53 protein-coding genes and 2 pseudogenes (1 of these 55 running past the window's edge) are annotated in these 55,877 nt (G+C 61.3%); 26 read left to right on the forward strand and 29 right to left on the reverse strand.

Annotation, left to right across the window (positions count from 1 at the left end; genetic code table 11):
- Positions 1–46: 46 nt before the first annotated feature.
- Positions 47–3,478, reverse strand: coding sequence for a pyruvate carboxylase (locus ACKFRY_RS00005; RefSeq protein ID WP_408922939.1), 3,432 nt, complete (start codon positions 3,476–3,478; stop codon positions 47–49).
- 304 nt (positions 3,479–3,782) lie between these two features.
- On the opposite strand from ACKFRY_RS00005, the gene ACKFRY_RS00010 reads away from it, so the two are divergent.
- The 6 genes from ACKFRY_RS00010 to ACKFRY_RS00035 all read left to right on the forward strand — a co-directional run bounded on the left by ACKFRY_RS00010 (position 3,783) and on the right by ACKFRY_RS00035 (position 9,398).
- The gene (locus ACKFRY_RS00010) at positions 3,783–4,211 is read left to right on the forward strand and encodes a peptidase inhibitor family I36 protein (protein ID WP_236587146.1); all 429 of its coding nucleotides are present in this window, start codon (positions 3,783–3,785) and stop codon (positions 4,209–4,211) included.
- A 70-nt stretch (positions 4,212–4,281) separates the two neighbouring features.
- Positions 4,282–4,977 (forward strand): ABC transporter ATP-binding protein, encoded by a 696-nt coding sequence (locus ACKFRY_RS00015; protein ID WP_204610076.1) that lies wholly within the window; start codon positions 4,282–4,284, stop codon positions 4,975–4,977.
- Between the two features lie 46 nt (positions 4,978–5,023).
- Positions 5,024–7,366: a hypothetical protein gene (locus ACKFRY_RS00020; RefSeq protein WP_408922940.1), complete on the forward strand. Its 2,343-nt coding sequence runs from the start codon at positions 5,024–5,026 to the stop codon at positions 7,364–7,366.
- Positions 7,367–7,505: 139 nt separating this feature from the next.
- Positions 7,506–7,874 carry a GntR family transcriptional regulator gene (locus ACKFRY_RS00025; protein WP_284767849.1) on the forward strand — a complete coding sequence of 123 codons (369 nt, stop codon included), beginning with the start codon at positions 7,506–7,508 and terminating at the stop codon, positions 7,872–7,874.
- A complete protein-coding gene (locus ACKFRY_RS00030; RefSeq protein ID WP_408922941.1) occupies positions 7,861–8,715 on the forward strand; it encodes an ATP-binding cassette domain-containing protein in 855 nt (284 codons plus the stop codon). Before ACKFRY_RS00025 ends, ACKFRY_RS00030 begins: the two co-directional genes overlap by 14 nt.
- A gap of 2 nt (positions 8,716–8,717) precedes the next feature.
- Positions 8,718–9,398, forward strand: a complete 681-nt coding sequence (locus tag ACKFRY_RS00035) for a transglycosylase (protein WP_408922942.1) — start codon at positions 8,718–8,720, stop codon at positions 9,396–9,398.
- A gap of 88 nt (positions 9,399–9,486) precedes the next feature.
- Here ACKFRY_RS00035 and ACKFRY_RS00040 read toward each other — a convergent pair whose 3' ends face one another.
- The 3 genes from ACKFRY_RS00040 to prpD are packed head-to-tail and all read right to left on the reverse strand — an operon-like array spanning position 9,487 to position 13,102.
- Complete coding sequence (locus ACKFRY_RS00040) at positions 9,487–10,644, reverse strand: bifunctional 2-methylcitrate synthase/citrate synthase (protein ID WP_408922943.1); 1,158 nt, start codon at positions 10,642–10,644, stop codon at positions 9,487–9,489.
- Between the two features lie 14 nt (positions 10,645–10,658).
- On the reverse strand, positions 10,659–11,591 hold the full coding sequence (prpB, locus tag ACKFRY_RS00045) for a methylisocitrate lyase (RefSeq protein ID WP_408922944.1): 933 nt from the start codon (positions 11,589–11,591) through the stop codon (positions 10,659–10,661).
- Positions 11,591–13,102 carry a 2-methylcitrate dehydratase PrpD gene (gene prpD / locus ACKFRY_RS00050; RefSeq protein ID WP_408922945.1) on the reverse strand — a complete coding sequence of 504 codons (1,512 nt, stop codon included), beginning with the start codon at positions 13,100–13,102 and terminating at the stop codon, positions 11,591–11,593. The genes prpB and prpD overlap by 1 nt, the downstream gene beginning before the upstream one ends.
- A 166-nt stretch (positions 13,103–13,268) precedes the next feature.
- Between prpD and ACKFRY_RS00055 the strand changes: the two genes are divergently transcribed.
- Positions 13,269–14,582 (forward strand): short-chain fatty acyl-CoA regulator family protein, encoded by a 1,314-nt coding sequence (locus ACKFRY_RS00055; RefSeq protein WP_408922946.1) that lies wholly within the window; start codon positions 13,269–13,271, stop codon positions 14,580–14,582.
- 70 nt (positions 14,583–14,652) lie between these two features.
- Here the strand turns inward: ACKFRY_RS00055 and ACKFRY_RS00060 are convergent, their stop codons facing one another.
- From ACKFRY_RS00060 to upp, 4 genes are all read right to left on the reverse strand, one after another.
- Positions 14,653–16,080, reverse strand: a complete 1,428-nt coding sequence (locus ACKFRY_RS00060; RefSeq protein ID WP_179387440.1) for an NAD(P)H-quinone dehydrogenase — start codon at positions 16,078–16,080, stop codon at positions 14,653–14,655.
- Positions 16,081–16,150: 70 nt separating this feature from the next.
- Complete coding sequence (locus tag ACKFRY_RS00065) at positions 16,151–17,341, reverse strand: amidohydrolase (protein WP_005322586.1); 1,191 nt, start codon at positions 17,339–17,341, stop codon at positions 16,151–16,153.
- 93 nt (positions 17,342–17,434) lie between these two features.
- Positions 17,435–17,809, reverse strand: a complete 375-nt coding sequence (locus ACKFRY_RS00070; RefSeq protein WP_179387438.1) for a helix-turn-helix domain-containing protein — start codon at positions 17,807–17,809, stop codon at positions 17,435–17,437.
- A gap of 47 nt (positions 17,810–17,856) precedes the next feature.
- Positions 17,857–18,492 (reverse strand): uracil phosphoribosyltransferase, encoded by a 636-nt coding sequence (upp, locus tag ACKFRY_RS00075; RefSeq protein WP_408922947.1) that lies wholly within the window; start codon positions 18,490–18,492, stop codon positions 17,857–17,859.
- Between the two features lie 57 nt (positions 18,493–18,549).
- Here upp and ACKFRY_RS00080 point away from each other — a divergent pair, with 57 nt between their 5' ends.
- Genes ACKFRY_RS00080 through ACKFRY_RS00090 form a run of 3 tightly spaced genes read left to right on the forward strand, consistent with a single transcriptional unit; the run spans position 18,550 to position 21,063 of the window.
- A complete protein-coding gene (locus tag ACKFRY_RS00080) occupies positions 18,550–18,828 on the forward strand; it encodes a chemotaxis protein (protein WP_408922948.1) in 279 nt (92 codons plus the stop codon).
- A complete protein-coding gene (locus ACKFRY_RS00085; protein WP_408922949.1) occupies positions 18,829–19,773 on the forward strand; it encodes a C40 family peptidase in 945 nt (314 codons plus the stop codon).
- Positions 19,774–19,824: 51 nt separating this feature from the next.
- Positions 19,825–21,063 carry a hypothetical protein gene (locus ACKFRY_RS00090; RefSeq protein ID WP_005326765.1) on the forward strand — a complete coding sequence of 413 codons (1,239 nt, stop codon included), beginning with the start codon at positions 19,825–19,827 and terminating at the stop codon, positions 21,061–21,063.
- Between the two features lie 125 nt (positions 21,064–21,188).
- Here ACKFRY_RS00090 and ACKFRY_RS00095 read toward each other — a convergent pair whose 3' ends face one another.
- Genes ACKFRY_RS00095 through ACKFRY_RS00110 form a run of 4 tightly spaced genes read right to left on the reverse strand, consistent with a single transcriptional unit; the run spans position 21,189 to position 24,009 of the window.
- Positions 21,189–21,371, reverse strand: a complete 183-nt coding sequence (locus ACKFRY_RS00095) for a hypothetical protein (protein ID WP_150851742.1) — start codon at positions 21,369–21,371, stop codon at positions 21,189–21,191.
- Positions 21,372–21,397: 26 nt separating this feature from the next.
- Entirely contained in the window at positions 21,398–22,429 is a 1,032-nt protein-coding gene (locus ACKFRY_RS00100; protein WP_408921478.1) for an alpha/beta hydrolase, read from the reverse strand.
- Positions 22,430–23,107, reverse strand: coding sequence for a type 1 glutamine amidotransferase domain-containing protein (locus ACKFRY_RS00105; protein WP_408922950.1), 678 nt, complete (start codon positions 23,105–23,107; stop codon positions 22,430–22,432). It lies immediately after the preceding gene.
- A gap of 11 nt (positions 23,108–23,118) precedes the next feature.
- Positions 23,119–24,009: an adenosine deaminase gene (locus ACKFRY_RS00110; protein ID WP_408922951.1), complete on the reverse strand. Its 891-nt coding sequence runs from the start codon at positions 24,007–24,009 to the stop codon at positions 23,119–23,121.
- A gap of 39 nt (positions 24,010–24,048) precedes the next feature.
- Between ACKFRY_RS00110 and ACKFRY_RS00115 the strand changes: the two genes are divergently transcribed.
- Positions 24,049–25,254 carry a D-alanyl-D-alanine carboxypeptidase family protein gene (locus ACKFRY_RS00115; protein WP_200435833.1) on the forward strand — a complete coding sequence of 402 codons (1,206 nt, stop codon included), beginning with the start codon at positions 24,049–24,051 and terminating at the stop codon, positions 25,252–25,254.
- Here ACKFRY_RS00115 and ACKFRY_RS00120 read toward each other — a convergent pair.
- From ACKFRY_RS00120 to ACKFRY_RS00150, 7 genes are all read right to left on the reverse strand, one after another.
- Positions 25,217–26,149 carry an RDD family protein gene (locus ACKFRY_RS00120; protein ID WP_408922952.1) on the reverse strand — a complete coding sequence of 311 codons (933 nt, stop codon included), beginning with the start codon at positions 26,147–26,149 and terminating at the stop codon, positions 25,217–25,219. The genes ACKFRY_RS00115 and ACKFRY_RS00120 overlap by 38 nt on opposite strands.
- A gap of 55 nt (positions 26,150–26,204) precedes the next feature.
- Positions 26,205–27,284 carry a YhjD/YihY/BrkB family envelope integrity protein gene (locus ACKFRY_RS00125; protein ID WP_250408801.1) on the reverse strand — a complete coding sequence of 360 codons (1,080 nt, stop codon included), beginning with the start codon at positions 27,282–27,284 and terminating at the stop codon, positions 26,205–26,207.
- Between the two features lie 102 nt (positions 27,285–27,386).
- Positions 27,387–28,412 (reverse strand): tryptophan--tRNA ligase, encoded by a 1,026-nt coding sequence (gene trpS, locus ACKFRY_RS00130; RefSeq protein WP_005322617.1) that lies wholly within the window; start codon positions 28,410–28,412, stop codon positions 27,387–27,389.
- A 117-nt stretch (positions 28,413–28,529) separates the two neighbouring features.
- Positions 28,530–28,721 (reverse strand): hypothetical protein, encoded by a 192-nt coding sequence (locus tag ACKFRY_RS00135; protein WP_005322618.1) that lies wholly within the window; start codon positions 28,719–28,721, stop codon positions 28,530–28,532.
- Positions 28,722–28,772: 51 nt separating this feature from the next.
- Entirely contained in the window at positions 28,773–29,756 is a 984-nt protein-coding gene (locus ACKFRY_RS00140) for a trimeric intracellular cation channel family protein (RefSeq protein WP_408922953.1), read from the reverse strand.
- Positions 29,756–30,673, reverse strand: coding sequence for an exodeoxyribonuclease III (locus ACKFRY_RS00145; protein ID WP_408922954.1), 918 nt, complete (start codon positions 30,671–30,673; stop codon positions 29,756–29,758). The genes ACKFRY_RS00140 and ACKFRY_RS00145 overlap by 1 nt, the downstream gene beginning before the upstream one ends.
- Positions 30,674–30,694: 21 nt before the next feature.
- Positions 30,695–31,948 (reverse strand): MFS transporter, encoded by a 1,254-nt coding sequence (locus ACKFRY_RS00150; protein ID WP_150851527.1) that lies wholly within the window; start codon positions 31,946–31,948, stop codon positions 30,695–30,697.
- Positions 31,949–32,164: 216 nt separating this feature from the next.
- On the opposite strand from ACKFRY_RS00150, the gene ACKFRY_RS00155 reads away from it, so the two are divergent.
- Together ACKFRY_RS00155 and ACKFRY_RS00160 are read left to right on the forward strand one after the other, a co-directional pair.
- Positions 32,165–34,378: an NADP-dependent isocitrate dehydrogenase gene (locus ACKFRY_RS00155; protein ID WP_408922955.1), complete on the forward strand. Its 2,214-nt coding sequence runs from the start codon at positions 32,165–32,167 to the stop codon at positions 34,376–34,378.
- A gap of 183 nt (positions 34,379–34,561) precedes the next feature.
- A pseudogene (locus ACKFRY_RS00160) lies at positions 34,562–35,822 on the forward strand (IS3 family transposase).
- A gap of 63 nt (positions 35,823–35,885) precedes the next feature.
- On the opposite strand, the gene pdxT reads toward ACKFRY_RS00160, so the two are convergent.
- Positions 35,886–36,476: a pyridoxal 5'-phosphate synthase glutaminase subunit PdxT gene (pdxT, locus tag ACKFRY_RS00165; RefSeq protein WP_408922956.1), complete on the reverse strand. Its 591-nt coding sequence runs from the start codon at positions 36,474–36,476 to the stop codon at positions 35,886–35,888.
- On the reverse strand, positions 36,470–37,372 hold the full coding sequence (gene pdxS / locus ACKFRY_RS00170; protein ID WP_040424867.1) for a pyridoxal 5'-phosphate synthase lyase subunit PdxS: 903 nt from the start codon (positions 37,370–37,372) through the stop codon (positions 36,470–36,472). The genes pdxT and pdxS overlap by 7 nt, the downstream gene beginning before the upstream one ends.
- 81 nt (positions 37,373–37,453) lie before the next feature.
- Here pdxS and ACKFRY_RS00175 point away from each other — a divergent pair, with 81 nt between their 5' ends.
- The 4 genes from ACKFRY_RS00175 to ACKFRY_RS00190 all read left to right on the forward strand — a co-directional run bounded on the left by ACKFRY_RS00175 (position 37,454) and on the right by ACKFRY_RS00190 (position 41,511).
- Complete coding sequence (locus ACKFRY_RS00175) at positions 37,454–38,758, forward strand: PLP-dependent aminotransferase family protein (protein WP_408922957.1); 1,305 nt, start codon at positions 37,454–37,456, stop codon at positions 38,756–38,758.
- 37 nt (positions 38,759–38,795) lie between these two features.
- Positions 38,796–38,957, forward strand: a complete 162-nt coding sequence (locus ACKFRY_RS00180; protein ID WP_200435841.1) for a hypothetical protein — start codon at positions 38,796–38,798, stop codon at positions 38,955–38,957.
- A gap of 122 nt (positions 38,958–39,079) precedes the next feature.
- Positions 39,080–40,396, forward strand: a complete 1,317-nt coding sequence (locus ACKFRY_RS00185) for an O-acetylhomoserine/O-acetylserine sulfhydrylase (protein WP_408922958.1) — start codon at positions 39,080–39,082, stop codon at positions 40,394–40,396.
- Positions 40,393–41,511, forward strand: a complete 1,119-nt coding sequence (locus ACKFRY_RS00190; protein WP_408922959.1) for a homoserine O-acetyltransferase — start codon at positions 40,393–40,395, stop codon at positions 41,509–41,511. The genes ACKFRY_RS00185 and ACKFRY_RS00190 overlap by 4 nt, the downstream gene beginning before the upstream one ends.
- A 113-nt stretch (positions 41,512–41,624) precedes the next feature.
- Here ACKFRY_RS00190 and ACKFRY_RS00195 read toward each other — a convergent pair whose 3' ends face one another.
- From ACKFRY_RS00195 to ACKFRY_RS00205, 3 genes are all read right to left on the reverse strand, one after another.
- Positions 41,625–42,605: an HNH endonuclease signature motif containing protein gene (locus ACKFRY_RS00195; protein ID WP_250408789.1), complete on the reverse strand. Its 981-nt coding sequence runs from the start codon at positions 42,603–42,605 to the stop codon at positions 41,625–41,627.
- 125 nt (positions 42,606–42,730) lie between these two features.
- The gene (locus tag ACKFRY_RS00200) at positions 42,731–43,045 is read right to left on the reverse strand and encodes a DUF3017 domain-containing protein (RefSeq protein ID WP_286688006.1); all 315 of its coding nucleotides are present in this window, start codon (positions 43,043–43,045) and stop codon (positions 42,731–42,733) included.
- Positions 43,042–43,890, reverse strand: coding sequence for a bifunctional methylenetetrahydrofolate dehydrogenase/methenyltetrahydrofolate cyclohydrolase (locus ACKFRY_RS00205; RefSeq protein ID WP_005326797.1), 849 nt, complete (start codon positions 43,888–43,890; stop codon positions 43,042–43,044). The genes ACKFRY_RS00200 and ACKFRY_RS00205 overlap by 4 nt, the downstream gene beginning before the upstream one ends.
- 23 nt (positions 43,891–43,913) lie before the next feature.
- Between ACKFRY_RS00205 and ACKFRY_RS00210 the strand changes: the two genes are divergently transcribed.
- Positions 43,914–44,384: a tRNA (cytidine(34)-2'-O)-methyltransferase gene (locus ACKFRY_RS00210; RefSeq protein ID WP_005322648.1), complete on the forward strand. Its 471-nt coding sequence runs from the start codon at positions 43,914–43,916 to the stop codon at positions 44,382–44,384.
- Here the strand turns inward: ACKFRY_RS00210 and ACKFRY_RS00215 are convergent.
- On the reverse strand, positions 44,368–45,735 hold the full coding sequence (locus ACKFRY_RS00215; RefSeq protein ID WP_408922960.1) for a PH domain-containing protein: 1,368 nt from the start codon (positions 45,733–45,735) through the stop codon (positions 44,368–44,370). The genes ACKFRY_RS00210 and ACKFRY_RS00215 overlap by 17 nt on opposite strands.
- A complete protein-coding gene (locus ACKFRY_RS00220) occupies positions 45,732–46,193 on the reverse strand; it encodes a PH domain-containing protein (RefSeq protein ID WP_005326799.1) in 462 nt (153 codons plus the stop codon). Before ACKFRY_RS00220 ends, ACKFRY_RS00215 begins: the two co-directional genes overlap by 4 nt.
- A 111-nt stretch (positions 46,194–46,304) precedes the next feature.
- Here ACKFRY_RS00220 and ACKFRY_RS00225 point away from each other — a divergent pair, with 111 nt between their 5' ends.
- Genes ACKFRY_RS00225 through ACKFRY_RS00240 form a run of 4 tightly spaced genes read left to right on the forward strand, consistent with a single transcriptional unit; the run spans position 46,305 to position 47,867 of the window.
- Positions 46,305–46,853, forward strand: coding sequence for a hypothetical protein (locus ACKFRY_RS00225; protein WP_408922961.1), 549 nt, complete (start codon positions 46,305–46,307; stop codon positions 46,851–46,853).
- A complete protein-coding gene (locus tag ACKFRY_RS00230) occupies positions 46,846–47,064 on the forward strand; it encodes a helix-turn-helix domain-containing protein (RefSeq protein ID WP_408922962.1) in 219 nt (72 codons plus the stop codon). Before ACKFRY_RS00225 ends, ACKFRY_RS00230 begins: the two co-directional genes overlap by 8 nt.
- Positions 47,065–47,106: 42 nt before the next feature.
- Positions 47,107–47,370 carry a helix-turn-helix transcriptional regulator gene (locus ACKFRY_RS00235; RefSeq protein ID WP_005322660.1) on the forward strand — a complete coding sequence of 88 codons (264 nt, stop codon included), beginning with the start codon at positions 47,107–47,109 and terminating at the stop codon, positions 47,368–47,370.
- Complete coding sequence (locus tag ACKFRY_RS00240) at positions 47,370–47,867, forward strand: hypothetical protein (RefSeq protein WP_408922963.1); 498 nt, start codon at positions 47,370–47,372, stop codon at positions 47,865–47,867. The genes ACKFRY_RS00235 and ACKFRY_RS00240 overlap by 1 nt, the downstream gene beginning before the upstream one ends.
- On the opposite strand, the pseudogene ACKFRY_RS00245 reads toward ACKFRY_RS00240, so the two are convergent.
- Positions 47,864–50,982: pseudogene (locus ACKFRY_RS00245) on the reverse strand (error-prone DNA polymerase). The gene ACKFRY_RS00240 and the pseudogene ACKFRY_RS00245 sit on opposite strands and share 4 nt — an antisense overlap.
- A 137-nt stretch (positions 50,983–51,119) precedes the next feature.
- Here ACKFRY_RS00245 and ACKFRY_RS00250 point away from each other — a divergent pair.
- The 3 genes from ACKFRY_RS00250 (at position 51,120) to ACKFRY_RS00260 (ending at position 53,768) form a co-directional block, all read left to right on the forward strand.
- Positions 51,120–51,983, forward strand: coding sequence for a MetQ/NlpA family ABC transporter substrate-binding protein (locus ACKFRY_RS00250; RefSeq protein ID WP_200435848.1), 864 nt, complete (start codon positions 51,120–51,122; stop codon positions 51,981–51,983).
- 70 nt (positions 51,984–52,053) lie between these two features.
- Positions 52,054–53,091, forward strand: coding sequence for a methionine ABC transporter ATP-binding protein (locus ACKFRY_RS00255; RefSeq protein ID WP_408919219.1), 1,038 nt, complete (start codon positions 52,054–52,056; stop codon positions 53,089–53,091).
- Positions 53,088–53,768 (forward strand): methionine ABC transporter permease, encoded by a 681-nt coding sequence (locus tag ACKFRY_RS00260; RefSeq protein ID WP_005322670.1) that lies wholly within the window; start codon positions 53,088–53,090, stop codon positions 53,766–53,768. Before ACKFRY_RS00255 ends, ACKFRY_RS00260 begins: the two co-directional genes overlap by 4 nt.
- A gap of 36 nt (positions 53,769–53,804) precedes the next feature.
- On the opposite strand, the gene ACKFRY_RS00265 is transcribed toward ACKFRY_RS00260, so the two are convergent.
- Positions 53,805–54,665 carry a sucrase ferredoxin gene (locus ACKFRY_RS00265; protein WP_408922964.1) on the reverse strand — a complete coding sequence of 287 codons (861 nt, stop codon included), beginning with the start codon at positions 54,663–54,665 and terminating at the stop codon, positions 53,805–53,807.
- A gap of 110 nt (positions 54,666–54,775) precedes the next feature.
- Here ACKFRY_RS00265 and ACKFRY_RS00270 point away from each other — a divergent pair, with 110 nt between their 5' ends.
- Positions 54,776–55,333 carry a hypothetical protein gene (locus ACKFRY_RS00270; protein ID WP_005326812.1) on the forward strand — a complete coding sequence of 186 codons (558 nt, stop codon included), beginning with the start codon at positions 54,776–54,778 and terminating at the stop codon, positions 55,331–55,333.
- Here the strand turns inward: ACKFRY_RS00270 and ACKFRY_RS00275 are convergent.
- Positions 55,330–55,877 carry the end of a DNA polymerase Y family protein gene (locus tag ACKFRY_RS00275; protein WP_408922965.1) on the reverse strand. It continues 976 nt past the right edge of the window, so only the last 548 of its 1,524 coding nucleotides appear in the window; its start codon lies off the right edge, out of view; the stop codon is at positions 55,330–55,332. The two genes, ACKFRY_RS00270 and ACKFRY_RS00275, sit on opposite strands and share 4 nt — an antisense overlap.

Here is a 55,877-nt window from a genome sequence, read left to right on the forward strand (position 1 = left end):
CCCCGCTTCCTAGAGGTTTAGGAAGCGGGGCGCTGGCGTGCGTCAGTTAGTTGATGACGGCGATGAGGTCGCCGCCTTCCACCTTGGTGGCCTGGCCGATGGCCACGCGCTCGACCACGCCATCCTTGGTAGCGGAGATGGAGGCTTCCATCTTCATTGCCTCAATGACGGCGATTTGATCGCCGGCCTTAACCTCGTCGCCAGGCTTGGCGGTGGGGTTGACCACGCCGGCGAATGGTGCGGCGACATGGCCCTCGTTGGAAGGGTCGGCCTTTTCGACGGTAGCGACCGTGGATTCGGCGTTCTCGTCGCGGACCTTCATCGGGCGGATCTGACCGTTGACGTTGAGAACCACGTTACGCATGCCCTTTTCGTCCGGCTCACCCACGGCGTCGAGGCGCACCACGACCTGCTTGAGGTCAGCGCGATCGGTGGAGTCCTCTGGGAAATAGTGGACGACCTTTTCTTCGCCTTCGGTAAGACCGTAGAAGAAGGTGGTATCCGTCAGCGCCTCAGTGTTGCCGTACTTGCGGCGGAACTCGTTGAATTCCTCGAACTGCTTCGGGAACAGGAGGCGGTTCAGGCTGGCGCGGCGCTCATCTGAATTATCGGATTCCAGATGCGGCTGTTCTTCCGCAGGGACCTCGCTCACCTGGGCGCCGGTTTCCTCGCGGCCATCGAGCACCTTATCGCGCAGCTCCGGCCAACCGCCCGGAGGGGTACCGAGCTGGCCGCGGAGGAACTGGTTGACCGAGTCCGGAATATCGAACTTGGTCGGGTTGGCAGCGAAGTCCTTCGGGTCTACGCCTGCACCGACAAGGTGAAGGGCGAGGTCGCCCACGACCTTGGAGGATGGGGTGACCTTGGTCGGGCGACCCAGCATCTCATTGACTGCTGCGTAGGTGTCCTCGATGACCTCGAATCGGTCCGCCAAGCCAAGGGCAGCGGCTTGGGCACGCAGGTTGGACAGCTGGCCGCCTGGAATCTCGTGCTTGTACACGCGACCGGTCGGGCCAGGGATACCGTTTTCAAACGGGGCGTAGAGCTGACGCACGGCCTCCCAGTAGGGCTCGAGATCCGATACGGCCTGCAGGTCGATACCGGTATCGCGCTTGGACTGGGAGAACGCTGCGATGAGGGCGGACAACGACGGTTGCGAGGTGGTACCGGCCAGCGGCGCGGAGGCGCCGTCGACAATGTCGGCACCGGAGAGAGCAGCCGCATAGTAGGTAGCCATCTGGCCGCCCGCGGTATCGTGCGTGTGCACGTGCACCGGCAGGTCGAATTCCTTGCGCAGCGCCATAACCAGCTTGGAAGCGGCCTCAGGGCGGAGCAGACCAGCCATATCCTTGATGGCAAGGATATGGGCTCCGGACTCTACAATCTGCTCGGCCAGCTTGAGGTAGTAATCCAGCGTGTACAGGTTCTCGCTCGGAGAGGAAAGGTCACCGGAGTACGCCATGGCCACCTCAGCAACGGTGGTATTGGTCTCGAGGACGGCATCGATGGCGGGGCGCATCTGGGAGACGTCGTTAAGTGCATCGAAAATACGGAAGACGTCCACGCCGGACTTGGCTGCTTCCTGGACAAAGCCGCGGCAGACCGAGTCTGGGTACGGGGTATAGCCCACGGTATTGCGTCCGCGCAGGAGCATCTGGATGTTCTGGTTTGGCATGGCCTCGCGCAGCATATCCAAGCGGACCCAAGGGTCCTCGTGGAGGAAGCGCATGGCGACGTCATAAGTCGCACCACCCCATGCCTCGACCGAGAACAGGTTCGGGGTCATGCGGGCTACGGCCTCGGCCGCAGAAACCAGGGCGGTACTACGCACGCGGGTAGCCAGCAGGGACTGGTGGGCGTCGCGGAAGGTGGTATCCGTAACCATCAGCGCATTCTGCTGGCGGATCTTCTCCGCCCACTTTTGCGGGCCAAACTCGAGCAGGTCATCGCGGGAACCGCGCGGGAGCGGCTCGGAAAGGTCCAGCTCAGGGAGCTTATCAAAGGGGCGCAGAGCCGTCGGACGCTTACCGTTGGGCTTATTAACGGTGGTCTCCGCGATGTATTCGAGGATGCGACCAGATTCGTCGACTGCCGGCGGAGCCTTGAGCAGGTGCGGGTGTGCGTTGATGAATCCGGTGTCCACGCGCGTCTGAGTAAAGTCCGGCTCGCGCAGCAGGGCGCGCAGGAAGCCGATATTGGTGGCCACGCCGGAAACGGTGAACTCGTTGAGCGCACGCTGGGCGCGCTGCACAGCCTGTTCGAAAGTGGCTCCGCGGCAGGTCATCTTCACCAGCAGGGAGTCGAAGTTGGGCGAAACCTCTGCACCCACGGAAGTTGCACCGTCCAGGCGCACGCCGGCGCCGCCCGGCGAACGATACGCGGTCAGCGTGCCGGTATCCGGACGGAAGCCGTTATTCGGGTCCTCGGTGGTGATGCGGCACTGCAGGGCCGAACCGGTGATGGAAATCTTGTCCTGAGCGAGGTGAATATCTTCCAGCGAAGCACCGGCCGCGATATTCATCTGGGCCTTGACGATGTCTACGCCGGTGATTTCCTCGGTCACGGTGTGCTCCACCTGCACACGCGGGTTCATCTCGATGAAGACGTGGTTGCCGCGCTCATCGACGAGGAATTCCACGGTGCCCGCGCCCTCGTAATTGATGTGCTCACAGAACTTCACCGCATCCTGGCAGATGCGGTCACGCAGCTCGGAATCCAGCGACGGTGCCGGCGCAATCTCTACCACCTTCTGGTGGCGGCGCTGCACCGAGCAATCACGCTCGAAGAGGTGCACCACATTGCCCTGGCTATCGGCCAGAATCTGCACCTCGATGTGCTGCGGCTTAATCACCGCAGTCTCTAGGTACACGCTGCCGTCACCGAACGCCGCCTCCGCCTCGCGCGAAGCCTCGGCCGCCTTTTCGCGCAGCTGATCCTCGGATTCCACGAAGCGCATGCCGCGCCCGCCGCCACCGGCGACAGCCTTAACGAAGACGGGGAAGTTAAAGTCCTTGGAATATTCGACCAGCTTATCGACGTCCGTCGATGGCTCCGAGTCCTGCAACGTCGGCAACCCAGCTTCCTTCGCCGCACTAACCGCAGCCGCCTTATCGCCGGTGAGATCCAAGGTCGCTGGGGTTGGGCCAATGAACTTAATGCCATTGTCCTCACACGCACGGGCTAAATCTGCGCGCTCCGAAAGGAATCCGTAGCCGGGGTAAATGGCATCCGCTTCGGCCTTCTTGGCGGCGCGGATAATCTCATCAATGTCCAAGTATGCCTTGACCGGCTGCCCCTCGGCGCCGATGCGGACGGCCTCATCCGCGAAGGCGCGGTGGAAGGAGTTTCGGTCTTCGCGAGGATAGACCGCGACGGTCTTTGCCCCGGTCTCGAAGGCAGCACGGAATGCACGCACGGCGATTTCGCCACGGTTGGCTACCAGAATCTTTTTGAACGATGGAAGCGCGGGATTAGCCACTTCTGTGTTCCTTTCAACTCGGAAGGTACTGCGATACAGCACCTCCTCTTGGGTGATCCGTATCTCAGTTTAGAGATCGAAACCTTCCTTGTCTGCCCATTTTCAAGCGGAGTTTGCCACACTATCCAGCGCTTAAACCGTTGAATGGGTGGTTTCTGCAGTCCGACCAGTAATAACAGGGTTAGCCGGTCTGTAAATCTTGCAAATTTTCGCCTCAGCAAAATATACAGCGGGGACACCCTTGGATTCACTAAGTGTTCATTTTCACTTCATACTAATTTTTCTTTAATTAATGCATATTTATATGCAAGGTGTTACTTTCGTTTTGCGCACCCAGCGCACGTCCCGCCAATCTCTAACAAGGAGAGAAAATGAGAATAAAAAACTCGCTACAGCCAGCGTAGCTATCGCAGCACTGAGCGGAATCGCTGTACCAGCAGCCAGTGCCTCCGCAGGTGAATGCAGTGGAGGCCTTGTGTGCATTTTCAACGAAGCTAACTTCAGCGGATTCCTAGGTTCCCGGGGCCCTGGAATCGGAATCATGAACGTTTCGCGCAACGCCAATGACAAGATGTCATCGTGGATCAATAACACTGGAGGCCATGCTGCTTGGTACCAGCACGCCAATGGTGGCGGCAAGTGTCACACCATGACTCCATTTTCCAATAACAATTATGTGGGCTGGTGGAGCAACGACACCCTTACCTCGTGGCGCACTAATCGGGGCTGCTAAGTAGACATCCGTTAGCTGGGAAGAAGGATGACAATCATCTTTCTTCCCAGCTTCAATATTTCAGAACTAAATGACCCAAATTCACATTCACCAAGTTCATAAAACACTCGGCGTTGGCCCTAAGGCGACTCACGCACTCAAGGGAGTTTCATTAAAAGCCGCACAGGGAGACTTCATTGCAATCTCCGGCAAAAGCGGTTCAGGGAAAACCACTTTTTTGGACATGCTTTCCGGCTTAATCTCCATAGACTCGGGCTCAGTCACGGTTAGCGGGGTCAAAGTAGATACCGCTTCTGAAAAGGAATTGCTTCGTCTGCGCAGGGAGATTATTGGCATTGTCCACCAATCCGATCTCATCATTCCCGAGCTGACCGCCGCCGAAAACGTGCAACTCGTCCTATCAGCAGCAGGATACAAGCCTGTAGATTCTCGAACGGCGGCTGAATCCCTCTTAGAACAAGTAGGTCTCGAGGGACTAGAGACCCGATATCCCGACGAATTGTCCCGCGGCCAATGCCAGCGGGTCGGTATTGCCCGTGCGTTGAGCGGAAACCGGTCGATCCTACTAGCAGACGAGCCTTCTGCCGCTTTGGATCAACAAAACTCGCGAAGCGTGTTTGCACTGTTTAGAAAACTCGCCAGTCAGGGAACAACCATCATCACTGCTTCCCATGACCCGATCGTTCTGGACTATTGCACCCGATCTTTCACCTTGATCGACGGCCTTCTACACAATGCAGAGGAGGCGGAGGAATCACTTGGTTAGCCAACTTCTATCCAAAATCATTAAAGGACAGCCCAAAGTGCGTCTCATGTACGCACTAGCTGCTCTCAGCATTCTCCTCCTTGCCGCTACAGCCACGAGTGCGATGCTTATGACAATGTCCGCCGAACAACACGTCGCATCGAACCTAGGCGATAACCACCAGCGAGCAGACGCGCCCTGTTCACTTTCCTTAGGCGACGATATCGACGATTGCCTATCCGCACCGTCAGATCCCAAGCGGTTCTCCCGTGAACTTGTATCGCAAGACTTCTACGTGGATACTGACCCCGATCACCGAATGACATATTCGGAGGGTGATTGGGAAAGCCAAGGGCCCAGCTACGGTTTAATTTTGGAATCAGGTCGGTGGCCAACCTCTCCGGGGGAAATTATCGCAACCACAGCTAGCGGTCTTTCCGAGGAATCAGGGGTCAGTGCCTTTAGTAGCAACCTGGAGATTAACGTGGTCGGCACCGTTACCAGTAAATATGTACCGACCGCAACCGCCGTGTACGCAGCGCCTGGCACATGGGATCTCAGCACCACTCCTTCATCCCCATCTAGTGCTGGGGCGCGCCCAATGCTTTTAGATAACCAGTCTTCGGACCAAGAAGAACTAGAAAAGACAATGGATCGCATTGCTCACGTAGACAATGCCGAGTTCAGCGCCAGAGAAGCAGTGAAACTGTCCTACCTCTCAAGGCAATCGCTGGAGAATCAGCCTCCCAAAAGCCTTCTTGATGAATACTCGTTTTTCTTCGGAATTTTTGCGTTTCTCTTACCTCTATTTTTCTCAGCCTTCCTAACTGCCATGCAAAGGCGCGCGCTCGAAGCCCCGGCCAACGCTCTACATCAACTCGGAATATCCAGGAAGAAGTTGTGGGCTATCTTCCACGTACAGATCCTTTTTCTAGTCCTTTCAATTTCAGTGTGCGCTATTGTCACCGGTACGCTTTTCCCTCACCTCTTTAGAACCCATCTAGCAGAGTTGGGGTCCGTGCCTGGGCGGGATTTCGTCCTCCCCTGGAAATGGTGCGGGTTGCTTTTAGCGTCCGCCTTACTTCCCCCGATCTTCAGCGCACTGACAACTGCATTACCAATCCGGTTCCAAAAAGCCCAAACTGCGGAACATCAACTTTCTGCTAAATGGAAGCGGGTTTCAGCCGGGGCTATCCCGGCACTGTGCGCCATAGCACTAGCAACCGTATTGTTCGCTGGGGTAGTCGGCCCGGAAATTTTCACAACTCTTGCTCCAATCCCTACGTTAGCGCTCGCGATAGCGTTGACGCTCGCTGTAACTATTTCTATTAAAAGCGATTCCCCAACGTCACCGAGTCACCTGGCCCGTCGCTTTCTAAGTTCGCACCGTTTTCTCCCGCTAATTGGAGTAGCCCTATTGTCCAGTACAGCAGGGATAGCAATCTTCAGCAGCAACCTGGCCGCTAGTATGACTGCCTCAGAAGCTGAATCCTACGCACCAATTGTCGCACCCGACCAAGCAATCTTGACCCTGCCAGATGAAATGGATTCTGCGAGAGAATCTGCACAGAATTCATTAGTATCCCAAGGTGACTTGCCCGAACCCATTTCTGCACAGCAGCTTTCCGCAGGATTGCCGATGACTCCTGATGTATCGGGAACTTTTGGCATTCTTTCCGTCCAGGATGCCAAGAGTTGGGAGAAGCTCACGGACGAAAAGCTTACTTCCGACGAAAGGCAAACCCTGGAAAGCGGTGGTGTTCTTGTCCGCGACAAGAAACTTATGGATGCCTCTCACACACAGATCACCGATTCAAACGAAAAGTCGCACACGCTCGAGGCCCAAGAGGGTTCTTTTGGAAACTATTGGGAGAAACAAGTCGGCGGTGTGGTGCTAAACAGCACCGCACAAAGTCTTGAAATTCCTAGCATTTCAACCCAATGGATATTCGACGGCTTATCCGCCCAAAAGGCAGAACGAGTGCCAGAAATCGCTAACCATCTTGGTATACCACCTGAGGATATCCAGCTTTCCAAAGGCTACGAAACCGAGACCCCCTTATCGTTCTATATCAGCCTTACAGCAGCTCTGCTTTCTGCAATCGCCATATCTTTTGCGATTGCGCGCGGCCTAAATACCAGTATGAACACACTGCACACCACCTTTTTCCACTTGGGTCTTCGCCGTGATTGGAGCTTCAAATCGTTTTCGTGGGCCATAGCGATTATCTGCCTGAGTTCCCTAATCATCGGAGTCTTCAGCGGTCTCGCCCCGTTAGCAGCATATAGCTTCTTGCTCGGTGATGGCTTTCTGTTCGCAGTCGATTGGAACGCAATAGGCTTCACCATCACTTCAGTCCTAGCGGGCACCCTAATCGGAGCATTCATTCAACAAAGACGCCTTCACTAGCCCTAAACACCACTCCACTCGGCCCGCGGTCACAAATCATGTTGATCGCGGGCCCCTTTCGCTATATGGTTACCCACATAGGTGGTAAACCCATACACCAGGGAAGGAATCACATGCCACATACACGAGAGGCCGCACCATGAGCGATACTCGGCCTATTTATCAACAGCTGGCAGGAGGAATCAGAGACATGATTATTTCCGGCGAACTCCCCGAGGGAGAACGCGCCCCTAGTACCAATGAGCTTTCAGCTTTCCATTCCGTCAACCCCACTACCTCCGCAAAGGCACTAACCGTCCTCTTCGAGGAAGGTCTGCTGGAAAAGCGACGCGGCCTGGGCATGTTTGTGCGTGAAGGCGCGCGCGACAAGGTACGCCACCAACGCCAAGAGGCGCTCAGGGAAGACTTCATCGTGCCTCTCCTCAAGGAAGGAGCCGCGCTGGGCTTAAGCGCCAGCGATATCGCCGACCTCATCGAAGCCGAAGGAGACCATCATGACGCACCTTAAAATGCACAATGTCAGCTGCAAGCGCCGCCTGCACGTGCCACACCTGGAGCTCACCGCCGGCATGTATGGGCTAATCGGTCCCAATGGCGCGGGCAAGACCACGCTCCTGCGCGCGATAGCGGGATTCCTCCCTACCAAGGGCAGCATCGATACCCCACAGGTGGCGATTGCACGCACCGGCGCCGATATTTCGCTCTCCGGTTCCACCGTGGCCCAGCACCTGCGCGCCGCACAGCATGTGCGCGAGGGTTTCGACGTGGGGTATGCGGAGGAGCTGTTGGATAAGGTGGGCGTCGACAAGCGCAGCAAGAACCGCTCTTTAAGCACCGGCCAGCGCCACCTGGTTGCCTGTGCCACTGCCCTGGCAGCGCGCACGCCGGTTACCCTCCTCGATGAGCCCTTCAATGGCTTGGATGCACCGACTCGCACGCGCCTGCGCGAGCTCATTATCGCCCACGCCTCCGGTACCCCGGACTGGCTGCTGGTGCTTTCTTCTCACCGCGCCGAAGACCTCGTCGGCCTGGTTGACCAGGTCATTACCGTGCACGACGGCACGGTCAATAAACCCACCGACCTGGAATCCCAACGGCCGCACTACCCCGTCATTAGCGGCAGCACCAAGGACGTGGAGCAAGCACTCGCGCTTGCCGACGCCCTCCCTCTCCACCACTCCTCCCTTGGCTCCACCTCCAAGGTGCACGCGTGGTGCCCGGCCCCGTTCCCGGCCGATACCGCAGCCGCCGCCCAAATCACCGTCTCCTACCTTGACGACGGCCAGCTCATCGATTTCCTTGTCTCCCGCGCCCATGAATCCGCCCGCACCCCACAAGAGGAGTTCTAGTCATGAAGCTACTGAAGACCTTCAACCTCAATGCCAAGAAATCGCTAATCTCCGTGAGCATTATCATCGTATTGCTCTGGACCGTTCCGTATTTTCTACCGTCTGATCCCGAGACGATCATCAACCCTGCGGGTTGGAGTTTCTTCGCCGTATTCATTTGGGGAATTTATTGCGCCTTTGCCGCTACTGAGTACCGCCCGCTTCGTGGCTTAGGGCTTCCCTCAACAAAGTGGCTAACCAGTATGCACGCAACGCTTTGGGTAGCTGCGCTGGTTTTCGGAGCTATTGCTTGGCTGACTTACTATGCTGCCCTACGCGCCGGCGTAGCTATGTATTCTTCGTGGGTCATTGCCCCTGGAAATATTGATGCCGCTCCCATTTTCGCTCGCATCGCGACCTTCGGCAGCTTCACTTGCGGTCACCTCATGACCGGTTATATCGGTACGCTCATAGGCCTCATATTCAGCTCTGCTTCTTCTCATTCTTGGGCTTCACGCCTGCTCATAATTGCTGGAATCATCGCGGGCATTGTTCTAGTAGACTTCGCACTCACACTAATTTTCCAATACGTCGGCGCCCCAGAAATTGATGCCCCGTGGCCGGGATTGTTCTTTTTTGCAGGACTCAGCATTATTGTCTGCTCCATAGTCACTTACCTACTCGCACGACGTATCCAGCCATAACCCGACCTTAGAAAAGCCACGACAAATATGTCAGCTCCCCCACTCCGGCCAACGTGACGGTGCCGGAATGTGGGGGAGTTGACACGTTTTAGAAGGACTTTGGCGGGACCGAACGCTGTTCCTCGCCGTTATATGCGGATAGCGGACGAATAAGCGAGTTATTCTCGTTCTGCTCCACAATGTGCGCGGTCCAACCGGTAATGCGGGCCATGACAAAGATTGGCGTGAAGAATTCAATGTCGAAACCCAAGATGTGATAGGCAGGGCCAGCGGGAAAATCGAGGTTAGGCTTGATCTTGATGGAGGTATTATCCTCCATCGTCTTGGCCATTATGTCGTACATTTCAATCCATTGGGTCTGGTCGTGTTGTTCGGCCAGCTCCTTAAAGGCGGCCTCCATGGTGGGAACTCGGGAATCGCCGTTTTTGTAAACGCGGTGGCCAAAGCCCATGACCAGTTCCTTGTTGGCCAGCTTCTTCTTGGTCCATTCTTCGGCCTTGGCAGGATCGCCAACCTTCAGGAAGTTCTTCATAACTGCCTCGTTGGCACCGCCATGCAATGGCCCCTTGAGAGCGCCGATAGCCGCGACGATAGCGGAATACGTATCGGACATAGTGGAGGTCACCACGCGGGCAGCGAAGGTGGAGGCGTTAAATGAGTGCTCGGCGTAGAGAATGAGGGACTTATCAAAGGCCTCGATATCGGCGCGGTTGGTAGCTGGGGAGCCTTCCTCATCACCGTAGACCATCCACAGGAAGTTCTCCGCAAAGCCCTTCTTGCGAGAAGGTTGGATGTAGCCTTCACCGCGACGGCGTCGGATATCGAGGGCAATGATGGTGGGGATCTTGGCCATCAGCTCAAGCGCGGTACGACGGATATGTTCAGAGTCTTTGGTGTATTCCTCTGGGTCTTGGGAACCGATATAGGAAATGGCGGTACGCAGGACGTCCATTGGGTGGCACGACAGCGGCATGGACATGATGAGGTCAATGACATGGCGCTCCAAATGGCGCAGGGCTTTCTCGCGGGCAGAGAAGCGGATGAGGGATTCCTGCCCCGGCAGCTTGCCGTTCCACAGCAGATAGGCCACTTCCTCGAAGGAGCAATAGCGGGCGAGCTCTTGGACGGGATAGCCGCGGTAAGTCAGCGAGTTGGTCTCAGGGACGACCTTGGACACGGCAGTCTCATCGACGACGACGCCATACAGGCCCTTGCGGATTTCGGGGGTCTGGTTCTTATCGGACATGGTGTAAATTCTCCTTAGCTTTCGAAGGTGGGTCGGTAGGTGTCTTTGGAATAGGTGAATACGGATTGGTCGAAGTCGTTGTATTCCTCGTAACGCACCAGCTCATAAAGGCGGGAACGGTGTTGCATGCGCTCGAGCCAGTCGGTTTGCAAGCCGGTTTCATGCATATCCCGCAGGAAATCTTCGGTAGCGCCCATAGCCACGCGGAAGGTGGAGACAGGCCAGATGACTGCGTTATAGCCGAGGTCTTCTAGCTGTTGCGCTGAAAGCAACTCGGTTTTACCGAATTCGGTCATATTTGCCAGCAACGGGGTGTCGACAGCGGCCCGGAATTTTTCAAAGTCTGCTGGCTGGTACAACGCTTCAGTGAAGATAAGGTCCGCGCCGGCATCGGCGTAAGCCTTTGCACGGTCGATGGCGTCATCAATGCCATTGACTCCTGCGGCATCGGTGCGGGCACAAACAATGAAGTTAGGGTCGCGCCGCTCGTTGACCGCGGCGCTAATACGGCGGAGCATAATATCTGTGTCCACCACTTCTTTGCCGTCGAGGTGGCCGCAGCGCTTCGGGTTGACCTGGTCTTCAAGGTGGCATCCGGCCAGGCCTGAGTCTTCGAGCGCGGCTATGGTGCGGGCGGCGGACATGGGTTCACCGAAGCCAGTGTCGGCGTCGACAAGCAAGGGCAGGTCCGTCGCGCGGGCAATCTGGCCCGAGCGCTGTGCCACCTCAGTCAAAGTAGTCAGGCCAATATCGGGAAGGCCTAAATCATTGGCCAGCACCGCGCCGGAGACATAGACGCCGCCGAAACCACCGATATCCTGAATTAGCCGCGCGGTCAGGGGATTGAACGCGCCCGGCAATCGGGTAATGGTGCCGGATTCGAGGTCGGCGCGGAATTGCTGACGCTTTTCCGCAGGAGTTTTCAAAGAGCCAAATAGTCCAGCCATTAGAAGAGTCCTTCCGGTTTCTGGGGTGCGGCGGCGAGGTGAGCATCGGTCACCCGCACGTTTAACTCGGTAAGGTCAGTGAGATTTTCCAAGTTTTGGACCGCGTTGAGGAAGCGCTCTTGTTCGGCTTCGTCCACGATGCCGTTTGCGAGTTTTCTGAACTTCTCTATGTATTGCTCGCGCCCAAAGGGTCGGGCGCCAAGCGGGTGGGCGTCAGCAACGGCGCGCTCATCTTCTACCACCGTGCCGTCTTTGAAAGTGATCACAGCTTTGCCGCCAAAGGCCTTTTCAGAAAGGTCGTTGGAGTGATAACGGCGGGTCCACTCGGGGTCCTCGACGGTGGAAATCTTGTGCCAAAGTTCGATGGTCTCTGGGCGGGTGGCACGCTCGGGAGCGTAAGAAGCCTCGTGGTCCCACTCGCCGTCCTCGAGGGCGACGGCAAAGATGTACATGATGGAGTGATCCAGCGTCTCCCGGGAGGCAGAGGGATCCATCTTTTGCGGATCATTGGCACCGGTACCGATGACATAGTGCGTGTGGTGCGAGGTCTGCAGAACGATGGATTCGATATCCGCTGTCCTCAGGCCCTTTTCTGCCAGGGTTTTCTTCAATGCAAAGGCCATATCGATGGGAGCTTGGGCCTGGTATTCGGCCGAGTGTTCTTTGGTGTAGGTATCCAAGATGGCTCGTTTTGGCTCGCCGTCCTCCGGCAGCGGGACGGAGTAGGTGCGCTCCGGCGAGTGCAGCATCCACGCGATGAATCCATCCTCGCCTTCCCAGATGGGCGCCGGTGCGCCTTCGCCATGCATCGCTCGGTCGACGGCCTCAATGGCCATTTTTCCCGCGAAGGCTGGGGCATAGGCCTTCCAGGAAGAAATCAATCCCTTGCGGGATTGGCGGGTGGCGGTCGTGGTGTGCAACGCCTGCCCCACCGCCTGGTAGATCGTGTCCCTATCCAAACCGAGCATGGTACCGATGCCGGCGGCCACGGAGGGCCCGAGGTGCGCTACATGGTCAATCTTGTGCTCGTGCAGGCAAATTCCCTTAACGAGGTTGACCTGGATTTCATAGCCGGTAGCGATGCCGCGGATAAGATCACGGCCGCTAAGGCCCTTGTGCTGCGCGGTAGCAAGAAGCGGCGGAATATTGTCCCCTGGGTGCGAGTATTCAGCGGCGAGGAAGGTGTCGTGATAGTCCAGCTCACGGACCGCTGTGCCGTTGGCCAGGGCGGCCCATTCGGCCGAGTAGGCTCCATCCACACCAAATACAGTGGAACCTCCCTCGCTTACCGGGTGTGCCTGGGCCATGGTGCGGGCGGAGGTTACAGACCCCCGCGCCACGGAGGCCATAGCCACAGCTGCGTTGTCGATAATGCGGTTAATAATCATGTCGGTGGTCTCAGCTGGGACCTCTACGGGGTCCGCGGCTACTTCTGCCACCTTGTATGCCAAGTGTTCCTCATAGGGAAATTCCTCGGCGGATTTATGGGTGCGTACCTCGTGCTTCTTCACTAGATGGGTCCTCCTTCACTCTGCGGTGCGTTTCACATCACACTAAATGCTTGAATGTGCTCTGCGCTATAAGTAGGGTGTGTGTAATCTAGCGGAACGATTCAGTGGAATCTGCAAACCTTGTGGTTTCCACTGTTCACTGCGGCGAAAGGTGACCGAACTAGCGATGACCAAGCATTATGCGGGGGCACGAATCCATGCACTGCGCAAGCAGCGGGGGCTAACACAGGTAGCGATGGCCAAACAGTTGGGACTATCAACCAGCTACCTCAACCAGCTCGAAAACGATCAACGCCCGCTTACCGTCACCGTGCTCATGCAGCTGACCCAGCGCTTCGACGTGGATCCCGGATATTTCGCCGACGACCGCGATACGCGCACCATCACCGACCTACGCCGCATCTTTCCCGACGCTGCCGAAGACTCCTTGGCCGACCTAGCCTCGCGCTTTCCGGAGCTCATGCCCCGCTTCGTCGACGTCGCCACCCGCGCTCCAGCGCGGGAGCGCTCCCCCTTTGAGCTCGTCCGTGAATTTTTCTACGACGCCCATAACTACATCCACGAGCTCGATATCCTAGCTGAAGAGCTCGCCGGCCAACTCGGTGACCGGGTGCTACGCCGCGGCCGTTTAGCGTCCCGCATGCACGAGGATCTCGGCGTTACTGTCCGCTTTTCCCGGCCGGGACCTCGCCGCGACTTCGATCCGGACACCCGGGAGCTTGCGCTTCGTGACGGCCTTTCTGAAGCCCAATTGGTCTTTGAAATGGCGCTCCAATACTGCCTGCTCGCCTACCGCGATGTCTGCGATAACCTCGTCTCCGAGCTTCCTGCCGGCGAGGCGCAAGAACTAGCTACCTTAGGGCTTGCACAGTACTTCGCGGCCGCTGTCACCATGCCCTACCAACCGTTCCTGTCGATGGCTGAGGAGACCCGCTACGATATCGACCTTTTGTGCAACTACTTTGGCACCGGTTTCGAAACCACCGCACAACGCCTGGCCACCCTCCAGCGCCCAGGCCTTACCGGCGTGCCCTTTTCCTTCATCCGCACCGACCGCGCTGGGAATATCTCCAAGCGCCAATCCTCCACCGCCTTCCACTTCGCCCGCTCGGGCGGGTCATGCCCTTTATGGGTAGTCCATCGCGCGTTTGAGACGCCCAATCGCATCACCCGCCAGGTAGCCGCCATGCCGGACGGCCACGCCTACTTGTGGATAGGTCGCTTTGTGCAAGGAACCGCAAAATCTTGGGGAACCCCTCGCAAAGAATTCGCCGTGGGCTTAGGCTGCGATATCTCTGAGGCCGAACGCATTGTCTACGCCGATGCGCTTAATCTAGACGCATCCGCTGCCACCCCTATCGGCCCTGGTTGTACCGCTTGCCCGCGCGAGCATTGTCCCCAGCGTGCTCTTCCTCAAGCAGATCGCCCCATCCAGGTTTCACTCAATCGCACCGCCGAGCATTCTTACTCCACCTTTTAGCGGCGCATGAAAAAGCGCCCGATCTCGACTGATTATCGAGTGCGGGCGCGAAGAGAGGAATTGGTTTCGTTTACTCCAGATCGTCGTGGGCAACGAGGCGTCGCGCAGCCTCGGTGATGGTGCCCGACAGGGACGGGTATACGGCGAAGGAATCGGCCAGCTGGTTCACGGTGAGCTGGTTGGTTACGGCCATGGCGATGGGCAGGATGAGCTCGGAGGCGGTCGGCGCGACGATGACGCCGCCGATAACGCGGCCCGAGGTAGCGCGGCAGAAGAGCTTGACAAAGCCGTGCTGCAGGGAACGCATCTTGGCGCGCGGGTTGGTATTAAGCGGCATGGTGATGGTGCGGGCGGCGACTTCGCCGGCCTCAATCTCTGCCTGGGTGAAACCGACGGCGGCGATTTCCGGACGGGTGAAGACGGCGTTGGCCACGGTCTTCAAGCGCAGCGGGGACACGCCCTCGCCAAGTGCGTGATACATGGCTACGCGGCCCTGCATTGCGGCGACGGAAGCCAGCGGGAAGAGGTCAGAGCAGTCGCCCGCGGCGTAGATGCCGGCAATATTGGTGCGGGAGACGCGGTCAACCTGAATATGGCCAGACTTGGCGGTTTCTACGCCCACGTTCTCCAGCTTCAAGTCCTGAGTATTCGGGATGGAGCCGATAGACATAATGACATGGGAACCGGTAATCTCGCGGCCGTCCTGAGTGGTCACCAGCACGTTGCCGTCCTCAGTGCGGTTGACGGTTTCCACGCGGCAGTTCTTTTCCAGCTCAACGCCGCGCTCGCTAAGCACGGTCTCGAGGACGTCGGCCGCGTCGGCGTCGTCATGCGGCAAAATGCGGTCACGGGAGGCAACCATGGTGACCTTAACGCCTAGCTCCGCAAAGGCAGAGACGAACTCCGCACCGGTCACACCAGAACCGACGACGATGAGGTGCTCCGGCAGCTCGGTGAGGTTATAAACCTGCTGCCAGGTAAGGATGCGCTCACCATCCGGCTGAGCGCCAGGGAGAATGCGAGGGGTGGCGCCGGTAGCTACCAAGACGAGGTCTGCGTTAATGGTTTCTTCGTGGCCGTCCTCGTTGAATACGGCAGTGACCTTATGGCCGCCGAAGGCATCGGCTTCCTGATCCTCTGGGAAGTAGCCGCGGCCATCGATAACGCGGGCGCCCAAGGATTCCACGGTGGCGCGAATATCGGAAGACTGCTTGCTTGCCAGGTCCTGCACGCGCTTATTGAGCGCGGTCAGGGATAGGTCGGCCTGGCCAATGCCCTGGTTAAGTTCCATGTCCTCGGCACGGCGCAGGTCGGTCTTAATATTGGCGCCGGCGATGAAAGACTTGGAAGGAACGCAGTCCAAGATAACGCTGTTACCGCCCATGCCTTGGTCTTCAATAATGGTGATTTCTGCACCATATTTGGCGCCTGCCAACGCGGCCTCATAGCCGGCCGGGCCGCCGCCGATGATGACGATTCGCTTGGTCTGGTTCAACACGCACTTGCTCCTTTATCGGCTCCACTTTAAAAGTCGATTACGAGTTTAACGTGTAGAACCTTTAGATGCGTTAGTCTGTCTCCGCGTTCTCCCCTATGAACTGCTCAACCACGGCGCCGAAGAGTTTGATGCCCACGCCGATGGCCCGCTCGTCCACGATGAGATCACCCATGTGCAGGTCATGCTGCTCGCCTTCGCCGGACCAGCAGCCCAACCGCGCCATGGAACCGGGGACCTTTTCCAGGTACCAGGAAAAGTCTTCGCCGCCGGAGGACTGCGGGGCCTGAACCACGGCCTGCGGGTCGATGGATTGGGCGGCGGAGGCAAGCAGGGCGGTGGCGACGTCGTCGTTAAGCACCGGCGGAACGCCGCGGTTATAGGTCAGCTCGTGCTCTACGCCTACCGGCGCCAGAATCTGCTCCACCAGCTCGGTAAAGAGACTTTGCATATCGCGCCAGATGCCAATATCGGCCGTGCGCATGGTGCCGGTCAAGCTGCCAGTCTCCGGAATGGCATTGGGCGCATAGCCGGAATTGACCTGGCCAAAGACCAAAACGGTGCCGGTGCGCGGGTCAACGCGGCGCGAGAGCAGCGCGGGCAGTTCGGTAATGACCTTTCCTAGGGCATACACAACGTCGGCCGACAGGTGCGGCCGGGAGGTATGCCCGCCTGGGCCCTTGATATTGAGCTCCACGACGTCGGTAGCAGAAGTGATAGCCCCGGCGCGGATACCGATGCGCCCCACGCGCAGCTTGGGCTCGGCGTGGATGGCAAAAATGGAATGCACGCCTTCCAGCGCACCCCATTCAATAACGTCGGTCGCACCGCCGACCCATACTTCCTCGGCCGGTTGGAAGATGACCCGAATACCCAATGGCAGGTCGTGGACGCGCTGAAAATCCGCCACCGCGCAGGCTAGGCCGAGCGCCACGGTGGTGTGCACATCGTGGCCGCACGCATGCATCTTGCCGGGCACCTCAGAGGTATATTCCAGGCCGGTGACTTCGGTGACTGGCAGGGCATCGATATCCGCACGGAAAGCTAAGCGGCCTAGTTCCGTATCGGGGCCGATGTCTACCATGAGGCCGGTCTGGGGGAAGCGCTGTGGCTCCAGACCGTAGTCCTGCAGGATAGAAGCGAGGAAGTTGGTGGTTTCTACCTCTTGGTTCGCGGTTTCCGGGTGGCGGTGAATATGGCGCCGCCACGCGATGACCTCCGCACGGTGGGCATTGAACCACTCGTTGATGAATTCCGAGATCATCCGCGTGCCTTCCCTGTCGTTGAAATACGTCTGGGTGCAAAGTCTACAACTAGACCATGCGGTTCAGTAACTCAGGTGGTGATGCGGGGTGCTCTAGCTCAAGGCGCCATTCCACGTGGCGGCAAACCGACGCCGATCCACATAGCCTTGTGGGAAGGGCGCGACGTCCTCGGCGGCGGCCACCGCGGAATCGGTCAAATGCCCTTCGACCACGTCCCCGCCGGCCGGCAGCAGTACCGCCGGCGGGATTTCTAGAGCCAAGGCCAGCTTATATACCGTAGACAGCTGCGGATCAGCCATGGCGTGCACGCCATTTTCGTTGCGCTCCAGATTAGAAATTTGGCTGCGAGATACCCCAGAAATCTCCGCCAGCGCCTGCTGCGAAATCCCCCGACGCTGTCGCACCCGCCGCAATTGTTGCGAAAATCCGTGGCCGTAGCTCGACCACATTAGATGAATGAAACTCATATTCTCCCCCTGGAAAGTGCGGTCGCCTTTCCAGGAAGAAGATTACCTTAAAGGTCGATATTGCGCGGACCGTAGAGGCGGTCGCCGGCATCGCCCAAGCCCGGCACGATATAAGCATCCTCGTTGAGCGAAGGATCGATAGCGGCGGTGACTAGGCGCACCGGCAGATCGGAGTCAGCCAGCGCATCCACACCCGGCTGCGCCGAGACCATGCAGATGGCGGTGATATCGGTGGCGCCACGATCGGCAAGCAGGCGCAATGCGTGCAGCAGGGAACCACCGGTGGCCAGCATCGGATCCACCACGAACACCGTGCGGCCAGTCAGGTCCTCCGGCAATGCCTCTAGGTACGGCACCGGTTCGTGGGTCTCTTCATTGCGGGCCATGCCAATGAAGCCCACCTGGGCATCCGGAATCATGGACAGGGCTGGGTCCACCATGCCCAGCCCGGCGCGGATGATCGGCACGATAATGGGCGGGTCCTGCAGGCGCGTGCCCTGTGCGGTAGAAACCGGGGTGGCACAGTCGAAGTTCTCCACGGCAAGACCGCGGGATGCTTCGTATACGAGCATGGCGCCCAAGTCTTTCAGTGCGGCGCGGAAAGCGGAGTTATCGCTGCGCGCATCGCGCATGAGGGTAAGGCGGGAGGCGGCAAGCGGGTGGTCTACTACGTGGATGTCCATGACCACCACTTTAAACTTTTTGGGAACCAAATGGGCCATCGGGCAGTCCAATAGGGCATGAGACCTTTCACGATCGATACTGACTATGCCCGCCACCTCGCCCGCGACCTGCACGCCCAGTCCCAAGGGGAGAATCCGCCCCACCCCGTTTTGCCTGAAGATTCCGCATTCACCGCTTTCAACGAGGCGGTGCATGCCGCGCTCGATAATGTGGGCGCGCGTTTAAGCGTGCTGCGCAACGATATGGGGCAGGTTGCCCACTCCGGTTTCCAGATGTCGCGCGAGGCGGAAGACACCGATGCCTCGCTAGGCCAGCACCTTGGGGCGGCGATGTAGATGCTCGATACCGCGCTCAAGCAGATTGCCACCATGCAACCGGCGCAGCTTCCGGAGGTTGAGCTTCCCCGCGTGCCGGATCTCTCCGCCGCCGAGCCTTTGGCCGCCATCGCCCACGGCAACCCCGCTCCCCTACTCGAGTCGGCGAAAAATATCGATCTCGATAATGCAACCATCTCTGCTGCGCTCAGCCAGGCTCGCACCTTGGTGGCGGGCACCATCCGGGATCTGGTGGGCATCGCCACGCAGCTGGTGCGCCAGGCCCTGCCCACCGCGCTGGGTTTCCTATCGCTGGATCCATCGGCGCGTGCCGCCGCTCTGGCTCAGCTTCGCGCGCTTATCTCCCAGCACCTGGGTATGGCCACTGCCCGCGTGCAGCGCCTGATGGGTGATCTCAGCGCGGCCGCTCAGTCCTTGCAGCCGGTAGCGCAGCGGCCGGTGCACTCCGCGCTTGCCGACGCCCCCGTAAGCCCCACCGGTGCCCAGCACTCCACCGCTCTTCCAGAACAATCCGCCGCGGGCGCTGATGCCGGCGCCGACGCCACCGCACACGAGGTATCTTCTCCCCCGCCCGCACCAGAGCCTTCTGCCGAGGGCGGTTCGGCCGCCGGGCAGGCCGCGGTCGCTGCGGCGAAGAGCCAAGTGGGCCAGCCCTACGTATGGGGCGGCACCGGAAACGGTGGCTTTGATTGCTCGGGCCTTACCCAATGGGCTTATTCACAGGCCGGAGTGGACTTGCCCCGCACGGCGGACCAGCAGACGGTTGGTCAGCAGGTTAGCGCGGATCAATTGCAGCCCGGTGACCTGGTGGTATGGGATGGGCACGTGGCAATGTATTCCGGCAATGGCGAAATCGTGGAGGCCGGAGACCCGGTGCAAACCAACCCGCTGCGCACCACAAATATGGGTATGCAATTCAAAGGCTTTTGGCGGCCCACGGCCTAAGGCCGGTGCGGCCTCGCGCGCTGCTTAGGGCGTTGGGTAGACTAAAACGCCATGAGCACCCGCGCAATTGTACCTGTAAAGCTCTCGCTGACCGAGGGCGATTTTTATACCCTCTGGGCACCCAAGTGGCGCCAACATGGCTCCGAGTGGCAGGCCTTTCTGGGCGATGACGAGGCCGTCCTAGCCTTTAACTCACCCGCCGAGCTGCTGTGCTTCGTGGAGTCTGGCACTAAGCATGATTTGCTGGACCACCCGCACTGGGACCAGTTTGCCGGCCGCGATGCGGACCGCGTTACCCCGGCGGAGCGCGATGAGTATGACCTCATCGGCATGCCGGAGGCGCTGGCTGGTCGCCCGAGCCACCGGAACGTATCCACGGTGGCCCGCAACCTGGAGATGGCCTCCGCGCTTGCCGACGTCGCCGGTGCAGAGCACACCACCATCTTCTTCGCCTCCCACTCCATCCTGCGCAACGTCTCCCGCGGCGCCGACCACTACTCCGGCGAACAGGGCATGAGCGAGTGGTCCGGCGTGGGCCACGTCATCGCCGGCAACTGGAAGAAGGTCATCGAGGACCTGGATGAGCACGTCCGCGTGGTCTCCAGCGATGACTTTGATGCGGCCAAGGTCTCCGATGCCAAGGAGCGCATCTCTTCTGCTGCTGCCGCCTCCGCTGCAGCGGCCAAGGAAGCCGAGGAAAAGCGCAAGGCTGCCGCCGAGGCCGCTGACCCGTACGATAACTCCCCGTGGGCCGCCGCCGGCATCGATCCCATCAAGATCACCGCGCAGTCCAAGTCCGTCTACACCCTGCGCACCTACCTGGACGGCAAGCCCATCTTCTTGGGCAAGTGGGGCGAGATTTTCACCTTCGATTCCCCGAAGACCCTCGTGCGCTGGATCATGGACAACGATGACCACGACCTAGCCCGCGTATCCACCTGGGAAGAGGTTGTCGCCGCCGCTAATGCCGGCGAGCTAGAAATTCAGGTCCACCCGGATAACCAGTACTCCTTCAACGGCATCGTGCGCGATATCGAAAAGGGCCCAGAGGCCGTCGATTCCGATCAGATGGCGCGCTGCTATGAGGTATGCGCCGATGCCGCTGACTGGGCAGGCGACGATTCCATTAACTCTTATATGCTGGCTCACCCGCGCCTGCAGGACTACTTGGGCTACATGCTCGGCTCCACCGAGCACGCCGGCTACGTACCGTCCAAGCCATATAACGAGCACGCTGAGTCCTGGAAGGGCTTGGAAGATATGCTCATCAAGCGCTTCTCCAAGTTCTAAACCCGTACCAGGTCGCGCGGCCCCGGCCGCGCGTGGCATCCGCCGCCCCGCGCCTTTGCCCCGCTGCACAGCAGCTGGGCGGAGCGGGGCGGCTTTTGCGTTTAATCGCCCGCTGCTTCTTGCTCCTAGCGTCGGCTCCGGGTCCGGTCGCGCATGTATTTGTCGAAAATCAGCCACACGACAAAGGCGCTGAGGCCAACAATGGATCGGCCCAGGGTTCCTATCCCAAAGACCCCGCCCAGAATCAGGCCGAGCACAATAAGGCTGATGAAAGTTACGACCCACGACACGTGCGTGTTGTATTTCATCGCTCGTCCTCCCTTAGTACGTGACTTTAGAGGTGGCGGCGAAGGTGGTCAATGAGGGCGTCGATAAGCTCGCGCGATTGCGGCGCCTTGGGTTTAATCTGGTCAAACCCGTGATAGGCGCCGGCCCACACGTCGAGGGTGGTGTCCACGCCGGCTGCGTCGAGGGCTTGGGCAAAGGCCACGGATTCATCGCAGAAAAGGTCGATGCCGCCCACCCCGATCCACGTGGGCGGCAGGCCGGAAAGATCACTGCGCGTGGCCGGCGAAGCATAGGGCGGCAGGTCAACATCCAGGTGGTCGTCTCCCAGGTACATCGACCACGCGCCGCGGTTCGGGCCCGCCGTCCAGATGAATTGGCCCACCGCACCGGACTTATCCGTGGTGCGGTGATCCAGCATGGGATAGACCAAGCCGAGCGCGCGGACCGGATGGCCCTCATCCAAGGCCCGCTGGACCAAGCCCGCGGCAAGGCCACCGCCGGCGCTATCGCCGGCGACGGCGATGCGCGAGGTATCCCCGCCCAGCTTATCGCCGTGTTCTTGCACCCAGCGCAGCGCGGCGTAACACTCATCATGATCCGCGGGGAACGGCTCTTGGGTGGATTTGTGGTAGCGCGGGGCTACCACGATGGCACCGAGCTCGGACGCCATGCGGGCATTCTGCGGGTCATACATGGCCGGGCCACCGATGAGATGGCCGCCGCCGTGCGTCCATACGACCACGGGGCGCGGCCCAGCGGTGGCTGCGCCCTGGGCATCGCCGCGTGGGGTAAGCACGCGGGCACTAAAGGCGTGGCCATCGAAGGAAGCGGAAAACTCCGTAATATCCACCGCGTGCCGCACCGGACGGGAGAAATCGATGCTGGCAAAGAAGCGGCTGGCGCGGGCAAAGGTGGCGTCGGCAAGCAGGTGCATAGGCAGGTACAAAATCGGGCTGCGCAGCCCCGGTGCCACCTCACGCAGGTACGGCCGGCGGCTGAGTGCATACGCCGCCATGCCCGCTGCCCCGACCACACCGGTCAGGGCTGCCCCGGCCTTGAGGACTCGCGAAACGCACATTTAGAAATCGCGCAGAATACGCTGTGCCAGCGGCTCAGAGGAAGCCGGGTTCTGGCCGGTGTACAGGTTGCGATCCACGATGACGTTCGGGGACATCGGATCGGTCTCCTGGTAATCCGCGCCGAGCTCGCGCAGGCGGGTCTCCAGCGCCCACTTGGCGGCCGCGATGACGTCCTCGCCCTCCTCAGCGTTGCTAAAAGCAGTCATCTTGTAGCCCTTGAACGGCCAGTTCTCGTTATCCACGGCCAACATCGCTGCCGGGGCGTGGCAGAGCAAGGCAAGCTTGCGGCCGGAATCCATGCGAGCCTGCAGAAGCTTCGCGGAATCCTGGTCATAGGCCAGATCCTCCATCGGGCCATGGCCGCCTGGGTAGAAAATGAGGTCATAGTCTTCCTCATTGACATCGGCCAGGCTCATCGGGTTCTCCAGCGCTACGCCCAACTCTGCCAGGTAGTTTTCCTGCGCCATGCGCACGTTATCGGGCAGAACCTCAAGGCTGTACTCGTCTACCACGGGAGCTTTCGCACCCGGGGTGGCGAAGTGGATATCCCAGCCCGCGCCCTGGAAGGCGCGGTGCGGGGCGATAAGCTCCTCGGCCCAGTAACCGGTCGGGCGCTTGGTGCCATCGGCCAGGGTCCATTCCTCAGCGGCGGTAACAACAAAAAGTACGGAAGGCATGTAATTCTCCTTTAGTCAGTAGTTTCTTCAGCGGCGTCTGCCAAAGACTCTTCAGTGTCTGGGCCTGCCAGCTCGGGGTCTGAAAGTTCCTCGTATGCTGGCAGGATAACCGTTTCTAGCAGATGCTGCCGTAATTCCTGGTCAGCGAAGGAATTCTCCACCGCTTTGACGGTGAGATCGAAAAATTCCTCTAGCCCATAGCCAAAGGTCTCACTGAGCGCGAGGAACTGCTTGGTCAAGGTGGTCTCGCCCGAGGAAATGGTGCAGGTAAAACCCAGCTGCTGCAGCAGTGGTAGTGGGTGGTCGGTCAGATCCTCGGCTTCCTCCAGTGGGGTAAAGACCAGGGGGATATGGCGGTCGCGGATGTAGCCAGAGGCCTTACCCGGCACGATGCCTTCGATATTCGCAGTGAAGTCATCGATCATATTCACCGGGTGGATTAGGCGGTTCACGCCGGCCTGGGCGGCGCGCTCAACTTCCGCGAAGTCCTCGCCCACGTGAATCTGGGTGGGTAGGTAGGCGGCGCGGAAGTCCGCGGCCGCGCCCGCCTCGTCCTGCGGGAGGTTATAGCCCACCACGGGGGCGTCGTCAGGCACTGCTGCCTCAGGGGCCGTGCCGGCCAGGACGAGGCGGGAGTCCAGGGAAGGAATGCGGGCTGCAACGGCGGCTTCAACAACCGCGGCAGCGTCCAGGCCAATCGCTGCTGGATCCAAGTGCAGTTCCGCGTAGACCACGCCGTCTGCGGCTAGGGCTTCGTAGCGCTCACGGATGGTCGCGGTGAGTTCCTCCGGCGTAGCGGCCGTGGAGTTAATGGGCTCAAAGAGGGAGACCTTAGGCAGCTTGGCCACCACGTCGGCGGCGGAGTCCTTGTTTTCAGGGCTAATCAAAGGCGCGTCATGCATGCGTCCCATCGTAGGCACGGGCCTAAGATGTGTCATGTCATGAAAAGAATTATAGCTAGTTCCCTCGTTACCGTCCTGCTCAGCGGCGCACCGCTCGCGCTGGCGGAAGAGCCGGAAACTCCTACCACCATGCGCACCACCGCCCCGGATACCGATAAGTGCCCGCACGCCGAGCGCCCGGAAAAGGCCACCACCACCTCGGAGCGCCTCGCTCCTGGGCAGGCCTCACCCACCCCGCTGCCGCCGGTGGAAAGCAATGAGGCCTGTGGCACCACCCTGCCCGAAGGGTTCAAGGTGGATAAGGATGTGGTGGCCGCGGCGTGGATGGTCTCCGATATCGATTCCGGCGAAATCATCGCAATGAAGGACCCTAACGGCCGCTACCGGCCGGCCTCCATCATCAAGGCACTGCTGGCGCTGGTGGTTATCGACGAACTGGATCTGCACCAGAAGGTCGAGGTGGGCGAAGAATCGGCACAGATTGACGGCTCAGCGGTCGGCATCGGCCCAGGCGGCACGTACACGGTGGAACAGCTTTTGCAGGGCTTGCTCATGGCCTCTGGCAACGATGCCGCGCACGCCCTGGCACAGGAATTGGGCGGCGACGAGGCCACGCTGCGCAAGGTCAATGAGAAGGCGGCCGAGATCGGCACAAATTCCACCTACGCGGCCAGCTACTCTGGGCTCGATGCCCCGGGCATGTCTACCTCGGCCGAGGATATTTCCCGCATTTACCGCGCGGCCTTCCATAACCCGACCTTCGCGCGGATTGTGGATACGGAGTCCGTGGACTTTCCCGGCTGGGGCGACCTTGACGGTTACCAATTAGGCAACGATAACGGGCTCTTCCTCAATGATCCGGATGGCATTGGTGGCAAGACGGGCTTTACCGATGACGCACACCATACCTTCGTCGGCGCGCTTGACCGCCATGGCCGGCGTCTGCAAGCGGTGCTGCTCGATACCACCGTGGAGCACGGCCCGCGCGCGTGGGAGCAGGCCCAGAAGCTACTGCACGAGGCCTATAAGGTGCATCCCGGTGATGGTGTAGGGCAATTGCTTGCCGACGCCCATTCCGACGCCAACTCCCCTGCGTCCCCTGCAGCCACCACGGCACCCGATACCCAGGCGCAATCCGCGAACTCCTCCTTGGCCGGAGTGCAGGGCTGGCTCGGCTGGGTTATCGCCGGCGTCGTAGTGCTGCTGGCTATTTGCGTGGGTGCTTTTTCACTACTTCGGCGTTAGCCCACTCATCGTGGGTGCCGCGGCGATTATTCTTCTCCGAAATAGTGCAGGCGTGCACGCCGGCGCCCACCCAGCTGGCGAACGTACCGGGGCCCGGCACGATATTGACTAGGCGCCACCACTGGCGCTTAGCGGACTGGGTAAGGGTGAGCCGCTCTTTGGTGTCGACGTCGCGCACCGTGTAGCCCATCAGCAGCTTGGCCGGGCTGGCGCCGAGCCAACACTCGGTGCCCAAAACATAGAGCAGCAAGAGAATGGCGCCGCCAATAAACGTCGAAAGCTCATCCACACCGCCGGAGAGCAGCGCGACGCCGAAGCTACCGCTGATGAGTGAGAAAAAGAATAGGTCCAAAATGGCCATGCCGATGCGCGCATCTTGACCGGCGCGCTGGCTAATTTCGGCCGCTGGGTGTTGTAGCAGCGGTGCGGGGACGGCCGCGTTCGCCGTTGCCGGCGGGAATGGATTGTGCTGCGGGTCAAAGGGATTACGCGAATAGGGCGACCCATAGGGGCTCGCGGTCTGCGCAGATCGTGGTTCTTGCTGAGCATGACGGCCTGGCGCCGCCGCCTGACCGGGCTGGAATGACTGAGCTTGCTGCTGGGACTGCTGTGGCCGCGGGTTCCACTGTCCTACCGCGCCCAGCTGTCCTAGGTCTCCCCAGGTGGGGCGCACTCCCGCCGCGCACGCCTTATCGTATTCGACTCGCTTTGCAGCAGAGCCTAAGACGCTGGCAGCGATGCGCAGCTGCGCGCGCCGCGGATGTTCAATGTCGTGGCCTTGCTGCTGTAGCAGCACATCCTTGGACTCCAGCAAGACTAAGAGCTCGTGCTCGCCATCGCGGCGATCTAGTCCCCATTCCTCATAAAGATTCGGTGCGATGTCATTGGCGTTCATAATGCTCTATCTTAAAGCCCACCGGCAGCGGCGGCCTCACCCCTAAGGAGGAGATTTACTTACGGCGCAACAAGCTCCACGCGCCCACGGCCGCGGCGCCTACAGCGGCGCCAACGCCGAAGGTCGCACCTGCAGGCGCGCCTTCCTTGACCTCGTTGCGGACGCGAATAACGGCCGGCTCTGGGACCGGCGGGTGAGCGTACTTCAGGGACTCGGCGGTGGTGGCGGTCCACGCGGAGATGTACAGCACCACGCGCCAAATCAGATACATGACCACCATGAGCACGATGACTGGGCCGAAGACCGCGCCGGCCGGGCTGCCGGTAGCAGAGGACATGATGACCGTAGACAGCTGCTTAAGCAGCTCGAAGGCCACCGCACCAATGGCTGCGCCGATAAGGCCGGACTTCTTCGGCACCTTGGTGCGCGGCAGGATCATAATCAGCCACCACATGACAATGAAGTTGGCCAGAAGGCCCACAGCCAAGCCGACAAAGAAAATCACCAAGTCCATGCCCGAGAAGGACTCGATTCCTACGCGCTCAAAGATCTTCTGGGTAAGGCCGGAGGACCCGGCAGCGGTCACGCCAAAGGCGATGAGGAACGCCACGATAAGGCCAATGAGGCCCACCAGGTCAGACAACTTCTTCTTCAAGAAGGAACCGCCCTCGTTGGCATCGATGCCCCACATGGCCGAGATACCGATGCGCAGGTTATTCATCCATCCCAGGCCGGACCACAGGGTGGTCAAACCACCGATACCGAACATGGCGCCGCGTTGGTCAATGGCGGTATCGAGGATTTTGTTAACCGTATCGCCCATATCGCCATCGATAGAACTGGTGATATGGGATTGCAGATCATTGAGCAGGTCCTCGCGGTTAGCCAAGACGGCGGCGACGGTGGCCACGATCAGCATGGCAAGCGGGAAGATGGAGAGCACCGAATAATAGGTGATGCCGGCGGCAAACTGGTTGCCGCCTTCGGCACCGTAGCGCTCGTTCATGCGCATGAGGTGGTCAACGAATCCGGACTTGGAGCGAATCTTATCTACCGCACCGGGATCGTCGGCATTGGCGCGTTCGATGCCGTAGTGGTCCGTCTTCTTCGAGGAGGATTGCGTGGTGGTAGGCACGTGCTTCCCTTCTTGCTCGCACAGTTTTTATCTCACCTAGAGTAACTGGCAGATGCCCACTTGTCCCTTTGTGGGGTGGGGTGCGGGGGAAGCGGCTGCTTGCTACTTGCGCAGGCGGGGAAGGAAGCCGACCTTTTCATAGACGGCGTCGACAAGCGGCTGGGCAATCTCCTGCGCCGTCTCCGCGCCCTGCGCCAGGATGCGCTCGAGCTCGCCGCGGTCCGCCATCAACTCGTCATAGCGCGCCTTGAGCGGAGTGGTAAATTCCTGCAGCGCGTCGGCGGTATCGACTTTGAGGTGGCCGTAGCCCTGGCCGGCGTACTTTTCCACCAAGGAATCGATGGATTCACCGGTGAGCGCAGACTGGATGACCAGCAGGTTGGACACACCCGGCTGGTTATCGCGGTCGAAGGCCACCGATCCCAAATCATCCGTCACGGCGGACTTGATGCGCTTAGCCGAGGTCTTCGGTGCATCAAGCAGGTTGACCAGGCCCTTCGGGTTGGCGCCGGACTTAGACATCTTGGAGGTCGGCTCTTGTAGGTCATAAATCTTTGCCGCACCCTCCGGGATGAACGGCTCCGGTACCTTGAAGGTCTCGCCATACTTATTGTTGAAACGCTCGGCAAGATTGCGGGTCAGCTCCAGGTGCTGGCGCTGGTCCTCGCCCACCGGCACATAATCCGGCGAGTAGAGCAAGATATCGGAGGCCATGAGGATCGGGTAGGTAAATAGGCCCACCGAGGTGCGGTCCGAGCCCTGCTTGGCAGATTTATCCTTGAACTGGGTCATACGGGAGGCCTCGCCAAAACCGGTAAGGCACTGCAGTACCCAGGTCAGCTCCGCGTGGGCGGGCACGTGCGACTGCACGAAGAGCGTGGACTTTTCCGGATCAATGCCCAAGGCAATGAGCTGTGCGGCACCCGCGATGGTGCGGTTGCGCAGCTCCTCCGGATTTTGCTCCACGGTGATCGCGTGCAGGTCAGGAATGAAGTAGAAGGCGTCATAGCCGTCCTGCAGGTCAATCCACTGCTTCAGCGCTCCCAGGTAATTACCCAGGTGATAGGAATCAGCGGTGGGTTGGATACCGGACAGGACACGGGAAACGGTGGAATTGTCTGCAGTCATGGTGCCTTATCCTACCCCCTAGCCTCGCCGCGCGGTTCACATCCTTCCCCGGCGCCGCCTGAGCGAAGGATCGAAAAATCCCCTGCCCGATTAGGCAGGGGATGCGGCGCAAGGATGTTAGAGCTTGCGGGAGGTGGGGCTGACTACGTCCATCAGGATGGCCCAACCGGATACCATCAGCGCGCCGCCCACGCCCATGAGCACGATGGGGCCGAGGAAAGCGAAGGACGGACCAACAACGGTCCACCACCAGATGCTCAGGCCGAGGATTACAGCGCCGAGGACGAAAGAAATAATTGCGCGAGCCATGAACTTTCTCCGTTGCAGATTACTGAATTTTTTGACCTGCCCATAATAGCACTACTGCTTGTGTTTGGGTGCCTTGCGCTTGCCGACGTCCCCCTTATTAAAGCTCCACTGCTGCTCCACGTCTACTCCCCTCGCCCCTGGCGAGTGCCGGCCGCTCGGCCGCGTAATCGACTGCCGCTTCGGCCGGCGCGCGATGCGGTTGCTCGACATATCGCTGTAGTCCGTTCCTTCGGTCGCGGTAGAAAACGCTCGAGACTTGTTCCTGAAGGTGCGGCTCAAGGGTCGGCTAAGCGGCCGGGTCAGCGGGCGCGTGATCGGGCTGGCATAGCGCGTGGCCGCCCCTGCCTTGCGCTTGGCTTTGCGGGCGCCATCGCGCACGATGCGTGCGGACAAACGCAAACGCGGGTCCATCTGCTGTTCGGCGTCGCGGTATTCGAAGACGGGCAGGCCCTTCTTGAAGTAGATCGCGGCCAAGCGGGCGATAAAGCACACTGCGGCGGTGATAATCGCGGTCGGTTCCTCGGCCAGGCCACTGTGGTACAGAGCCATAAATAGCGCCGCGGCGAGCAGCGAGATAGCGGCGTAGAACTCGCCGGAAAAGACCAACGGGATGCGGTCTGAAAGCAGGTCACGCAGCACGCCGCCAAAGACGCCAGAAATCACTGCGGAAACCGAGGCAATAATGAACCCGTGACCTAGGTGGACCGCGATTTGGGTGCCGAGCACCGAAAAGACTGCAAGCCCCAGGGCATCCAAGATCAGGAAGAGGTGGCGGAAGTAGTGCATGAGGAAAGACATGCCCACCGTCACCACGGCCGCCACGATGACGATCACCAAATAAATGGGGTGCTCAACCCAGGTAAAGGGAGGGTCATCGAGGATCATATCGCGCACCGTGCCGCCGCCCAGCGCCGTCATGGAGGCGATCATGGTGACGCCAAAAAGATCGAGCTTTTGGCGGCCGGCGGACAAGGCGGCGGTCATGGACTCGGCCGTAATACCAACTACATACAGGACGCTAAATAGTGGCGTCATCAGCGGTACTCCACCAGCAGTGGGGAATGGTCGGACCAGCGCTGCTCCACGGTAGGAGCTTTATCCACCCAGGTGCGCTGCGCGCGCTCCAGCATCGGGCGGGTGGCCGCCTGGTAATCGATGCGCCACCCGGCGTTGTTATTAAACGCCTGGCCGCGGTAGGTCCACCAGGTATAAGGACCGTCTTCTTCTGGGTGCAGGCGGCGGGCGACATCGAACCACTGCGGATCTGCGGCCGGGGACCACGGCTCGCCGCCGGCGTACTCGACCACACCCTGCCACTGCCCCAGGTTCTTCTTCTCCTGCGGCTTGTCATCCGGGAACGCGCCAAAGACATGGTCCATAAAGGCGCGCTCTTCCGGCAGGTGCCCGGCCTTTTTTTCGTTGGCCTTATTATTTTTCAGGTCCTGGGCGCGGTGGCAGATATTCCAGTCGCCGCCGATGACCATGTCGGCCGGGCTGCCATCAGAATTCGTGTGCGCCGCGTTCTTCGCCAGCACCTCCTGGAACTCGTCCAAGAAGCGGTACTTTTCATCCAACTTCGGCGAACCGGTATCGCCGGAAGGCAGGTACAGCGAGGCGACGCGAATATCGCGGGTGGTAGCCGCAATCCAGCGGCCGGCGTCGGTAAAGGAGCCGAAGCCCACTTCGACGTCGGCAAGCGGGGTGCGAGACAGGATACCCACGCCGGCGCGGCCCTTTGCGGCGGCGTCGGCAAGAGCTAAGTGCCACCCCGCCTCTAAGGCTGGGGCCAGGGCCTTTTCGGCCTGCTCCGGGGTTGCGCGCACCTCCTGCATGAGCACGATATCGGCCGGAGTCTCCTCTAGCCAGGCGTTCATTCCGGGGTTATTTTCGTTGCGCTGCTTGCACGCAGCGCGGATTCCGTTGACATTAACGCTCGCGATGGTAAGGGTCATGCCAACAGCATATCGGTAAGCCTAGGCGCGGCGAGAAAGGCGCTTTTTATCCCACATCGTCGCAGCCCATACCAGGCAACCCGCAGCCGCTAGGGCCGCACCGGCCAGCGCCGGGGCGGAGTAGCCCAAGCCGGCACCCACCACGGCGCCGCCAATGGTCGCACCGGCCGCGTTTGCGATGTTCAGCGCGGACTGGTTCAGGGCTGCGGCCAGAGTCTGGGCGTCGCCAGCCACATGCACCAAGCGCAGCTGCAGCGAAGGAACCAAGGTGGAGCCCATAAACGCCACGCAGCCAAAGCACAAGGTAGCGGGGATGGCATGGCCGGAGAGGAAGTAGAAGGCCGTCAGGATAACGATGAGGCAGGCCAAGGCAAAGATAATGCCAAACTCCAGGTTGCGGTCAGCCAGCCAGCCGCCAAAGGCATTGCCGATGGTCATGCCGATGCCATAGGCCATGAGCACCACCCAGATGAGGCTCTGGTCCATGCCGGCGACCTCGGTCATGGTCCACGAAATATAGGTATAGACGGAGAACATGCCGCCAAAGCCGACCACGCCCATGATGATGGTGAACCACACCTGGCTGTTTTTGAACGCACCAAATTCGGTGCGGATATCGGTCTGCTTCATCTCCGTCATGTGCGGCATCAGGAAGAACAACGCAATGGCGGTGACAATGCCCAAGGCCACGACCACCAGGTAGGCCGCCTGCCAGCCCAGCGCGGAGCCGAGGGCTTGGGCGGCCGGCACACCAATCACCGTGGCGATGGCCAGGCCCATGCCCACATAAGCCATGGCTTTGCCGCGGCCGCCTGGGGGCGCCATGGATGCGGCAGAAAGGTTAGCCACGGAGAAATAAGCGCCGTGCGGCATGCCCGCAATAAAGCGCGCGACCATGAGGATGGCGTAGTTCGGTGCCAAGACCGAAAGGAGGTTACCCACCACGAGGAAGCCGATGAGCAGCAGGATGAGCCGGCGGCGCGGCAGCTTGCCGGTAAAAGCCGCAATCAACGGGGCACCGACCACCACGCCCATCGCATAGATGGTGATGAGCGTGGAGGCGTTTTCTTCCGAAACGCCAAAATCATCTGCAATAAGCGGCAGCAGGCCCATAGACACGAACTCCGTCGTGCCGATGGCAAACGCGCCCAGGGCCATGGCCACCATGACGATGGCGCGGCGACGGGCGGTAATCTCCGTTTGCAACGGCAGCGGGCGGCGGCGAACGCGGTGTTCGCGTGCGCTGCGCGGGCTGAGCTCATCGATGATTTTCATGGAGAGTGAGGGTACACCCCGTCTGCGCCTGCAGCATGCCCGCAGCGGGGGCTCGTGAATATCTCCACCCCTCCCGCGCATGGGTGACAGCGGCCACGCAACCCTTTTCAAGGGGCGGCAAATGGGGGATCACTTTCAGCAAACTGGCCCACATGCCGCCCACAAAATCGGTAATCTGGGCACTTGAACAATTTTCCAACGTTAATTAGGAGAATCATGGCAAAGATTACGTGGACCCGTACCGATGAGGCGCCGCTGCTGGCGACCTACTCCCTCAAGCCCATCGTGGAGGCCTTCGCTTCCACCGCTGGCATCGACGTGGAAACCCGCGATATCTCGCTGGCCGCCCGCATCGCCGCGCAGTTCCCAGAGCGCCTCACCGAGGAGCAGAAGGTCGAAGACGCCCTAGCGGAGCTGGGCAAGATGGCCAAGACCCCGGAAGCAAATATCATCAAGCTGCCGAATATTTCCGCTTCCCTGGTGCAGCTGAAGAAGGCCATCGCCGAGCTGCAGGCCGCAGGTTACGATCTGCCTGATTACCCGGATAATCCTTCCACCGAGGAAGAAAAGGACATCGCCGCCCGCTATGACTCCGTCAAGGGCTCCGCTGTTAACCCGGTGCTGCGCGAGGGCAACTCCGACCGCCGCGCACCGGAGGCCGTAAAGAACTTTGTGAAGAAGCACCCGCACCGCATGGGCGAGTGGTCCAAGGACTCCAAGACCAACGTTGCCACCATGGCGGACAACGACTTCCGCCACAATGAGAAGTCCGTCATTCTGGAAAACGAGGACACCCTGTCCATCGTCCTCAAGACCGCCGATGGCGAGCAGACCCTGCTGCCGGAGCTGCCGGTTCTCAAGGGCGAGGTCATCGACGGCACCTTCATGTCCGCCAAGGCCCTGGATGAGTTCCTCCTCGCACAGGTCAAGCGCGCTCAGGAAGAGGGCGTTCTCTTCTCCACCCACCTGAAGGCCACCATGATGAAGGTCTCTGACCCCATCCTGTTCGGCCACGTCGTCCGCGCCTTCTTCGCCGATGTATATGACAAGTACGGCGAGGAGCTGCTGGCTGCCGGTCTCAACGGCGAGAACGGCCTGGGCGCTATCTACGAGGGCCTGAAGAACCTGGACAACGGCGAAGAAATCAAGGCTGCTTTCGACGCCGCGCTTTCCGACGGCCCCGACCTCGCCATGGTCAACTCCCACAAGGGCATCACCAACCTGCACGTGCCTTCCGACGTCATTATTGACGCCTCCATGCCAGCCATGATCCGCACCTCTGGCCGCATGTGGAATAAGAACGACGAGGAGCAGGACACCCTCGCCGTCATCCCGGATTCCTCCTACGCCGGCGTTTACCAGGCCGTTATCGAGGACTGCAAGGAAAACGGCGCCTTCGACCCGACCACCATGGGTACCGTGCCGAACGTTGGCCTGATGGCGCAGAAGGCCGAGGAGTACGGCTCCCACAATAAGACCTTCAAGATCCCGGCCGCGGGCACCGTCGAGGTTCGCAACTCCCAGGGCGAGGTCCTCATCTCCCACGACGTGGAGGAAGGCGATATCTGGCGCGCCTGCCAGACCAAGGACGCTCCGATCCAGGACTGGGTCAAGCTCGCCGTCAATCGCGCTCGCCTGTCCGGCATGAAGACCATCTTCTGGCTCGACCCAGAGCGCGGCCACGACCGCAATATCAAGTCCCTGGTGGAAAAGTACCTTAAGGACCACGACACCGAGGGCCTGGACATCTCCATCGAGGATCCGGTCACCGCTACCAAGACCTCCATCGAGCGCATCCGCCGCGGCGAAGACACCATCTCCGTGACCGGCAACGTGCTGCGTGACTACAACACGGACCTCTTCCCCATCCTCGAGCTGGGTACCTCCGCCAAGATGCTGTCTGTAGTTCCACTCATGGCAGGCGGCGGCCTCTTCGAGACCGGTGCCGGCGGCTCCGCCCCGAAGCACGTCCAGCAGGTCGAGGAAGAAAACCACCTGCGCTGGGATTCCCTCGGCGAGTTCTTGGCCCTGGCCGAGTCCTTCCGCCACGAGAAGCAGACCAACGGCAACGAGAAGGCCGGCGTCTTGGCCGCCACCTTGGACAAGGCCACCGAGCGCCTGCTCAATGAGGGCAAGTCCCCGTCCCGCAAGGCTGGCGAAATCGACAACCGCGGTTCCCACTTCTTCCTGGCCACCTTCTGGGCCGAGGAGCTGGCTAACCAGACCGATGATGCCGATCTTGCCGCTGCGTTCAAGGACGTGGCTTCCCAGCTGTCCTCCCAGGCAGACGAGATTGCCCAGGCGCTTGTCGACGCCCAGGGCAACCCCGCCGACCTCGGCGGCTACTACTGGCCAAATGACGAGAAGACCTCTGCCGTCATGCGCCCAGTTGCTCAGTTCAACGAGATTATCGACGGCCTGAAGAAGTAATTCTTCCCAGGCAAAAGCCGCCCCGCAGCGTTCATTTTGAACTGCTCCCCATTAGTTGGACTGAGAAATCAGTTGCCAACAACTAGTGGGGAGCATTTTCTTTGAGAGCACGTAGTTCGCTGAGTGAAGTTCAGCGTGAGCAGTTAGTGGAGCTTTTCGAGCAGGGAATGGGTTGCCGAGCCGCTGCTCGTGTTGTCGGTGTCTCGAGAGACGCAACGCGTAGACTTTATCGCCGTTTCCAACTGCGTGGCAGACTATGTCTCGTGGAGAAACCAAACAAGCAGCACTACTCCTTCGAGGCGAAGAAGGAAGTTGTAGAACGTCATCTTGCGGGTGAGTCGATGATGGATCTTGCCCGAGAGTTCAATCTTTCATCCGACCACCTCGTCAAGGACTGGGTGGCTAAGTGGCGCAGAGGCGGCGACGAGGCTCTGCGCCCGAAGCCGAAGGGCAGGCCCAAAGGATCGGCTGCGCCGAAACGCCTCACGGAAGAGGAAAAGCTTCGCCGCCAGGTTGAGCGGCTGGAAGCGGAAAACGCCTACTTAAAAAAATTGCGAGACTTGAGGAACCAGGGACACGCCTGAAAGCCCAGGCAATCGTCATCCTCAAGTCACACCACCGCTTGGACTACCTCCTGGATGCGGCCGGCATGGCACGCTCGACATTCTTCTACCACCAAAAACGACTCACCGCACCGGATAAACATGCCGAGCTCAAACAAGCGATCCGGGACAGTTTTCAGCGCAACAAACACCGCTACGGCTACCGGCGGGTACTGCTCGACCTGCGTAACCAGGGCTGGGTGGTCAACCACAAACTTGTCTACAAGCTCATGCGCGCCATGGGCTTGAAAGCCAAGATCCGCCAGCGCAGGCCCTACATCTCCTACACTGGCACAATCAGCTACATCGCTGAGAACACACTCGAGCGCAACTTCACCCCCGATAGGCTCAACACTGTCTTCGTCAGCGACGTCACCGAGTTCAAAGTCGCTGGCCGCAAGGTGTATCTCTCACCGGTGATGGACCTGTTCGACCGCTCAATCGTCGCCCACACAGTGGCCACATCGCCGTCTACGGCGTTTACCTCGGCTTCGTTGGCGCAGGCGATCAAAGCGTGTGCTCCAGAGCCGGGCTGGATGATCCACACCGATCAAGGATTCCAATACAAGCACTCATCATGGCGCACCCTGATTAGCCAGCACCAGGGAGTCCAATCGATGTCACGCAAAGGCAACTGCTACGACAACGCGGTCATGGAGAACTTCTTCGGCCACCTGAAAACCGAGATGTACCACGGAGAAGCCTTCGACACCGTCGCAGAGTTCAACCAGGCAATCGACGAGTACATCCGGTGGTACAACACCGAACGCATCCAACAACGACTCAAGGGTCTAACCCCGATGCAATATCGAAATCAGACCCTTGAAGCCCTAACCGCCTAGAATTAAACCAGTCCAACTTTCGGGGGGCAGTTCATCGCTGCGGGGCGGCTTTGGTGTGCGTGCCTAGAAGCTGTCGAGCCAGGCGGCGTGCACGCGGGCGTCGCCATTTTCTTCTGGGTGAAAGCTCAGCGCTGTCACGCGGCCTTGGCGCACGCCGACCACCGCGTCGCCGTCCTCGCCCGGCACCGTCGCGATGACCTCGACGCCATCGCCCACGCGGGTGACCAGCGGGGCACGAATGAAACTCGCCTCAATGTCGAGCGTTTCCTCGCCCGCCGTCACAGGAACCGTGCGCTCTTCGGAAAAGCGCTGGTTGCCAAAGGCATTACGCCGCACGGTCACGTCCAACAGCCCCAGGGTTTGCTGCCCCGGCGCGGGGTTTTCCAGCTCGCGGGCGCAATAAATGAGCCCCGCGCAGGTCGCGAGCACCGGCAATCCTGCGGCCGCGGCGTCGCGCAGCGGCTCGGCCAGCCCGAAGCTGCGCGCCAGCTTGTCGATGACACTCGACTCGCCGCCCGGAATCACCAACCCGTCGAGCCCGTCCAAGTCGCGCGGCACCCGCACCCGGCGCGTCGCCACACCGAGCCCGTCCAGAATGCGCTGATGCTCCTCGACGCCGCCCTGCAGCGCCAGCACCCCGACGGTGGCTACCATCCGCGCTCGGCCAGGCGGTGCGGTGCAGGCACATCGTTGACGTTGATGCCCACCATGGCCTCGCCCAGGCCGCGGGAAAGCTTGGCGAGTTCTGCGGGGTCGTCGTACAGCGTGGCGGCCTTCACGATGGCCTCCGCGCGCGCCGCCGGGTTGCCGGACTTGAAGATGCCGGATCCGACAAAGACGCCTTCGGCACCCATCTGGCGGACAAGGGCGGCGTCGGCAGGCGTGGCCACGCCACCGGCAACGAAGAGCACAACCGGGAGCTTGCCGGTCTCCGCAACCTCTGCAACCAGGTCATACGGCGCCTGCAGTTCCTTGGCCGCGACGTAGAGCTCGTCTCGGTCCAGGTGGCGCAGTCGGGCAATCTCGGCCTTAATGGTGCGCAGGTGCTTCACGGCCTCGGAGACGTCGCCGGTGCCGGCCTCGCCCTTGGATCGAATCATGGCCGCGCCTTCGGTGATGCGGCGCAGCGCCTCGCCCAGGTTGGTCGCACCACACACGAACGGCACGTCGAAGTCCCACTTATTGATGTGGTTGACGTAATCGGCCGGGCTGAGCACCTCGGACTCGTCGATGAAGTCCACGCCCAGCTCGCCCAGGATCTGCGCCTCTACAAAGTGGCCGATGCGGGCCTTAGCCATGACCGGGATGTCCACGGCCTCGACGATGCCCTCGATAAGCTCTGGGTCAGACATGCGGGCCACGCCGCCCTGCGCGCGGATATCGGCCGGCACGCGCTCCAGCGCCATCACGGCCGACGCGCCCGCGTCCTCCGCAATGCGCGCCTGCTCCGGGGTCACGACGTCCATGATGACGCCGCCCTTCAACATATCGGCTAGTCCTCGCTTCACGCGCGTGGTAGCGCGTCCTTGTTCATTTACCTGTTCAGTCATAGGTGCCATAGTGGCCCACATAATTGGTACAAGACAAGAGCCATTTTCAGCGTGTTGGATTAGACCACTTATGATGGGTCCGTGCCCCTTCGCCTCGATCCCTCTGATACGCGGCCGCTGCCCGTGCAAGTAGCCGCAGCCCTACGCGCCCAGGTCGCCGCCGGCGTCCTCCTGCCAGGCGAGCGCGTTCCTTCGACCCGCCACTTGGCTTCGCAGCTCGGCATTTCCCGAGGCAGCGTGGTCACCGCCTACGACCAACTCACGGCCGAGGGCTACCTCACCGCGGAGGTCGGGTCGGGCACCGTTATCAACCCGCGCCTCCCCCACGCCCGGACTCCACAGCCTCAACCCGCGCCGCACCCCGCCCCTACCCCGAAACACATCGAGCTCACCCCAGGCCTTCCGGACACCGCCGGGATCCTCACCCCCGAATGGAGGGCAGCGTGGCGTCAGGCAGCGGTGGACCCCTCCGGCGATCTCCCTCGCGAGGTAGCCGGGCACCTGCGTCACATGCGTGGACTCACCGTCGATCCGGCCTACGTGGTGGTGACCGCCGGCGCCCGCGATGGTTTATCGGTGCTACTACACGCGCTGGGCGGGCAGCTTCGAGTGGGCGTAGAGTCGCCGGGCTACCCCAGCCTGCGCCGCGTGCCCCAGGCATTAGGACATACGCTTGTCGACGTCCCCACCGACGCCGAGGGCGTCACCGTCCCCACCGTGGACCTCGACGTTCTCATCGTTACTCCTTCCCACCAGCACCCCTATGGAGGATCCTTGCCAGCGGCGCGGCGCGCGGAGCTCGTCGAATGGGCCCGCGCACACGACGCCCTCCTCATCGAGGACGACTTTGACTCCGAACTGCGCTATGTCGGCCAGCCGCTGCCCGCCCTTGCCGCGCTCGCTCCAGAGCACACCGTACTGCTGGGCACCTTTTCCTCGGTCATCTCCCCCTCCATTGCCTGTGGCTACCTTGTTGTCCCGCCGCGCCTGCGCCCGGCCGTTGACCGCGTGCGCGAGGTCTTCGGCCAACCCGTCGGCGCCATTCCCCAAGCCGCGCTCGCCCACTACCTTGCCAGCGGCGCTTTACGACGCCACACCGGCCGCATGCGCCGCACCTATAAACGCCGCCGCAACCTAGTGGCCGAAACGCTGGGCGCCATCGATGGCGCCCAGCTCCTCCCCATCCACGGCGGCCTCCACGCGGTCCTTCTGTGCAATCCCGCCGTTGCTCCTCGCGCCGCCGCCCGCGGCATCAAGCTCACCCCGCTGCGCGATTATTGGGGAGGCGCCGACGCCGAAGACGGCGTCGTCCTCGGCTTCGGCCACCTTAGCGACACCGAACTGCGCACGAGCCTGTCCGCGGTCGCGGCCGCCCTACGCGAGTGATACCGTAATGCCAACGTTCATAAACGAAAGGCAATATATGTCCCTCGGCCCATTTGAATTCCTGCTCATACTCATTCCGTTTCTTATCCTCGCCGGAATCATCGCCATCGTGGTCAAGCTCGTGCGCAATAGCAACGAAACTCGCGCAAACACCCGCCGCATTGCCGAACAGCTCGAGAAACAAGACCGTCACCGCTAAGCAAGGCACCCCACCAGACCAAGCACACACTGACCGCTTGGTCTATTTTTATTCTCGTTTCTGCCAGCGGGTTTTCCAAAACCCGTTCGCAAGACATACCGCTTGGTCTAGTCTTGCCAAGCATGACGACGAAATACGATAACTCCAACTCCAACTGGTCCTTCGCTACCCGCTCCGTACACACGGGCCAAAACCTCGACGGGCACCACAACGCCCGCAACGTGCCGATTTACCAGACCACTTCCTACGTCTTTAACGACGCCGAGCACGCGGCCAACCGCTTCAATCTTTCCGACGCCGGCCCCATTTACACCCGCCTGACCAACCCCATCCAGGACGCGTTAGAAGAGCGACTCGCCTCCCTCGAGGGCGGCGTCGCGGCCGTCGCCTTCGCTTCGGGCCAAGCCGCCGAGACCGCGGCCATTTTGAACCTCGCCTCGGCCGGCGACCACATCGTGACCTCCCCGCGCCTCTACGGCGGCACCTCCACCCTCTTTACCGTCACGCTCAAGCGCCTAGGCATCGACGTCACCTTCGTCGAGGACCCGGATGACCCGCAATCCTGGCAGGACGCCGTCCAGCCAAATACCAAGGCCTTCTACGGCGAGACCTTCGGCAACCCCGTGGCCGATGTCCTCGATATCCCGGCCATCGCCGAGGTCGCCCACAACAACCAGGTCCCGCTCATCGTAGATAACACCATCGCCACCGCCGCCCTCGCCCGGCCGCTGGACCTCGGCGCGGACATCGTCGTGGTTTCCACCACCAAATTCTACACCGGCAATGGCTCGGCCATCGGCGGCGCGATTATCGACGGCGGCTCTTTCGACTGGACCGTCACCCGCAACGGCGAGCCCGTCTTCCCCTACTTCGTCACCCCAGACGAGGCCTACCACGGCCTGAAGTACGCCGATCTCGGAGCCCCAGCCTTCGCACTCAAGGCCCGCGCCGGCCTGCTACGCGATACCGGCGCCGCCATCTCCCCCTTCAACGCCTGGCTGACGCTGAATGGAATTGAGACGGTGGGACTGCGCGTCGAAAAGCACAATGCCAACGCCCAGGCCGTTGCCGAGTGCCTGGAAGGCCACGCCAAGGTCACCAAGGTCAACTACGCCGGCCTGGATTCCTCGCCGTATAAGGCCACCAAGGAAAAGCTCGGCTACGCCTACACCGGCTCCGTGCTCTCCTTCGACATCGACGGCGGCCGCGAGGAAGCCTGGGCGTTTATCGACGCCCTCAAGCTCCACTCCAATCTCGCCAATATCGGCGATACCCGCTCCCTGGCCGTGCACCCGGCAACCACTACGCACTCCCAGTCCGACGAGCCTGCGCTTGCCGCGGCCGGCATCACCCAGTCCACCATCCGTCTGTCCGTTGGCATCGAGCACATCGATGACATCATCGCGGACCTCGAGCTGGGCTTTAGCGCGCTGGCATGAAGCTAGTTAGCATCGGCGACTTTCACACCGAAGCCGGCGCCACGCTTGCCGACGCCCACATTGCCTACCACCGCTTCGGCCACCTCCGCGGCGATCCCCACGGCCGCAATAACGTCATTGTGGTTGAACACGCCCTAACCGGTGATTCGAATGTGGCCGAGTGGTGGGCCGATCTAGTCGGCCCTGGCAAGGCGCTAGACACGACGAAGTGGTGCGTTATCGCCACCAACGCACTGGGCGGCTGCGGCGGCTCCACCGGCCCCGCCTCCCCGCACCCAGACGACGGCCGTGCCTGGGGCTCGCGCTTCCCCGCGCTGTCCGTGCGTGACCTCGTTACGGCCGAGCGTGCCGCGCTCCGCGAGCTCGGCATCACCCACGTCCACGCCATCATTGGCGGTTCGATGGGCGGCGCGCGCACGCTGGAGTGGACGCTGATGCACCCCGAGGCCGTTGATGCGGCCTGCGTCATTGCCGTATCGGCCCGCGCTTCCGCCTGGCAGATAGGCATCCAGTCGGCGCAAATCGCGGCCATTGAGCAGGATTCCTTCTGGCACGGCGGCGATTACTACGCCTCCGCCCAGCGCCCGCGCGAGGGGCTGGCGGCCGCGCGTCGCATTGCGCACCTGACGTATCGCGGCGAGCAGGAAATCGACGAGCGCTTCGGTGTCCAGGCCCAGACCGGCGAGGACCCGCTCGGGCCCTACCGCCGCCGCAATGAGCGCTTTGCCGTCAACTCCTACCTGGACTATCAGGGCATCAAGCTGGCCGATCGCTTTGACGCCGGCTCCTACGTCACCCTCACCGAGGCGCTCAACCGCCACGATATCGGCCGCGGCCGCGGCGGCCTTAACCGCGCGCTGAGCTCATCCGAGATACCGACCATGGTCGTCGGCGTGGACACGGACATCTTGTACCCGTACCACCAGCAGGAACACATCTCGCGCAACCTCGGCAACCTGCTGGCGATGGCGAAGATTGTCTCCCCTGTAGGCCACGACGCTTTTCTTACCGAGTCACGCCAGATGGATCGCATCCTGCGCAATTTCCTCACGCTTTCCCAACCGGACCCGGGCATCGATTCTGCGGCGGGCGATCCCACCGAGTACTCGATTTAAAGGCTCGCTGCATCCGCGATCGCCGAAGCCGCGCAGCGCGCACTAACTATAAGCGGTGCGGCACGCTGCGCTGGTCCTATGGCCAGTCGTGGCGAGCAGAGGCGGGACGGGGCTCAGCAGTCTTCGGGCGGTGTGGCCCAGGGCGGGCGCCAGACGATACCTTCACCGGGGCGGCGCTCGAGCCGGCCGCGGCGCGGCGGCGCATTGGGGTCATCATCATTGACCCCGTTGTGATACTTGCAGGCCATGGTGAGATTCTCGGGATTCGTGTCCCCACCGAGCAACCACGGGGTGAGGTGGTGGACCTGGCATTCATCCGCCGGCGTATGGCAGTCGGGCCACGGACACACAGGGTTTTCCGCCATCGCCATCTGGCGTTGCTTCCATGTAGCCCGGCGCCGCGATTGATAGAGGTTTACGGGGCCGGTGACAGGGTGGATGAGGGTGATAAGGCCGACGTCGGCAAGCGCACGGCGGGCAAGGTCCGCACCGGAGATTTGCGCGCCATTGGTTAGCTGCAAGGTGACGTCCTCGCCGTGGATGACCTTGACCATCTCATTGAGGGTGAGCACCACATTGGTGGTGATTGTGGAAGCGGCGGCGCCCTGGGAAAAGACGCGGCGGGCATCGGCGACGGTGGAGACATGGTTATTAATCTCTGCCACCAGTTCGGACTCGGCGGTAATGGTCAGCGTCCACAGGTCGTCGCGGCGGCGGGTCAGGCGCACGCCCTCGGAGCGCTTGGTGGTGCGCTCCTCGCGCACCAGGCGGCGGGCGCGCTTTTCAATCTCGCTGGTAGCCACACGCAGGGCGCAGAGTTCCTCGCGCAGCGCCCAGGCCGCGCGCTGGGTTTTCATCTTTTGGGCGTAATGCTCGATGATTTTTAGCGCGTCGAGCGGCAGCGTAGTGCGGCGGGCGGTACGCTGTTTGGCGCGAAAGGAGGTGCGGCCGAAGTAGGTATCGGCAAGGCGGGCGAACTCGGCGGCTTCGCGGTCGCTAAAGCCCTTATCGACGAGCTCTTCTACCGACAGCCCAGCACACTCCTCGATGAGCACCATCGGGGAGTTCACGGCAGCCAGGTAGTTCGAAATCATGGCCCCGAGCCTAAGCCGGCCGCGCATGCCGACGCGCGGTGGCGGGCGGTGACCTGTGGATAACCGCCCGAACTACACCATTTAGGGCCGAGTTGGGTGATGGCTCTACAAAAACCTGTGGACAACTAGCTGCCGAGCGAGTCCACCGAGAAGGCCAGAAAGGCCATCGTGGCGCCGAGCAGGCCGGTAAAGCAGGCATCGAAGCGGCGCGAGCGCACTGCCAGCACGCCGACGCGACTGGAATCACACGTCAGGCGGACCACGGTGAGCCACAGCAAGGCCAGGCCGAGGAGGAACGTGGCCCGGCGCCAGTATTCGAAGACGGCATAGCCGCCGGAGACGACCACGCCGGCCACGAAGAGGCCGATTGCTGCCCACTGCGCGGCGGGCGGCAGCGGGGAGGGCGCGAGGCCGGCGTCGTGCGGATTATCTAGATTCACGCCAACTTTTCCGCGCGCTCGACGATATTGCGCACCAAGAAGGCACGGGTCAGCGGGCCGACGCCGCCAGGGTTCGGCGAGACGAATCCGGCCTTGTCCCAACAATCTGGGTGGATGTCGCCGGTGAGCTTGCCGTCGACGCGGGAGACTCCGACGTCGAGAAGCGCGGCGCCTTCCTTAATCATGTCCGCGGTGAGCATGTGGGGCTGGCCAGCGGCGGCAATGACGATATCGGCCTCGCGGGTCTCAGCGGCCAGGTCTTTGGTGCCGGTGTGGCACAGGGTGACGGTGGAGTTCTCGCTGCGGCGGGTAAGCATCAGGCCAATAGGGCGGCCAACGGTCACACCGCGGCCGATGACCACGGTCTTGGCGCCGTTGAGCTCAACGCCGAAGCGGCGCAAAAGGTGCAGGCAGCCATTCGGGGTACACGGCAGGGGTGCGTCCTCGTTGAGCACGAGCTTGCCCAGGTTAACCGGGTGCAGGCCATCGGCATCCTTGGCGGGGTCGATTCGCTCGAGGATGGCGTTTTCATCTAGGTGCTTCGGCAGCGGGAGCTGGACGATGTAGCCGGTGCAGGCATCATCAGCGTTGAGCTCATCGATAACGGCCTCAAGTTCTTCCTGCGTGATATCGGCCGACAGGTCCTTGCGGATGGAGTTGATGCCGAGCTTTTCACAGTCGCGGTGCTTCATCTTCACATAGGACTGGGAGCCGGGGTCCTCGCCCACGAGGACGGTGGCGAGGCCGGGGGTAATCCCCTTCTCCTTCAGCGCGGCCACGCGCTGGGCGAGGTCGGAAAAAATCTCATCGCGGTACAGTGTGCCATCTAGTTTGGTAGCGCTCATAGCCACCATCCTAGACTGAAGGCATGAGCCAGCTGCACATTGTCTTTGATAACCCGGTCATTCCTACTAATACGGGCAACGCCATCCGCACGGCCGCGGTGACGGGCGCGAGCCTGCACCTGATTGAGCCGCTGGGTTTCAATTTCGACGATAAGCACTTAAAGCGCGCCGGACTGGATTATCACGATCTGGCCGATGTGCAGATCCACAAGGATTTTCAGGCCTGCATGGACGCGCTGCCGGGGGCACGCGTCTTCGCGTTTACCACACATACGGATAAGTGGTTTACGGATATCGAATACCAGGAAGGCGATGTCCTGCTCTTTGGCACGGAGCCGACCGGCCTGCCGGAGGAGCATATTAACCATCCGCGCGTGACGGATCGTGTGCGCATTCCTATGGTGCCGGCTAGGCGCTCGATGAACCTGTCGAATTCGGCGTCGACGGCCGTATTCGAGGCTTGGCGCCAGCTGGGCTTTAACGGGGCGGTTTAAAATCCGGCAGTTGGCGGGAGCGTAGCTGGGTAAGGAGTGCGGTGGCGTCGGCAAGCGTGAGGTTGCGCGCATCCATGCGCACCGGGCCTTGGACTAGGTCGAGGCCGACGGTGGCTAGGCCGAGCGCCTGGGAAATCGGCCCGCGGCGATAGGTCAGCTCCTGGATATGGGAGGTGTGGATGGCCTTGACGCGGCGGTTGAGCCGGCCGTTGCGCACTATGACGTAGTCGCCGGTGAGCGCGACGGTTTGTTGGCGGTAGTCCAGCGGGGAGACCCACTTGGCGCGGGCTGGCGAGGCGTAGGTGGGTGCGGCGTCGGCCGGCAGGAATTGCCGGGCTTGGGCGAGGGTGCCCACCGGAAGGATGCGAGTGGAGCCAGAAGCCTTGCCGCTTGCCGACGCCCCATACCCCGCCACCGAAACCCTCACCTCGTACCAGCCCAAGGGCCGCCAGAGGAAGGGCTGGGTTATCTGCACGGCGTGGATGCGGTCGAGGCGAATGCTTTGGCGGCGGCGATCGGCCAGGCCGTAGGTGATATTGAGCACCTCGCCGTCGGTGCGGGCGGTATAGCGCCAGGAAGAATCGAGCACGTTCCACACATTCGGGATAAGACCGACGAGAATGGGCAGCGCGGTCGAGAGCGGCAACCGCGTAACCACCACAAGGATGAGGAAGCCGACGAGGAAAAGCGTGGACGTACGCAACGCGGCCGCAATCAGGGAGCGCGCGATCGGGATTTCGGGCACGAGGGCCGGTTCTTCGGCCGTCGCGGCGGGTGTGTGGGCGCTGGTCGCGTCGGCGGCGGTTGCGTCGATGTCAGTGTCGGTGGCGGCTGGTGTGGGTGCGCCATGGACGCGGGCGAGGATGTCATCGCGTAGGGCCTCGGCGTCGGACTTTTTTAGGTAGGCGATTTCGATGACGGATGACTGGCCGCCGGCTGTTTCCACGCGCACGGCCGCGAGGCGAAAGAGTCGGGCGATGACGGGCTCGACGACGTCAACGGCCTGCGTGCGGTCATAGCGTGCGGTGCGCAGCTGGACAGATAATAGGCCGCGGCGCAAAGAAAGCTCTTCTGCGCCGAGCCGATAGCCCATGCGGCGCCACCATAGGCCGGAGACGAGCCACACCACCGCGCAGACCGCGATGAAACCGGCGAGGGCGAGGGCGGTATCACGCAAGGCCTCGCCGCGGTGTTCGCCGGTGATGAAGGCGAAGATATCGCGCAGGGCCGCCATGTTGACGTTGAGGGCGAAGGCCGCGATAAGCGCCAGGATTACCGACCACAGGCGCAGCAGCGGGGTGAGCCGGTGGACGCGTTGATACTGCGGTGTGGTGCTGGACTGATCACTCATAGTCCGCTCATCCGTTCGCGGGCTTGGTGGGCAAGGCGGGTACGGAGGGCGTCGGCAAGCGGGGCTTCAAGGCCCTTAATGGTGGCGTCCGTGCTGGCCGAGGCCGTATGGAGCTGCAACTTTTTCAACCCGAGCGCGCGGTCGATGGGCCCGGAGGTGACGTCGACGAATTGGATGCGGCCGTAGGGCACCACGGTGAAGGAATGCCAGAGCTTGCCGCGGGTGATAAGTAGCTCATCGTCGGTTTCGAGCCAGCCCATATTGCGCACTTGGGCGGGGATGAGCCAGAGCAGCCAGAAGAAAAGGGCGACGAAAATTCCGGCCGCCCAATAAAACCACGGGGTCCACCAAAAGCCTGCAGCAGCGGCGGCCGCGGCGAGCAGAAACATCCAGCTCAGGTGGTGGATATAGCGCGAGGTCACCAGGCGTGGCGAGACGGGATTCATTTCTTCGCTCATAGTTATTGACTGTATCAATCGGGCCACACCCTTGCGCCACTTATCGTTACTCGATATTATCGACTTACGACAACATCGAAAGTCGATAAGTTATCGGCGGAAAGGATTGTCATGACCACCCCACAACCCGCCCCCAAGGCCGAGCGCCGCGAAATTAATGCGGCAGCCGGTCTCGCCCTCCTCACCATCATCATCCTCGGCCCCACCTACCTGCACGACCTTGCCACCGGCCACTTTTCCACCGCACTGAGCGCAGCCATCCCAGAAGGCCTAAGCAAACACAACCTCGACGGCGGACCATTCTGGATGCTCACTGCGGCGCTCGTTGCCAAGATTGCAGCAATCTTGATTATCGCGTTCTTTGCCTACCGTCTGGTCAAGCCAATGCTTCGCGGGCAGGTTTTTAATACGAAAAATATCCGCCTCCTGAACGGAATGACCACCGGCATCCTCGTCTGGTTTATCGGACGGTTCGTACTCGAAGGCCTGGGCAATAACTGGGCCTCCTCACAGCTTGGAATCGACTGGTGGGCCAGCCAGGACGGAACGTCTCTGGGCGAGCTTGCCCTGCCCTACCTCTTCGTCTGCACCTTGCAGCTCTTCTCAGCTGCCATCAAGCGCGGCTGCAAGCTGGAGGAGGAGGTCGAAGGTCTTGTCTGAGACACATGAACCCCAAGTAATCTGCCACCTCGACCGCATCATGGAAGAGCGCGGCGTTACCGGCGCAGCGCTCGCTAGAGAAGTAGGAATCACCCCAGTTAACCTCTCCGTCCTAAAGAATAATCGCGCCAAGGCCGTACGCTTTAGCACCCTGGCAGCACTGTGCACGGCATTGGATTGTCAGCCGGGGGATATCTTCGGCGTCGAGTAACAACCCTTGCCAGGGTGTTGGGTTTATGCAATACTTTGACTCATGTCCCCAAAGAAGAAGCCCTCCGCACCCATTTATAACCGGGTACGCGTGCTGCGCGCCGAGCGGGACATGTCGCGCGCGCAGCTGGCTGAGGCCATCGACGTCAATCCCCAGACCGTCGGAGCCCTCGAGCGCGGGGACCACTCCCCCAGCCTGGACCTAGCCTTTCGCGTCTGCGAAGTCTTTGACCTTCCGGTGGAGGCTATCTTTTCCCGCCAGGAATTTGCCCCTATGTCCACTGAAATCTATAGGAAGAATTCCTAATGGCTACCACAATTCCCGCCTCTGTTTCCCGCCGCAAGCGCTTGATCCTAGCCGGCGACATTTTTCTCGGCCTGGCCATCGTGGCGGCGGCCCTGCACTTCTTCGCGCTTGGCTTGTCTAATCTGCTGTGGCCGATAGCTGGCATTGCGGCGACCATGTGCACCACGTGGCTGCGCCAGTCCATTCGGCACCTCGACGTTCCCACTACGGAAATGGATGAGTACGAGCTGCGCCTGCATACCGACGCCCGCAACAAAGGCCTGAAAACCGCATTGGCCACGGCCATAGTGCTCTTCCTCGTCGCCGGCGCCACCGCTTTTGGGCTGCGCTTCTTCGGCGCGGAGCACGTTGCGGTGGAGCAGGCGACCTCGGGGGCCAATATCGCCATCTTCTTTGCCAAGCTCATCTATATCCAGCTGCTGTGGATTCCGTTTGCGGTAGCCAAGGAATTGGCCAATAAGCTCAACGCGGACGAGCTGCGCAGCGGCGGCAACTAGCGGAAGTCGCGGGAGCCGCGGGAGAGGAATTCGCCAAAGTCCAACGGCTCGAGCTTATCCGCGACCACGCTGACCGCGCCGGTGGCATTTTGCACGATGCCGCGGATGATCATCGCGCGGGCGGTGCGGGCTAGGACTTTATGCCGCGACCACAATCCGGGTGAGACCATCACGTTCATCAGGCCGGTTTCATCCTCCACACCCAAAAAGGTCAGGCCAGAAGCAGTGCGCGGGCGCTGGCGGTGAGTAATAATGCCGGCGATGCGCACGCGGGTGCCATCGGGGACATGGGGGAGCTGGGAGGCAGGAAGGACGTCGGCAAGCGAGGCACGCACCAGCTCCATCGGCTGCTGATTATGGGTCACGCCGGTAGCGGCGACGTCGGTAGCCATGAGCTCAAACGCGGACATACCGGGCAGGTGCGGCGAGGCCAGGGCGGACGTACCGGGCAACATGCCCTCACGCTCGGTGGCGGCGACGCCAGCCTGCCACAGCGCTTGGCGACGTTCCATTCCCAGACACTCCAACGCCCCGGCCGCAGCCAGCGCCTCCACCTGCTCCACGCTGAGATCCGCCCGGCGCGAAAGATCAGACACGCTAGTAAAAGGCGCGGCCGCCTCCACGCGCTCGGCGGCAGACTCCCCCAGCCCCTTGATGAGGTTAAGGCCCAAACGGATCTCGGACGACCCCGTCGCACGGGCCTGGGCGCCGGAGTCATTAATGCTTACCGGCAGCACCTGCACGCCGTGACGCCGAGCATCCTGGATGAGCGACTGCGGGGAATAGAAACCCATCGGCTGCGCACGCAGCAATCCCACGCAGAATTCCGCCGGGTAGTGGTATTTAAACCACGCGGAAAAATACACCAGCGAGGCAAAGGACTGCGAGTGCGATTCCGGAAAACCATAGGCGGCGAAGGCCACGATTTTTGCCCACAGCTTTTCTGCCACCTCACCCTCGATACCGTTGGTCTCGTGCAGGCCGGCAAAGAAGCGGCTGCGCAGCGCGGCCATCTTTTCCGGGGAGTGCTTCGAGCCCATGGCGCGGCGCAGGTCATCGGCCTCGGCGCCGGAAAACCGGCGGCGTCGACCGCGATTTGCATCAACTGCTCCTGAAAAAGCGGGATGCCCAGCGTCTTGCCCAGAGATTTTTCCAGCACCGGATGGTCATAGGTCACCTCTTCAAGGCCATCGCGGCGGCGCAGGTAGGGGTGCACGGACCCGCCCTGGATGGGGCCGGGGCGAATGAGCGCGACCTCGACCACCAAGTCAAAGAAGCGGCGCGGCTTCAGGCGCGGCAGCGTGGCTAGCTGCGCACGGGATTCCACTTGGAAGACGCCCACCGCATCGGCGCGGCAGAGCATGTCATAGACCTCCGGCTCGGCAAGGTCGAGCTCCCACAGGTGCACCTCGCGGCCGGTGGTGGCGCGCACAGCATCGATCATATGGTGCAGCGCCTCCAGCATGCCTAGGCCCAAGAGATCGAATTTCACCAGGCCGGCGGCCGCGCAATCGTCCTTATCCCACTGCAATACGGAACGATTTTCCATGCGCGCCCATTCCATAGGAACGACGTCCGCAATGGGCCGATCACATAGCACCATGCCACCGGAGTGGATGCCTAGGTGGCGGGGCTGGCCGAGGAATTGCTCGGCTAATGAGGAGACGTCGGCAGGCGGCTCAGAGGTACCTTTCGACCACGCATCGGCCGAGCCCTGCGGGTAGCCCAACGCGCGGGCGGCATCGCGCGTAGCTCCCTTGCGGCGATAGGTAATGACATTGGCCACCTGCGCGGCGCGATCGCGGCCGTGGGTGCGGTAGACATACTGAATAACTTCCTCGCGGCGGCCGGACTCGATGTCGATATCAATATCGGGCGGGCCATCGCGGTCCGGGGAGAGAAAGCGCTCGAAGAGCAGCTGCGCGGAGATGGGCTCGGCGTTGGTAATGCCCAGCGCAAAGCACACCGCGGAGTTGGCGGCCGAGCCGCGGCCTTGGCACAGAATATTCTCGCGGCGGCAAAAATCCACCAGGTCGCACACAATCAGGAAGTAGCCGGGGAAGCCCAGCTGCTTGATGACGCCCAGCTCATGCCGAATCTGTTTCCTTGCCGCCTGCCTGATCTCGGCCGGGCGCGAAGCATAGCGGTCCTTAGCGCGGCGCCAGACCTCATGCTCCAGCCAGCTCATTTCGGTATACCCCTCCGGCACCGGAAAATGCGGCAGGTTGGGAGCGAGCGCGTCCCAGGTAAAGGAACACTCTCGGGCGAGCGCCACGGTTTCGGCGATGAGCTCCGGCCGATCCGGCAAGAGTTGCGCCATCTGCTCGCCGGATCGCAGCCAGCCAGCACCCATGGGGTGGGCGTGCGGCGCGGCGGCCGCAAGGGATTCGCGCCGGGCTAGGGCACGCTTGGCGGCGGCGAGCCGAGCTTGGTCGCGGGTCGCGGCCGCGGGCCGTGCGGTTGCGATGGCCCGCAGGTTATTGTATTTATCGAGGAAACGGTGCTGATCCGCATCCTCGGGGGACATGCTGCACGAATATTCGAGAACTATGCTGTCTATTTTTATTCTTTCGAGCAGGTTATCGATTTCCGCTAGCGCCTCCGGCCCCACCAGAAAGAAGCACTCCCCTTCCAGTTCGCGTGCCACCTCATCTAACGGCGGATAAGCTACGCGATCCTTCTCCCCAGCCTCCATTCGGGCGCGCGCGATGAGGCGCGACAGGCGGCGATAGCCCTCCGGAGTGCGTGCCAGCACGGTCACCGGGGCCTCCGCAAGCGATAGCTCCGCACCATATACGGCGGGAAGTCCTGCTTTAGCTGCGGCTTCAGCAAATTTCATCAGGCCATAAAAGCCATCGCAGTCTACAATGGCCAGCCCCTCAAGGCCCAGCTCTACAGCTCGGGCCACCAGTTCCTCCGGCTCGGCGGCGCCGTCAAGAAAGCTATAGGAACTTACCGCGTGCAACTCCGCGAAGGGGACGGCGGAGTGACCACGCCGAGCAGAATCCGCTGGCCCATGAAGGTGATTAACCGACACGGGCGCAGCAGATTCACGGCCGGAGAGGATACGCTCCACCCGCGACCACGACAGCGCCTTTCCGCCATTAAATTTCACCCCACACAGCGTAATATCGAATCATTGTTCTAGACAAGCCGGTGAGACGTGATGCCCGCAATAGACAAAGCGGTTCGCTGATTGCTAAGTTGCTAAACAAGCAAATTATTTCAACTCCTACAAGAAGGGGATTCCCCATGCAGATCCGTCGCGTAGTGGCTGCTACCGCCGCCGTAACCATCGCTGCCACCAGCCTAGTGGCATGCTCTTCCGACTCCGATGACTCCAAGACCATCAAAGTCGGCACCACCGATGACGCAAAGAAGGCTTGGGTAGCGTTCGAGCAGGAAGCAAAGAACGCAGGCTATGACATCGATATCCAGCCTTTCGCGGATTACAACACCCCGAACCAGGCCCTGGACCAGGGCGAGCTGGACACCAATAACTTCCAGCACCTGAAGTTCTTGGCGGAGTATAACCACGGCAACGGCACCAACCTGGTGCCTATCGTGGCTACCGAGATCGTGCCGCTGGCACTGTTCTGGAAGGACCACGACTCCCTCGACGGCATCGAGGGCGAAGAGGTCGCCATCCCGAATGACTCCACCAACCAGGCTCGCGCCATCAACGTGCTGGTTCAGGCCGGCCTTCTCACCCTGAAGGACAAGGACAACTTGGAGCCCACCCCGCTGGACATCGATGAGAAGAAGTCCAAGGTCAAGGTCACCCCGGTAGACGCGGCACAGACCACGTCCGCACACGGCGAGGGCACCCCGGCGATTATCAATAACTCCTTCCTGGAGCGCGCCGGCATCGACCCAGCCACCGCCATCTTCCAGGACGACCCGAACTCTGAAGAGGCAGAGCCGTACATCAATGTCTTCGCCGTTCGCGAGGAAGATGCCGATAACGAGGACATCAAGAAGCTCGCCGAGCTATGGCACAGCGACGCCGTTCAGGAGGGCGTCGACGAAGACTCTGCCGGTACCTCTGTTGAGGTGGAGCGCAGCCAGGAGGATCTGCAGAAGATCCTGGATAAGCTCGAAGCAGATCTGGACTAATCACCCTTGCTTTTACCCCGCCGGAGCCCCCGGCGGGGTTTGGCACTTTCCTAGCTAAGGACGCAAACACGTGGCAGATTCCACCCACCGCGGCACCCGCATTGAGTTCCGCGAGATCACCAAGATCTTTAAGCAGAAAAAAGCGCGAATTAAGGCGCTCGACCATGTCTCCATGACCATCGAGCCTGGCGAAATCGTCGGCATCATTGGTTATTCCGGCGCCGGCAAGTCCACCCTCGTGCGCATGATCAACGGCCTGGACACCCCATCCTCTGGCGAGCTACTGCTCGACGAGACCAATATCGTTGGCATGTCCGAGCGGAAACTGCGTGGCATTCGCCGCAATATCGGCATGATCTTCCAGCAGTTCAACCTGATGAGCTCGCGCACCGCGGCCGGCAATATTGAATACCCGCTGCAGCTGCAGGGCGTCGGCAAGCAAGAGCGCGCCCAGCGCGTGCAAGAGCTGCTGGACTTCGTCGGCCTGGGAGACAAGGGCAAGAGCTACCCGGAGCAACTTTCCGGTGGCCAGAAGCAGCGCGTTGGCATTGCCCGTGCGCTGGCCACCAACCCTTCGCTGCTGCTTGCCGACGAAGCCACTTCCGCCCTCGACCCCACCACCACGCAGGAAGTCCTCGACCTGCTGCGCCGGGTGAACAAGGAACTCGGCATCACCATCGTGGTTATTACCCACGAGATGGAAGTCGTTCGCTCCATCGCCGATAAGGTCGCCGTGATGGAAAACGGCCGCGTAGTAGAGCAAGGCAGCGTCTATGAGGTCTTCTCCAACCCGCAGACCTCCGTGGCCGCCAAGTTCGTGGCCACCTCGCTGCGCAACGAACCCGACGTCGTCGAAACCGACGACCTGCTTGCGCACGAAGGCCGTCTGTTTACCATCAACCTCACCGAGGAATCCGGCTTCTTCACCGCCGCCGCTCGGCTTAAAGAGGCCGGCGTGTCCATCGCCGTCGTGCACGGCGGTATTACCACGTTGCAGCAGCATTCCTTTGGCAAGCTGACCGTGCGGCTTAGCGGCGATAATAACGCCATCGAAGAGTTCTACCGCACGCTTTCTACCACCACCCAGATTGAGGAGATTGCACGATGACCGTCACCAACCTCGCCCAAGCCAACTGGGACCGCCTCGGCCCTTCGCTCGCCGATGCCATCGTCGATACCCTCATCATGGTGTCGACCACCCTCATTGTCTCCGGCATCCTCGGCCTTGGCCTAGGCATGCTGCTCTATACCACCCGCACGGGCGGCATCCTGCAAAACAGGTTTGTCTACGTCATTGTGAACCTGCTGGTGAACTTCGTCCGCCCCATCCCGTTCATCATCTTGCTGGCCTTTGCCCAGCCGTTGACCGTCGCTGTAATGGGCGGCTCCATCGGCCGCGGCCCGGCCACCTTCGTCATGGTGATCGCCGCAACCTTCTCCGTGGCCCGCGTGGTGGAGCAAAACCTCGTGGCCATCGATCCCGGTGTTATCGAGGCCGCCCGCTCCATGGGTGCCTCGCCGTGGAAGATCATTACCTCCGTCATCGTTCCGGAGGCCCTCGGCCCGCTGATTCTGGGCTACACCTTCCTGTTCATCGCCATCGTGGATATGTCCGCCATGGCCGGCTACGTCGGCGGCGGCGGCTTGGGTGACTTTGCCATCGTCTACGGCTACCGCGCCTTCGAGTGGGAAGTCACCGTCGTGGCTACGCTCATCATCATCGTGCTGGTGCAGGCCGCCCAGTTCCTCGGCAACTGGCTCTCTTCCAAGGTCATGCGCCGCTAGCCCCCGCTTGCCGACGCCGCCCCCGCCCCGCGCAGCCTACTCCGCGACCGGCTCCACGCCGGTCGCTACGATGGCTTGGCCTTTCTTCGGCGCATCGCCGCAGGAGGAGACCACGCCTTCTACCTCGCGCTCCTCGAGCGCCACGCGCCAGCGCCGGCCGTCAGTGTGGCTGACCTCGCCGCCGTCGGTGGCGGTGAGCTGGCCATAGGAGAGGTCCTCGCCGGCGTCGATAAGCGAGCGGGCCACCGCCAACTCCGCCACCTGGCCGCGCGGGCCGAAAATACCGCGCCCGCGATTTACCGGGTAGAAATACTTCCCCTTCGCCGCCGCCGCAATCATCTGCGCGGCGGCTTCTTTATTCATGCGGCCAAAGGAATAGGCCCATGGCATAAGCATGACCGACGGCGCGAACCGGTGCCCCTTCGTGTGCGAGGTCTCCCACACCATATCCGGGTAATCCGCCACCAGCTCCGCGGCCAGCGGCCGGCCCTTGACCGCACAGCACGTATCGCGCTTCGCATGCGTGCACACCAGCACCAGCGGCGTATCCAAAGCGCCGCCCCCATTGCGGCCAGGCCCGGTCAGATCCAGATCGAGGATTTTCTCTGGGCCCGTCAGCAGCACGAGTTCCATCACGCCCTGTTCGGCCCACACCAGGTAGCAGCGGTGCATCTTGCCCACCTGGCGACCGTTGCGGCCCGGCCGGCGAATAAGCTGCAGCCCCGCCGCGCCCTTCAGCTTGGACTTAAGCTGCGCTGTGAGCTCCGGCCCAAAGGTATCGCCATCAAGCACGTCTCGCGACCATCCACCCGGCCACTCGAAAAGCACATAGACGGATTCCTTCTTCGCCGTGCCCGGCAGCGGCTCTACCTGGATATCTGAACAGAACTCGGTCATATACCTAAGCCTAACCTTTCTGCATTCCAGCTCACACCCTTGGCAACAATTCGGCCACGAAGTACCCCCTCAGCTATACAGTTCACGGCCGAAAATATAACCTAGGGGACATGTTGAAAGTCCGTCTCGCCGCAACGCTTCTCGTCGCTGCTTCTCTCAGCGGCTGCGCCGCCCACGAGACGGACCGCACCACCATGGCCGCGTCTGCGGATAACTCCCAGCTCAATCCGCTAGGCCAGGCCAATATGGAGATGAAAACCCTCCGGCCGCAGGCGCCCTCCGAGCTCACGGTGACCGACGTGCGCATCGGCCGGCACGAGGGTTTTGAGCGCGTCGTCTTCGAGCTCGACGGCGGCGGCACTCCCGGCTGGTTCGTGGACTATGCCGACACGCCCACGCAGCAGGGCTCCGGCAAGACCATTGACCACTCCGGCGAGACCGCACTCAACGTCAATATCGACGGCGTGGTCTACCCCTTCGAGGCAGGCAAGGACGATCCCCGCATCGGCGTGGTGGATGCCCCTACGGAAGGAATTGTCACCCAAGTGGTCAATGGCGGCACCTACGAGGGCCGCTGCCAATTTGTCATCGGCATGACCTCTCGCAAGCCTTATTCCGTGCAGGTGCTCGATAACCCCACCCGCCTCGTGGTCGATATTCGCGATTAATAGGTCGCCTCAACCCGCCAGCGACCGCCGGACCATACCAACAGCCAGGCCCGCTGATGCTCTTCGTGGTCGGATTGGCCCACCACCTGCAGGCGCGCTACGTGTTGCGGGGTATCGGTCCACCACTGCGTATCCACCGGCCACGGCCCGGCCCAGCCCAGCACGCGGAAGCGATGCGCGCCCCAGCCCAAGGCCACCGGCACCCCGGACAAGAGGGCCTCGGCGGTAACGAAGACGGGGCGCCCGGCGGCGTCGATAAGCCGAATGCGCGCGGCCGGGTGGTTCGGCCCACCGCCCAGCCGCGCGGGCAGGGGCGCGGGAATGCGGCCGGGCCACTCGCCGTCCGGCGGGGCGTCGCGCTGCTCGCCATAGGGCACATACTCGATGCGCTCGGCCACCCCACGGCCGCCCACCGCCCGCGGCTGCAGCACACGATCCACCCCCAGCTGCGATTGCACGCGGGCGATCACGCGCTTGACCTGCTCCTGCGAGCTCTCCCCGCCCCAGAGACCTGCAGCGGACGGGGCGGCGACCTCCACCGGCT

It is taken from the genome of Corynebacterium tuberculostearicum, assembly GCF_046097255.1.
GTDB classification, from domain to species: Bacteria; Actinomycetota; Actinomycetes; order Mycobacteriales; family Mycobacteriaceae; genus Corynebacterium; species Corynebacterium tuberculostearicum_J.

Bases quoted from the DNA above. Each gene is read 5' to 3' on its own strand.
- ACKFRY_RS00215 (WP_408922960.1), bottom strand. From the start codon at position 45,735: ATGAGTGATCAGTCCAGCACCACACCGCAGTATCAACGCGTCCACCGG.
- pdxS (WP_040424867.1), bottom strand. From the start codon at position 37,372: ATGACTGAACAGGTAAATGAACAAGGACGCGCTACCACGCGCGTGAAG.
- ACKFRY_RS00055 (WP_408922946.1), top strand. From the start codon at position 13,269: ATGACCAAGCATTATGCGGGGGCACGAATCCATGCACTGCGCAAGCAG.
- ACKFRY_RS00205 (WP_005326797.1), bottom strand. From the start codon at position 43,890: ATGAGCGCTACCAAACTAGATGGCACACTGTACCGCGATGAGATTTTT.
- ACKFRY_RS00110 (WP_408922951.1), bottom strand. From the start codon at position 24,009: ATGCATGACGCGCCTTTGATTAGCCCTGAAAACAAGGACTCCGCCGCC.
- ACKFRY_RS00235 (WP_005322660.1), top strand. From the start codon at position 47,107: ATGTCCCCAAAGAAGAAGCCCTCCGCACCCATTTATAACCGGGTACGC.
- ACKFRY_RS00015 (WP_204610076.1), top strand. From the start codon at position 4,282: ATGACCCAAATTCACATTCACCAAGTTCATAAAACACTCGGCGTTGGC.
- ACKFRY_RS00250 (WP_200435848.1), top strand. From the start codon at position 51,120: ATGCAGATCCGTCGCGTAGTGGCTGCTACCGCCGCCGTAACCATCGCT.
- ACKFRY_RS00140 (WP_408922953.1), bottom strand. From the start codon at position 29,756: ATGACGCCACTATTTAGCGTCCTGTATGTAGTTGGTATTACGGCCGAG.
- ACKFRY_RS00240 (WP_408922963.1), top strand. From the start codon at position 47,370: ATGGCTACCACAATTCCCGCCTCTGTTTCCCGCCGCAAGCGCTTGATC.
- ACKFRY_RS00040 (WP_408922943.1), bottom strand. From the start codon at position 10,644: ATGTCCGATAAGAACCAGACCCCCGAAATCCGCAAGGGCCTGTATGGC.
- ACKFRY_RS00265 (WP_408922964.1), bottom strand. From the start codon at position 54,665: ATGACCGAGTTCTGTTCAGATATCCAGGTAGAGCCGCTGCCGGGCACG.
- ACKFRY_RS00105 (WP_408922950.1), bottom strand. From the start codon at position 23,107: ATGCCTTCCGTACTTTTTGTTGTTACCGCCGCTGAGGAATGGACCCTG.
- ACKFRY_RS00260 (WP_005322670.1), top strand. From the start codon at position 53,088: ATGACCGTCACCAACCTCGCCCAAGCCAACTGGGACCGCCTCGGCCCT.
- ACKFRY_RS00070 (WP_179387438.1), bottom strand. From the start codon at position 17,809: ATGAGTTTCATTCATCTAATGTGGTCGAGCTACGGCCACGGATTTTCG.
- ACKFRY_RS00085 (WP_408922949.1), top strand. From the start codon at position 18,829: ATGCTCGATACCGCGCTCAAGCAGATTGCCACCATGCAACCGGCGCAG.
- ACKFRY_RS00080 (WP_408922948.1), top strand. From the start codon at position 18,550: ATGAGACCTTTCACGATCGATACTGACTATGCCCGCCACCTCGCCCGC.
- ACKFRY_RS00145 (WP_408922954.1), bottom strand. From the start codon at position 30,673: ATGACCCTTACCATCGCGAGCGTTAATGTCAACGGAATCCGCGCTGCG.
- ACKFRY_RS00185 (WP_408922958.1), top strand. From the start codon at position 39,080: ATGACGACGAAATACGATAACTCCAACTCCAACTGGTCCTTCGCTACC.
- prpB (WP_408922944.1), bottom strand. From the start codon at position 11,591: ATGGCTGGACTATTTGGCTCTTTGAAAACTCCTGCGGAAAAGCGTCAG.
- ACKFRY_RS00220 (WP_005326799.1), bottom strand. From the start codon at position 46,193: ATGAGCGAAGAAATGAATCCCGTCTCGCCACGCCTGGTGACCTCGCGC.
- ACKFRY_RS00270 (WP_005326812.1), top strand. From the start codon at position 54,776: ATGTTGAAAGTCCGTCTCGCCGCAACGCTTCTCGTCGCTGCTTCTCTC.
- ACKFRY_RS00010 (WP_236587146.1), top strand. From the start codon at position 3,783: ATGCAAGGTGTTACTTTCGTTTTGCGCACCCAGCGCACGTCCCGCCAA.
- upp (WP_408922947.1), bottom strand. From the start codon at position 18,492: ATGGACATCCACGTAGTAGACCACCCGCTTGCCGCCTCCCGCCTTACC.
- ACKFRY_RS00195 (WP_250408789.1), bottom strand. From the start codon at position 42,605: ATGATTTCGAACTACCTGGCTGCCGTGAACTCCCCGATGGTGCTCATC.
- trpS (WP_005322617.1), bottom strand. From the start codon at position 28,412: ATGACTGCAGACAATTCCACCGTTTCCCGTGTCCTGTCCGGTATCCAA.
- ACKFRY_RS00100 (WP_408921478.1), bottom strand. From the start codon at position 22,429: ATGTGCGTTTCGCGAGTCCTCAAGGCCGGGGCAGCCCTGACCGGTGTG.
- ACKFRY_RS00190 (WP_408922959.1), top strand. From the start codon at position 40,393: ATGAAGCTAGTTAGCATCGGCGACTTTCACACCGAAGCCGGCGCCACG.
- ACKFRY_RS00210 (WP_005322648.1), top strand. From the start codon at position 43,914: ATGAGCCAGCTGCACATTGTCTTTGATAACCCGGTCATTCCTACTAAT.
- pdxT (WP_408922956.1), bottom strand. From the start codon at position 36,476: ATGGTAGCCACCGTCGGGGTGCTGGCGCTGCAGGGCGGCGTCGAGGAG.
- ACKFRY_RS00030 (WP_408922941.1), top strand. From the start codon at position 7,861: ATGACGCACCTTAAAATGCACAATGTCAGCTGCAAGCGCCGCCTGCAC.
- ACKFRY_RS00150 (WP_150851527.1), bottom strand. From the start codon at position 31,948: ATGAAAATCATCGATGAGCTCAGCCCGCGCAGCGCACGCGAACACCGC.
- ACKFRY_RS00180 (WP_200435841.1), top strand. From the start codon at position 38,796: ATGTCCCTCGGCCCATTTGAATTCCTGCTCATACTCATTCCGTTTCTT.
- ACKFRY_RS00065 (WP_005322586.1), bottom strand. From the start codon at position 17,341: ATGATCTCGGAATTCATCAACGAGTGGTTCAATGCCCACCGTGCGGAG.
- ACKFRY_RS00020 (WP_408922940.1), top strand. From the start codon at position 5,024: ATGTACGCACTAGCTGCTCTCAGCATTCTCCTCCTTGCCGCTACAGCC.
- ACKFRY_RS00095 (WP_150851742.1), bottom strand. From the start codon at position 21,371: ATGAAATACAACACGCACGTGTCGTGGGTCGTAACTTTCATCAGCCTT.
- ACKFRY_RS00225 (WP_408922961.1), top strand. From the start codon at position 46,305: ATGACCACCCCACAACCCGCCCCCAAGGCCGAGCGCCGCGAAATTAAT.
- ACKFRY_RS00155 (WP_408922955.1), top strand. From the start codon at position 32,165: ATGGCAAAGATTACGTGGACCCGTACCGATGAGGCGCCGCTGCTGGCG.
- ACKFRY_RS00135 (WP_005322618.1), bottom strand. From the start codon at position 28,721: ATGGCTCGCGCAATTATTTCTTTCGTCCTCGGCGCTGTAATCCTCGGC.
- ACKFRY_RS00025 (WP_284767849.1), top strand. From the start codon at position 7,506: ATGAGCGATACTCGGCCTATTTATCAACAGCTGGCAGGAGGAATCAGA.
- ACKFRY_RS00115 (WP_200435833.1), top strand. From the start codon at position 24,049: ATGAAAAGAATTATAGCTAGTTCCCTCGTTACCGTCCTGCTCAGCGGC.
- ACKFRY_RS00090 (WP_005326765.1), top strand. From the start codon at position 19,825: ATGAGCACCCGCGCAATTGTACCTGTAAAGCTCTCGCTGACCGAGGGC.
- ACKFRY_RS00035 (WP_408922942.1), top strand. From the start codon at position 8,718: ATGAAGCTACTGAAGACCTTCAACCTCAATGCCAAGAAATCGCTAATC.
- ACKFRY_RS00120 (WP_408922952.1), bottom strand. From the start codon at position 26,149: ATGAACGCCAATGACATCGCACCGAATCTTTATGAGGAATGGGGACTA.